The organism is Opitutaceae bacterium TAV5, assembly GCA_000242935.3.
GTDB lineage: Bacteria > Verrucomicrobiota > Verrucomicrobiia > Opitutales > Opitutaceae > Geminisphaera.
The window spans coordinates 5671262-5728932 of record CP007053.1 but is presented as its reverse complement, the minus strand read 5'-3'; the positions used below and the strand labels follow the sequence as shown (position 1 = coordinate 5728932).

Sequence of the window (57671 nt, the reverse complement as noted above, 5' to 3'; positions counted from 1 at the left end):
GCGTCGTCCAGGACAAGCTCTGGCTGCCCGGCCTCGTGAAGCTGAAGTACCTCATCGACACCGGCTTTTTCGGAAAAATTCTCTCCGTGCGCGGCGAGTTCGGCTACTGGGTTTTCACCGGCGAATACGAAAAGCTGCAACGCCCCTCGTGGAACTACCGCAAGGAAGAGGACGGCGGCATCATCGTGGACATGCTCTGCCACTGGCAGTACGTCATCCAGAACCTCTTCGGCGAGATCAAGAGCCTGTCCTGCCTCGGGGCCACGCACATCCCGCATCGCTGGGACGAAGCCGGCAAGAAGTACAAGTGCACCGCCGACGACTCCGCCTACGCGACCTTCGAACTCGAGAACGGGGTCATCTGCCACTTCAACTCCTCGTGGGCCGTGCGCGTCAACCGCGACGACCTGCTCACCCTCCAGGTGGACGGCACCCACGGCTCCGCCGTCGCCGGCCTCCGCGACTGCAAGGCCCAGGCGCTGGCCGCCACGCCGCGCTGCGTCTGGAATCCCGACATCGACAGCCCGGTCGACTACAAGGACGGCTGGACGCGCGTCCCCTCCAACGACACCTATGACAACGCCTTCAAGGTGCAATGGGAGCTGTTCCTGAAGCACGTCGTCAAGGGCGACCCGTTCCCCTGGAACCTGCTGCAAGGCGCCAAGGGCGTGCAACTCGCCGAACTCGGCCTCCAGTCCTGGGCCGATCGCAAGTGGATCGACGTGCCGAAACTCGGCTGAATCACGCTTCGCCAGAGCGGTTCAAATAAAGCTGTAGCCGTTTTTTAACCACGGATTTCACGGATTATCACGGATTCAAACCATGCCTTGCCGCTTCCTTCTTATCCGTGTGCATCCGTGATATCCGTGGTTCTGTTTTCAGGATCCTGTACGGCTGCAATTTTTTAAAAAAACCGGCGCTCGCGCAGCCAGAAGTCGAGGCAATCCGTCCACGGCGGCGCTTCCGGCCGCATGCCGAGCCCGTGCGGGCCATTTTCGAAAACGTGGAGCGCGAACGGCACGCCCGCCCGTCGCAGCGCGCCCGCAAACATGAACGAGTTTTCCACCGGCACCACCGGATCGTTGGCCGTATGCCACAAAAAGGTCGGCGGGGTTTGCGGCGTCACCTGCACTTCGTTGGAGAGTGACCAGACGAGGTCCGCGGGCGGATTTTCGCCGAGGAGGTTTTTCATCGAGCCGGTGTGCGCCGCATAGGTGCCGAACGAGATGACGGGATAGCACAGGATGCCCAGGTCAGGCCGCGAACTCTCGCGCTCCACCTCATCGGTTGCGCCGGCCTGCCCCGCATCGAAATGCGTGAGCAACGTCGAAGCGAGATGCCCGCCCGCCGAGCAGCCGATGATGGCGATCCGCGACGGATCGCGCCCCTCCGCTCGCGCCAGATGGCGCGTCCAGCGCAGCGCCCGCGCCACGTCCTGCAACATGACCGGGTGCCGGTAGCCGCGGGAACCAAGCCGGTAGGCCAGCACGAACGCAGTCACCCCGCGATCCGTAAACCAGGAGACATAGCCCTCGCCTTCGTGCGCCGCGAGGTTGCCATAGCCGCCGCCGGGCAGAATGAGGATCGTCGCGCCATTCGGCTTCGCGGCGGGATAACGCGTGAGCGTCGGAATATCGTGTGGCGCCGAGCCGAGTGCGCCGGGAGCGCCATCGGTCCAGAGCGGGAAACTGTCCGCGGGAGTTGTCATGACGGAATTGGAAAAGAGGAATCCGGAACGAGAACAAAAGAGAGGCCGGATGAGGAGCACGAAAACCGCGAAGCACCGCATTCCTGCCAGCGTTCCCCTCGAGGCGCAGGAGAGGGGGCCTAGGCGGATGCCGCGGGCCTGGGGGTGTCCGAATCGGATCCGAGATTGGTCCGGACGCGGTGCAGCAGAGCAATGAGCTGGCGACGTTCGGCCGCGTTCAGTCCCTTGACGGCCAGCCCGATGAGCTGGGCCACCCGGCGCCGCAACGACTCGTGGACGGCGTGGCCCTCGGCGGTCAGTTGCAGCCGCACGCTGCGTCGGTCCTTTTCGTCGTCCTTTCCCGTGAGGAGACCGTGCTCCTTGAGACTTTTGACGAGGCGGGCGAGCTGGCTCTTGTCACGCTCCATATAGGCGACCAGATCGGTCAGCGTGGCGCCGTCGTTGCGCGCGAGAAAACCGAGCAACCGCCCCTCCATGTGTGTCAGATCGAAGAGACCGTCGCGAAACGCTCGATACTGCTCCGCACGAAAGAGGTGCATGATGGCATGGATGGACTCGAATACCTCGAGACCATCGTTGGCGGATTTTTTGTTGACAAAGTCAACTGATCGACGACTCATGGTGGACACTGTCAACAATATCGTCCCGGCATGAAAGCCAAATCCGGCGTATCACCGGGGCGATCCCGCCCGCGGCCCTTCCGGCCACGGACGCATTCCCCATCGGTATGAACACGGCAAACATCATGAAATCCTGCATAAACACACCTCGCGTTCGCGAATTGCTCGACGCGCTCTACGCCGACGCTGCGCAAAACGATCCCCTGGTTCGTGATATCGCGCGCCAGGCCGGCGAGTTCTCCAGGACCGGAGGCTCCTTTTTGGGCGAGATGCGCAAGGCTTACAGCGCGGTGCCTCCGGAATTCGGCCGGTTGCTCTATGCCTTGGCGCGGGCAACCCGGGCGAGGACGGTGGTCGAGTTTGGCACCTCCTTCGGCGTGTCGACGATCCATCTGGCGGCGGCGATCCGCGACAACGGCGGCGGCCGGGTGATCACCACCGAGTTTGCTCCGGACAAGGCGGAGCGGGCGAAGAAAAACCTGACGGACGCCGGGTTGGCGGATCTGGTCGAGTTTCGCGTGGGCGATGCGTTGCAGACGCTGGCCGGGCCGGTCGGCGAGATCGACATGGTCTTTCTGGACGGCGCCAAGAACCTGTATTTCGACGTGCTCAAATTGCTGGAGCCGGGGCTGCGCAGCGGCGCGATCGTCGCGAGCGACAATACCGACCACGACGGCGTGGAGGCGTTTCTGGACTACATCCGCAATCCCGCCAACGGCTACACGACCTCGGCCATTTTCACCGCGAAACACGAGCATCGACACGGCCACGAGATCACGGTCCGCAATTGATGCGCCCGGCGGGGCATTCGCCCGTCACACGGCTGCGCTGCTCCCCGTATTGCGGAAACTCCGTCCGGCAAAGCAGCGACAGGAATGCCGCCGCTCCCTCACCCGGCCCTCTCTCTCCCCTTCCCTCGCCACTCCGCGATCAGCACGCCGATCACCAGCAAGACAAGGCTGACACCGAGTCGCCACGGGTTGGCTTTCTCGCCAAAAAACAGCAGCGAACACGCGATGCCGAGAGGCAGCTTGGCGTTGTTGAACACCGCCAGCGTCCCTGCATTGACGCGCACCACGCCGAGGTTCCACCAGAAGAAACACACGCCCGAAGCCAGTATCCCCAGATACGCCAGCACGCCCCACTGCTTCGGCGTCGGCCGGAACGCCCCCCAGTCCGCGCCAAACACCAGCGATGCCGCCAGCGCCGCAATCACCGCCCCCAGATAAAGCCAGGCGAACAGCGACGCGCCCGACACCTCCGCGCGGATCGCCGGCCGCGTGCGCTTGTACGCCACCTGCCCCGCGGCGAAACACAGGTTGGCTCCCTGCACCAGCGCGAAACCGGTCAGCAGGTCCGGCCCGCCCTCCCGCGTCCAGACCGCCACGCCCGCTCCGGCGACCGACACCGCCGCCGCGATCAGGTGGCGCGGCCGCAGCTTGTTGTCCAGGGCCGAGTCGAGCAACGCCACATAGATCGGGGTAAGGATCGTGAACAGCACCACCTGATAGGCCTCGATCCACACAAAGGCGCGCTGGTAAAGGACATACATCGCGCCAAACTCCATCGCCCCGATCACGGCCAACCAGGAGCCGGTCTGCCACCGCACCGCCTTCGGTTTCCAGACCGGTAAAAACACCACGAGAGCGAACGCCAGTCGCACCGCCGAAACCGCATCCGGATCGAGCCCCACGAGCTGCCCCTTGATCAGCCCGAAGGAAAACGCCCAGATCAGTGAAACGAGGAGTAGCCAGAACATGGTTAAGCGGAAAAGTCCTGTTCTTTACCAGCGGGGAATCCGGGAGCAAGCCCCGAGGCAGGCCCGGAGCGGCGGCGTCCCTGCCGCCGGGCGCGCGCCAGCGCGCCTGTCCGGTATGATGGCGGGACTGTCGTCCCGTCCGGCGGCAGGAATGCCGCCGCTCCGGGAAATCCCTCACACACGGAAAATCGCTCCCAGTTTTTTCCCCAGCAGCAGGCTCGCCCCCACGATCACCGCCGCGAGGAACGCCATCGCCCACACGCCCAGCGCGCTGGCGATGAACTGCCCGTCGCCGAGCAACTGGAACAGTTCGAGGATGGATTTGGTGATCGGATAAAACGCCTGCTTCTGCGCCAGTATCAGCGAATCGGATACCTCCAGCATCGCGAATGCGAACGCCAGCAGACCGCCCGCGATCAGGTTGGCCGCGATCAGCGGCAGCGTCACCTTGACAACGGACTTGAGCGGCGGGCAGCCGAGATTTTGCGCCGCCTCCTCGAGCGTCTCGCTCGCCTGCTGGAAACCCGCCACCGCCGAGCGCACCACGTACGGCAACCGGCGCACGGCGTACGCCACAATCAGCAGCACCGTCGGGTTTTCCACCGGATTCAGGAACGCGAAAAATCGCCCTTCCTGGCTCATCGCCAGGTAGCCGAACGCCAGGACGAGCCCCGGCACGGCCAGCGGCAGCATCGCCAGCAAATCCAGCACCTGCCGGCCCGCGATCCGCGAACGCACCACCACCCACGCGATCGTCACGCCGAGCACCAGATCGACGAGCGTGGAGAAGCTGGCGAATTTCAGGCTGTTGGCGATGGCCGGCACGGTCAGATCGTGCCCGAGCGCGAGCCGGAAATTTTCCAGCGTGTAGCGCTCGGGAAACACCGTGCCGAACCAGTCCTGCCCGAACGCCATCAAGACCACCCCGGCATGCGGCAGCATCGCCAGCGCCGTGACGCCGCCAAACGCCAGCGTGCAGGCCAGCGCTCCGGTCGCCGGCAACCGCCGCGCCCCGCCGCTGCTCGTGGCCTTCGCCATCATCGCGTGGCCCGCCCGCCCGAAAACGCCCTTGCCGACGGCGTAGATCAGCGTGCTCGCCACCAGCAGCACGCTCACCAGCGCATACGGAAACGGGTTGTTGCCGATGTTTTTCAGCCCGTCGAAAATCTGCACCGACGTCACCTGCGTGTAGTCGAAAATCAGCGGCACCCCGAGTTCGGTGAACGACCAGATGAACACGATCGTGCCGCCGGCGAAGAGGCCCGGCCGGATCAGCGGCAGCGTCACGCGGAAAAACCGCCGCCAGCCGGTGCAGCCGAGATTTTGCGCCGCCTCCTCCATCGCCGGGTCCACGTTGGCGAGCGCCGCCGCCGTGTTGAGGTACACGATCGGATAGAGCGAGAGCGCATTGACGGCGACGATCCCCCAGAACTGGTTCGCCGCAAACCAGTCGAACGTCCATCCCTCCGGTCGCACGCCGAGCTGGATGAGGAGGGCATTGAGCGCGCCATACTGGCCAAAAATCTGCCGGATGCCGATCGCTCCGACAAACGGCGGCAGGATCATCGGCACCAGCACGACGGCGCCGAGCAGTCCGCGCCCGGGAAACACAAACCGGTCCGAGATGAAGGCCAGCGGCACCCCGATCAGAAACGCCGCCGCCGTGGTCGCGCAGGCGAGCCGGAACGCATTGAAAAAACCTTCGAGGTAGACCGGATCGCGCAGCACCGCGCCGACGTAGCCGAGTGTGAAGCGGCCATCTGCATCGATGAAGCCGCCTTTCAGGATCTGAAAAACCGGCCAGACGAAAAAGGCCGCGAAAAACACCGCGGTCAGGAGAAAGACGAAACGCGCGAAGCGAGGCGACACGCCGCGGAGTCTGTCCCGCCCGGCCGCCGCCGCTCAAGCCCGGAAGTGAAGCGGACGCCCAGGCGGTTACGACCCGAAGCGATGCCGCCTGGAGCGGCGGCATTCCTGCCGCTGCGACGAGGCGCGACAGCGCCTCGCCCGGTGCCTCGCCGTCTCCATGGCCCACACCTCCCCCGATTACTCCAATCCGGCGATCTGGAGATCGCCGCTCCTTCACACTCCGCTCCGGAAACAGAAAAACCCGGATATGCTCCGGGTTTTTTTGCAAGGGATCAGGTTTTCGGGTCCTTCGACTTCAGGAAGAAGGGCTCACCGGAACCAGATCCTGGGGATGCGGGACGTCGTAATTGGCTACCCAGCGGCGAGTCGACTTGGGTGTGAGCAGCATGAGCCTGGAAGAGGTAAAGTCGTAGGTGCCGCCGATCAGGCTCAGTGTGCCGTTCTGGACGCGGGAACTGAGCGCCGGGCTCAGGGCGAGCAGGCGGGAGATGCCGGCCGAAGCGATTTCGGAGAGTGCCGCATCCAGCTGACGTGTCGACTTGCCGTACTGCTCCTCGAGCGCCTCGGTCGGGTGAACCAGGAACACACAAAGCGGAGCCCTGGATTGGGTCAGTTCATCGGCGATGCGCTGCGCATCGGCCTCGGTCAGGTTGTTCACATCCACGGGAACCGCGTGGACCGCGCCCGGCTGGGCGTCGACGATCTCGGAAACCGTGGGGGCCAGTTCGGCGCTGGTCACGATCAGGGCATCCACCCCCTTGGCCAGAGGAGAGGCAGCCGCGCTCTCGCCCTGGAATTTCGCGTACTTCGGACGGCCCGTCCGCATGCGATGATTACCGGCATTCAGCTTTCGCACCGCCTCGGAAGACAGTGCGCGGTAGGCCGTGTTTTCGTGGCCGCCGGCGGCCATGTTGGTGGCCACACCGGAGGAAGACGCCGAGTCATCGGCCTGCGCAAACGGAACCGAAAGGACTGCAACGGTAAGAATGGAGACGAGTCGGGTTAATTTCATGGCCCCATCTTGCCCGAAATTTCCGGGCCGCGGTAGTCAGGCAAACACCTGATATTTGAGGCTGTACGAATTTTTCCGTACTCGCCGGAACCACCCTGTTTCGCCATCCGGATAGCTGCCTGGAGACCTCACATCCCGCTCATCGAAAGCAGCCTGGAGGACTGCTTATCAGCTCCATCAGATTACGCCATGAGCGAAATCATGGTTTTTGAGGGAAGCGGGGTTCCCGGAGGGAGAACAAACCCGCGGAAAAATTCCGGGGCCGGCAGCATGCGTCCGCCGGGGCGTTGCAGGCGCAGCACGCGGAGCGTTCCTTCGCCGGTCGTGATCAGCAATCCTTCGGCATCCTGGCCGAGAACGACGCCCGGTCCGGGTGGCGGCGCGTCGCTTCCGGTCGATGGCGGTGGGGCGGCGAAGGCAAGCGTGTCCGCTTGGCCAAACCGGATCGGTTGTCCGTTTATTTCGACGCTGCAGGCCGGCCACGGGAAAAAACCGTTGATGCGGGCGGCAAGGGCGGCGGCAGGCTGGCTGAAGTCCAGGGCGGAGTCGGTCTTCGAAAGTTTGCGGCAAAACGTCGCGGCGGCGTGATCCTGTTCGGCAAAAGCGAGCGTGCCGGCGGCGAGTCGCGGGAGGGCCCGGGCAAGCAGCGGCACGCAGGCAGCCGCGAGGCGCTGCTCTACATCGAGGGCGGTGTCGCGCGGGCCGACCGGCACGCGTTCGACATCGGCCACCGGCCCGGCGTCGAGCTGGCGGACGATCCGCATGAGCGTGACCCCGGTTTCACGCTCGCCGCAGGCGATGGCCGTCTGGATCGGAGAGGCGCCGCGGTATTCGGGAAGCAGCGAGGTGTGGAGGTTGAGGGTGCCCAGCCGCGGCGTGGCGATAAACGCCTCGCGCAGGATGTGGCCGTAGGCCATGACGAGAGTCACATCGGGCTCGAAAGCCGCGAGGCCGGCGCGGGTCTCATCGGTGAGTTTCTCCGGCTGGAGCACGGGCAGCCCGCGGGCGAGCGCCCAGGTTTTTATCGCATTGGGCACGACCTTCTGCCCGCGGCCGACCGCCCGGTCGGGCTGGGTGAAAACGGCGACGATACGCGCCACGCCGCAGCCCTCCCCCGCCAGCCAGTCGAGCAGCGGGAGGGCAATGGCATCGGAGCCCATGAAAACAAGCCGGAGCGGCGGTGGCGGCATAGGACGGAAGACTTTGACAGCTTGTCTCGAAGGACAGGGAGAACGAGGCGACGCCTCTTACCGGAGAGTTTTTGTCCACTTGCCGACCGCGGCGGCAAGCTTGGTGAAGGCGGCGTCGGTATTCGGCTTCGCAAGGCCATCGAGCAGCGTCCAGTGTTCGACGTGCTGGACAAACGCGCCCGGCTCCAGCTTCACCAGCGGGCTCAACGTCTCGAACTCGATCATGGCTCCGTCCGTGAACGTCTCGAAGGCGCATCCGAAATCCGGGTACGCAGCGCCGGGGCGAACGGGCGCATATTTGACGAAGGTCGTTCCCTCGACCCAGTAGGCGGACCAGCCGGGATAGTTGGTGATGCCGAGTTTTTGCGGCGCGGGCGCTTTCCGGACGTCGATGCCGATGAAGTCGCGGTGCAGGTCCCAGACCGGCAGCGAGAGGTCGGTGTACGTCCAGGGGACGACGGAATACGAGGGGAGCAGGTCGCCGCTCCTGTGGTCGCCTTTCGGCAGAAGCGGCAGCACGCCGTAGCCGCCGGCACGGAGCATGCTGAGTCCCCAGGCAGAGAGCTCGACGGGCCAGAGACCTTCGTTGGTGAGCGCATGGGTGACCTTGACCGTGCGGGCGCCGAGGAGCTCGATCTTGAGAGCTTTCTGGATGCCGGTTTTTTGTTCGACGGGCTGCGAGAGCGCGATGCCGTTTTTGAGCGGTTTGACGGCGAGCGGTTCATCGTCGGGCTGGTAGCTGCGCACGGGATGCTCGGGAGACGTCCAGAGGCGGTGGCCGCCGCGCAGGAGGTAGCCGTTGAGCCGCTGCTCCGTTTTCGGATCGAACGAGAGGAAAACATTGCCGGCTTTTTTGCCCTTGAGGGAGCGGAGCGAGACGACGCGCGGCCCCACGTCGGTGGTCACGGCGAGTTCGAGCGCGGGCGTCGAGAGTACATGGGCGTTGCCGCCGCGGTAATCGGTTCGGGAGTGTTTCATGGTGGATTGCGGAATGTTGCGAGTCGAGGGTGACGGGTGATTTCAGGGAGCGGAGCCTGGAGAACCGGACGCGGAGAGCGAGACGTGTTTCCAGGGATGATGGTCGAGCACGGTGGGATGCCAGCCGCGCACGGCGGGATGGATCAGGAAGACGTGCGCGTAGTGCCAGAGCGGGATCACCGGTGTGGCCTCGAGCAGGAGCGTCTCGGCCTCGCGCAGGAACGCGGCGCGGGCGGCGGGATCGGCGGTGCGCTGGGCGCGGTAGACGAGCTGGTCGTAGGCCGTGTTTTTCCAGTGGGTGAAATTGTTCGCGCTGGCGGATGTGAAAAGATCGAGAAAGGTCATCGGGTCGGCGTAGTCGGCCGTCCATGACGAACGGAGCACTTCGTAGCTGCCGGAGGTGCGCGCCTGGAGCGTGGCGCCGAACTCCTGGTTGACAAGGCGTGACTCGATGTGGAGTTCGCGCTGCCACATCCGCTGGACCGTCTCGGCGACGGCGCGGCGCGTTTCCGAGGTGTTGAACAAAATTTCCACGACCGGCGCGCCCTTGCCATCGGGATAACCGGCGTCGGCGAGCAGCTTGCGGGCGGCATCGGGATCGTAGCGAAACGCCGCGGGCGCGTCGGCCGGCGGTGCGTAACCGGGGATGCCATCGGGCGTGAAGGTGGCCGCGGGACGCTGCACGCCGCGCAGCACCTGGCCGGCCAGGGTGGCGCGGTCGATGGCGAGCGCCAGAGCGCGGCGGACTTTTGTTTCATTGAGGAAGGGGCGCGTGATGTTGATCCGGTAAAACTCGACCGCGAGGTAGGGATCGACACGCAGCGACTCCGGCTGATCGCGTCGCCAGGCATCGATGCGGCCGACGGGAATCGAATCCGTGATGTGGAGTTGACCGCCCCGGAAAGCGCGTTCCTCGGCATCGAGACTCTCGATCGGATGGAAGCTGATGGCGTTGAGCTTCACCGTGGCCGCGTCCCAATAAGTCGGAGATTTCGTGACGGTGATGCGTTGCCCGGAGAGCACTTCGGAGAGCACGAACGGACCGTTGCCGACCAGCGTGCCGGGGACGGCCCAGCGGGCGGCGCGATCGGCAAAACCTTGCGGCGAGGCAGCCGCCTCGATCGAGGCGCGATGCACGGGAAACCACACCGGATGATTGAGCTGCGAGACAAAGGCCGGCGCCGGGTGTTCGAGCGTGAGTCGCAGCGTGCGGTCGTCGATCACGCGGACGCCCACCTGCGAAAAGTCGTCGAGTTTGCCTTGATGGTACGCCTGCGCTCCCTGGAGCACGTAGAGAAGCGGGGCGTTGGCGCAGGCAAAGGCCGGCGTCAGCACGCGCCGGATCGACTCGGCGAAATCGCCGGCCGTCACCGGTGCGCCGTTGGACCAGCGGGCGTCGGCGCGCAGGCGGAAGGTGTAAACGAGACCGTCGGGCGAGACGTCCCAACGCGTCGCCACGCCGGGCACCGGGTGCAGGTCCACCGGGTCTTCGGCGACGAGCCCTTCGTAAAGCGCGGAGAACACATGATAGTCCGTCGCCTGCGTCGCCTGGTGAGGATCGAGCGATGTCGGTTCGGCGCGAATGCCCTGGTGCAGGGTCTGCGTGCGGATGCCTGCGACGACCGGCGTTTCACGGCGACCGCAGCCGGCAAGAGCGGTGACGAGCAGGCCGGCAGCGAAAAGAAGGACGGGTTTCCGGGAAAAGCACATGGAGAGAAAATGAGGAAGGTTCTAAAAATTCATTTTTGAACAGAAGGAAACGAAGATAACGAAGTCCTGAAACAAAGAATGCCTCTGAAATAAAATATATAGTACTATTATATTTACTGAGTTACAGATTCCTCTTCGTTGGTTTGATCTTTGTTTCCTTCGTTATCTTCTGTTCAAAAAATCGTTTTTCAGGAGTCCCCATGACTCATTTTCCGATCAGGGCCACGGCATGCGCCGCGATGGCGAGGCCGCGCCCGATGTCGTCGCTGCCTTCGTTGGTCGTCGCCTTGAGGCCGACCTGCGCCGGCGTGATCCCGGCGGAGCGGGCGAGCGCCGTCTTCATCTCGCCGAGACGCGGGCTGATTTTCGGTTGCTCGGCGATGAGCGAGGCGTCGACGTTGGCGATTTCCCAGCCGCGCGCGCGAAGTTCGGCGGCCACGCGGCCGAGCAAGATCTGCGAATCAATGTCCTTCCAGGCAGGATCGGTATTCGGAAAAAAATGACCGATGTCAGGCAAGCCCGCCGCGCCGAGAAGCGCATCACACACCGCATGCGTCAGGCAATCCGCATCCGAATGGCCATCGAGCCCGAAAGCGCAATCGAAACGAACGCCGCCCAGAACAAGCGGGCGCCCGACAAGCGTGCGATGGATGTCATAGCCGTGGCCGATGCGAAAGTTCATTCCGGCCGATAACAGCACCCGCCGGGAAAGTTGAAAGCGGGAAAAACAGAATGTGACACCGGGCGGGGGCGCAGAGGGGCGTGCTACTGTCGCCGCAGCTTGCGCAGGATGAGCGCGCGCAGTTCGTCGCGCCCCTCGATGCGCAAGGCCCAGACGATCCCCGCATAGAGCGCCATGCCCGCGCCCACGCAGACCGCCACCCCGATCACCTCCAGCCAGCGTCCGCCCTCCGCCGGGGACATCGACGCCGTCCAGCGCATCCAGAACCGCCAGAGACGGGCCACCGCCACGCCCATGACCACGCTTGCCGCCGTCACTTTCAGCACGTCGTTCAGCAGATATCCGAAGGCCAGCGTCTCGCTCGCCCGGGTGAGCCGCACCTGCAGGAACACCGCCTGCACCACGATCGCGAGGCAGCCGGCCAGGGCGAGGCCAACCGTGCCGAACGGGCGCATCAGCAGCAGGCTCGCCGCGATGTTGACCACAAAACTCCACCACGCCGCCTGCACCGGCGTCTTCGTGTCCTTGCGCGCGTAAAACGCCCGCAACGCCAGGTTCGTGAAGGCAAAAAACGGCAGCCCCAGCGCGCTCGCCATCACCACCGGCGACATGGTCAGGGTATCCTCCAGCGAGAACGCCCCGCGCTGGAACAGCAGCCGCACCACCGGGCCCGACAACGCGATCAGTCCCGCCGCCGCCGGCAGGTTGATCAGCAGGATCAGCCGCATGCCGCGCCGGTAATCCGTCGCCAGCCCCGCCATGTCTCCGGCCGCCGCGTGGCGCGCGATCTGCGGGAAAACCACCGTGGACACCGCCACCGCGAACACGCCGATGGGCAGCTCCATCAGGCGAGTGGAAAGATTGAGCACCGTCGCCGCCGCGTCGTTGAGCGACAGCCCGATGATGCGCGACACCGCCATGTTCACCAGATAGATCGCCGAGCCGAAAAGCGTCGGCCCCATCAGCCGCATGATCTGGCGCACGTTTTCATCGCGCCGCAGTTCGAAGCGCGGACGCCACCCTTCCCTCGTCAGCGCCAGCGCCGGCACCAGCATCTGCAAGAAACCGCCCGCGAGCACGCCGCCGCACAGCCATTGCATCCGGCCCGCCTCCGTGCCGGCCCAGCCCAGCCAGGTCGCGCCGCCGAGCAGGCCGATCATCGAAAGGTTGAGCCACACCGGCGACAACGCCGGTTCGAGAAACCGGTTGAACGTCTGCAACGCCGCGCTGAAGGCCGCCGCCAGGCACACAAAAACCAGGTAGGGAAACAGCACCACGGCCAGACTCGCCGCCGCTTCCCAGCGCCCCGCCGTATCCGCATCCACGCCCCACCCGCGCAGCACCGCGGCCCAGCGGCCCGCGAGAGCGAAAAACAGCATGGCCGCGCCCACCAGGATTCCCGTCACCACCAGCAGCCAGCTCGCCACGCGGCTGACCAGCCGGAGCGCGCCCTCGCGATCGTTGCGTTTCAGTTCCTCGTGCAGCGTGGGCACGAGCGCCGCCGTCAGCGCACCTTCGCCGAGCAGCCGGCGAAACAGGTTGGGCAACGTGAAGGCGGTGACGAAGGCCGAGTTGAGCGCGCTCGCGCCGAAGACCGCCGCCGTGAGCATGTCGCGGCCGAGTCCGAGCACGCGGGAAAACATCGTTACGCTGGCCACGACTCCGATGTTTTTGTGAACGCTTTTCGACACGTCGCGCACTCTCGGCGGTGCGGGCGCCTCCCGTCGAATCCAAAAATCTGGCGACGGGGCCGCGTTTGACGGAGCGGCGACGTCCACGTCGCTGCGCGGGACGTCCACGACGCCCCGCACGGTTGTGGGCGTGCGCGGGAGGGGAGGCCGACAGGATACGCGCTGACGCACATGCAGCGGCAGGAATGCCGCCGCTCCGTCAAATCCTACGCCGTCGTGCCGGCTTCGGTGTCGGACGAACTCTCGCTCGGCTTCTTCTGCTCGAAGGCCAGCGTGTCGTTGTCCTTGCGGACCACGAGCACCGGCTCGCCGTCCTTCACCTCGCCGCGCAGGATCGCCTCGGCCAGCGGGTCTTCAAGGTAGTGCTCGACCGCCCGGCGCAGCGGACGCGCGCCGAACTTCTCGTCGTACCCCTTGTCGATGAGCAACGCCTTCGCCTCGTCGGTGAACTCGATCGTGATCTTCCGGTCCTCGAGCCGCTTCGCGAACTTCACCACCTCGATCTCGACGATCCTGATGAGGTCGTCCTTCGAAAGCGGACGGAAGAAGATGATGTCGGAAATGCGGTTCAGGAACTCGGGACGGAAGATGCGCTTGGCCTCCTCCATCACCTTGTCGCGCATGTTCTCGTGATCGGCAAAACTGCCGGGCGAGGCGCCGAAGCCCATCGTCGTCTGGCGCTGCAGGAGCTGCGCGCCGACGTTCGAGGTCATGATGATGATCGCATTCCGGAAATCCACCGTGCGACCGAGCGAGTCGGTCAGGCGTCCGTCTTCGAGAATCTGTAACAGGAGCTGCAACACGTCCGGGTGCGCCTTCTCGATTTCGTCGAAGAGGATCACGGAGTACGGACGACGGCGGACGGCCTCGGTGAGCTGGCCGCCTTCCTCGTAGCCGACGTAGCCCGGAGGCGAGCCGACAAGGCGCGAGACGGCGAACTTTTCCATGTACTCGCTCATGTCGATCTGGATGAGCGCCTCCTGGTTGCCGAACATCTGCACGGCGAGCTGCTTGGCAGTCTCGGTCTTGCCGACGCCGGTGGGACCGACGAAGAGGAACGAGCCGATCGGGCGGCGCGGGTCCTTGAGATCGGCACGCGAGCGGCGGAGCGCCCGGGCGATGGCGATCGAGGCGACATCCTGGCCGATGACGACCTTCTGGATCTCGGCCTCGATGCCGAGGAGCTTTTCGCTGTCCTTCTTCTCCATGCGCGAGAGCGGGATGCCGGTCCAGTCGGCGACGACGTGCATCATCAGGTCCTCGTCGATGGTCACGCGCTTTTCATCGCGCGACTTCTTCCAGGCTTCGGTGACCTGCTCCTGGCGGGCGCGGAGCTGCTTCTCGGCGTCGCGGTAGCGGGCGGCTTCCTCGAAATGCTGGCCGGCGATGGCGGCTTCCTTCTTCGCACACACGTCCTCGATCTCCTTGACGATGGCCTCGATCTCGGGCGGGCGGTTGAGCGACGCGATGCGGGCGCGCGAACCGGCCTCGTCCATCACGTCGATGGCCTTGTCGGGCAGAAAACGGCCGGTGATGTAGCGGTCGGAGAGCTTGGTCGCGGCCTCGATCGACTTGTCGGTGAAGACGGCCTTGTGGTGATCCTCGTACTTGCCGCGTATTCCCTTGAGGATGACAATCGTATCCTCGACGGACGGCGGCTCGACCTTCACGGACTGGAAGCGGCGGTCGAGCGCGCTGTCCTTCTCGATGTACTTGCGGTACTCGTTGAGCGTGGTCGCGCCGATGCACTGGAGCTCGCCGCGGCTGAGCGCGGGCTTGAAGATGTTGGAGGCATCCATCGCGCCCTCGGCGGCGCCGGCGCCGACGATCGTGTGCATCTCGTCGATGAAGAGGATGATGTTTTTCGACTTCCGGATCTCGTCCATCACGGCCTTGATGCGCTCCTCGAACTGGCCGCGGTACTTGGTGCCGGCGACCATGAGCGCGAGGTCGAGCGTGATGACCTTCTTGTCCATGAGGATTTCGGGCACGACGCCGGCGACGATTTCCTGCGCGAGGCCCTCGACAATGGCCGTCTTGCCCACGCCGGCCTCGCCGATGAGGACGGGGTTGTTCTTGGTGCGGCGGCAGAGGATCTGGATGACGCGGCGGATCTCGTTCTTGCGACCGACGACGGGATCGAGCTCTCCCTTGCGGGCGAGTTCGGTGAGGTCGCGGCCGAAGGCCTTGAGCGCGGGCGTCTTCACTTCCTTCTTGCTGTCGCCGCTGCCCGAGGAGCCGGAACCGGCCGCGGCGGGCTGCTCGCCTTCGGAGGAGGCGCCGCCGGCCTCGCCGGAACCGTCGCCGGAGAACTGCGGATCGAGCTCGCGGAGGATTTCGCTGCGGGTGCGCTCGATGTCCACATCGAGCGACTTGAGGACGCGGGCGGCCACGCCTTCGCCTTCGCGGAGAAGGCCGAGCAGGAGGTGCTCGGTGCCGACGTAGGAGTGGTTGAGCGCCTTGGCTTCCTTGCCGGCGAGGGCGAGGACCTTTTTCACGCGGGGCGTGTACGGGATGCTGCCCTGGCTCTTGGTCTCCTGGCCGGTGCCGACCTGCTTTTCGACGGCGTTGCGCACGGTTTCAAGGTCGAGCCCCATCTTCTGGAGCACGCTGACGGCGACGCCCTGGCCGAGCTTGATGAGGCCGAGGAGAATGTGTTCCGTGCCCACATAGTTGTGGCGAAAGCGGTCGGCTTCCTTGCGGGCGAGCGAGAGGACCTGCTGGGCGCGGGGTGTGAAGTTGTTCATCGGTTCCATGATATTGCCCCTTCTGGTGTGTAGTTGCGAGTGGCGGGTTGCGGGTTGTTAAATCGGGTCGGAGTTGTGATCGTTGCTGGCTGGCGGCTTTCGGTTCTGGTTTTCCGTTTCCTGTTCCTGGTCAGGTTTTACGAAATCCGGTTTGGCGAAAGCGGCAAATTCGGCACGCAGTTTGTCGGCGCGGAGCATGTCGCGACGGGCGCCATCGGCATCGGTGCCGGCGGCATGCTGGATGTGGCCGGGCTGGCTCTCGATAAGGAGGCGGTCGATCACGGGCCGGGTGTGGTCCGGAAAAATGCCGAGGTCAATGCCGAGCCGCTGGAGCGAGAGGAGGTTCATCGCCTCGCTGGAGGTGAGCAGGTGGCAATTTTGCAGGATACCGTAGGCGCGGCCGATCTTGTCGTGGAGGCGGGCGCCGTCGGTCTCGAGGAGTTTGCCGCGGGCGTTGACCTCGTGCTCGATGATCGACTGCAGCACGCTGCCGAGGCGCTTGATGATGGCTTCCTCGGACTCGCCGAGTGTGGTCTGGTTGGAAATCTGGAAAATGCTGCCGGAGGCGTCGGAGCCTTCGCCGAAGAGACCGCGCACGGCCATGCCGAGCTGGTTGACGGCACGGACGACTTTTTCCATCTGGCCCGAGATGACGAGCGCGGGCAGGTGCATCATGGCCGAAGCGCGCAGGCCGGTGCCGAGATTGGTCGGGCAGGCGGTCAGGTAGCCGAGGGTGGAATCGAAGGCGTAGTCGAGCCGGCCCTCGAGTTCGGTGTCGAGCGCATCGATGGCCGTCCAGGTTTTTTTGAGCTGGAAGCCGGAGCGGAGGATCTGGATGCGCAGGTGATCCTCCTCGTTGATCATGACGGAGAAAGTCTGGTCCCGGTTGATGACGACGCCGGACGGCCCCTTCGTGCCGCTGAGTTCGCGTGAAATGAGATGGCGCTCCACGAGCATCTGCTTCTGCAACTCGGTGAGGTCGCCGATGACGGCCTGCATGGACGAGCGCTTCATCGGCGCGGTGGCGGCGAGCGCCTCGCGGCAGAGGCCGAGAACATCGGCGCGGTCGGTCTCGCGAGCCCAGCCCGGGAAGGAGTGGCGGGCGAGGTTGCGTGCGAGCCGGATGCGCGTCATGAGCACGATCGCGCACTTGGAACCGGAGTTCGCGGTATCCGTGAGTTCCGAAGGTGTGGCGAGAAGGGCGTCGATGTTCATGGCGGGAAAGGTGGGCGATTCAGCGGGCGGAAACGCTGCGAGCGGCAAAGGACAATGCGGGTTTCGCAGCGGCGTGGCGGTGCTTGCGGGAGTTGGAAGGTCCGGTTTTCAGTTTTTCAGCGTTCAGTTTTTCAGTTTTTTCGAGAGGTCGAGTTCCTCGACCTCTCTCGTGGATTTGAGCTGGCGGATTTCGTCGCGGTATTTGGCGGCGTCCTCGTAGCGCTCGGTCTTGACGGCCTCGTTGAGGTTGACCTCCAGTTCGGTGAGGCGGTCGTAGAGCGACTTGCGCGTGAGGGACTTGACCGGAACCTTGCCGGCGTGGGAGACGCCCTTGTGCATGTTTTCCAGCATGGGGCCGACCATGTCGCGGAAGGTTTCGTAGCATTGCGGGCAACCGAAGCGACCGTGCTTCTTGAAATCGGCCTCGGTGAAGCCGCAGGCCTCGCAGCGGAGCGCACCGGCGGAAGCGGTATCGCCGGCGGTGAGGGCGGCCTTGTGCAGGAGATCCGAAAGCGAGAACCCGCTCGGATCGGTCACGCCCTTGGCCTGGGCGCATTCCTCGCAAAGATCCACCTTGTGCACCTTGTTGTTCACGATCTGCGTGAGGTGTACGGTGGCGGGCTTTCCGCAAATGTCGCACTTGATGTTGGAGGCCATGACTGAAGTTTAACGTTTTTCGGGCAGGTTTCGACCGGTTTGTGAAAATTGTTTGGTAAAGAATTCCGAAGGAGAAACGGGACTCCGGCGAGCGGAATCGCACATCCTTCTTGCACGGTTCATGCCAGGCCGGGCCGGCGCCGGCTCGACCAGGCCAAACCGGGGCGGGACCGGACCGCCTGAAGGGAGTGTAGCAAACCCGGCAAGCCGTGAAGGGAAAACAGGCGGCGAACCGCCGGAAGTGAGCGCAAAATGCGCCAGCCGGGTGCGCCACGCCGGGGAATCCGCGCCGTTTTGGCGCGGGAAAACACCGGCAGCAGGCAGCGCACACCATCCCAAACTCCCCGGATACGGGACCGCGGCAACAGGTTTGCGCGTAGCGGCATGCTTCTGTGCATGCCGTCCGGAGCGGGCGGGACGCCCGCGCCACTTCGGGCGCGTCAGATCCGGGTGCCTTCGACCAGCACGCGGCGGTGGAACGCCTCGAGCACGCGCTGCGTGAGCGCTCCGGGCTGGCCTGTGCCGATCTGCCGGCTGTCGAGCTTCACCACCGGAATCACCTCGGCGGCGCTTCCCGTCAGGAAGCATTCGTCGGCATTCCAGATATCGTAACGCGTGAGGTTGGCCTCGCGGAAGGGCAGACCGAGTTCGGCGGCGATATCGATGATCGTATCGCGGGTGATGCCCTTGAGCGCGCCCTGCGAGGCCGCCGGCGTGAGGACCGTGCCCTTGTGGATGATGAAGATGTTGTCGCCGGTGCACTCGGCCACGTAGCCCTGGTCGTTGAGCATGATCGCCTCGAGGCAACCGGCCTGGCGCGCCTCGATCTTGGCGAGGATGTTGTTGAGGTAGTTGAGCGATTTGACCGTGGGCGGCAGGGCCGCCGGGCTCAGGCGGCGGGTCGCCGCGGTCACGAGGGCCAGCCCCTTTGTGTAATGCTCCTTGGGATACAGGGAAATTTTTGCGGCAATGATAAAAAGCGAGGGGTTGACGCATGACCAGGGCGACATGCCGAGGTCGCCCACGCCGCGGGTCACCACCAGACGGATGTAGCCGTCCGTCAGGTTGTTCTGGCGACAGGTTTCGCAAGTTGCAGAGGCGATCTCCTCACGTGACCAGGGCATGTCGAGGAGGATGGCCTTGGCCGAATATTCGAGCCGCTCGAGGTGCTCCTCGAGACGAAAGATATTGCCCTGGTAAAGCCGGATGCCCTCGAAGACACCGTCGCCGTAGAGCAGACCGTGATCGAACACGGAGATCTTTGCGTCAGCCTGATCGACAAATTTCCCATCCAGGTAAATCTTCATCCCGCCGACGCTAGAAAGTTCTCTCACCGTTTGTCCAGACTGCGTAGCTCGAAATGCATTCTCCAAGGAGCAGCCGCCTCGCAACCGCTGAAGGACGAGAGGCAAGCCCGGGTCTGTGATTTGCCGCCTCTCCCCGTCCTGATGATTACCCAAAGAAAGAAAGGGAGGTTCTAAAAATTAACCGCGAAGGACACGAAGGATGCGAAGAGTGGAAAAAGTGAAACCGAAAAAAATAATTCAAATCATTTGTGATTAATTAGTTGTAAAGTATAGCGGTAGTAGTTTAGCCTTTGCGCTCTTCGCATCCTTCGCGGTAAAAATCAATTTTTAGTAGTTCCTTAAAAGAGGAAAGGAGCGACTCCGCCCCTTGCGACCGGGCGGCGGCTTCTCCTCTGCCACTCTTCAAGTTCTCCGGTCACTCCGAGAAGGCCGTTTCCCGCTCGCCAGAGAGCAGTCACCCGAAAACGTGTGCTTCCTCCCCACTGGATTTCTCTCGGACAATAAAATTTTCGCATATCTCATGTACCCGCGAGCTGGCGGTGTTTTCCACGCAAGTCATTTGCTTACAAAAGCTAGATGAATTTCCAGAAATTTTCCCCAGTCCGCGAATGAATTAACAAACAAAATACGAATGGCACCTCACACTTCTTCAACTTTCTGCTTGCGGTGGAACCGGGAGCACTTCAGCCTGTCTGCGACGTTTACACACCCACCCCCCTATGACAAAATACACACAACACCCTCGCAAGGGTTTTACATTGATCGAATTGTTGACGGTTATTGCCATCATCGGCATTCTGGCCGCCATCATCATCCCGACCGTCGGCAAAGTCCGCGAAACGGCCAAACGCATGGTTGCCGCTAGCAATCTGCGACAGGTTGGTCAGGCTTCGCTGATTTATGCGACAGATAATAATGATTCTCTTCCCAAATCCACCAGTGGGAACGATGCCGCAAGCGCAGCACAAGGCTTGGATGCAATAACATTCCGGCTGGCTTCAGGTGGCGGTCTTAATGATGCCCAGATCTGGTTCGCTGGTCAAGATGAGACCAATGCCACTGGTATATCAACCGTCATGAACTCTGCTAAAACTAATCTTGAAACTCAGTTTTTGTCTAAAGTAGGTAGCACAAGTTATACCTATGTTTCAGGGTTGATTGCCACTGACCCTTCCACAACGCCTATCTCTTGGACCCGAGGGTTGACAACCGGGGGTCAGTGGAATGATGATAAATTTCCATGGAAAAAGGATGGTGGACATATTGTATTTCTTGGTGGCAATGTGAGCTGGTTTAAAAAAATCGATAGTAATACACCTCTGATCAATGCATCAACTGGTGCGACTACTGAGAATGTGCAGCTGGCTATTCCAACTCGCCTTGCTACAAGTGATATAGTTGTGCCGTAATACGGCATGTTCTGAAACATATTTCATTTTCAACCTGCATTCTTTATAATGCAGGTTTTTTGTGTGCGTCGACAATAGCATCAAGTTGCGCATGTTTGGTAGAGGACTGCAGGTCGCAGGAGGTTATGGTTGAGTTATGTTTTGAGTCATCTTCCCTCGCCTCCGCTTGGCACTGCCCTCGTAATACGGTTCTTCCGGTTTTCTAGTGGCAAGGGAGCAAGCAATTTAGTTTAGCGAGGGATGACGGAACGAGAAGCAGAGGAGGCGGTAGCGGCACATTACGGGATGCTGTTGGGCATTCAGAGCCCGTGGAGAGTGAAGAGGGCGAAGCTGGAGATCGCGCAGCGATTGGTGGATATTGAGGTGGAGCATGAGCAGGGAAGGCCGGTGCGTTGTCCGCAATGCCGGCGGGAGTGTCGTCGTCACGACCATGGTCCGGAGCGCACGTGGCGGCATTTGGACGTGATGGAGTTCACCACGCAGGTCCGGGCCTGCCTGCCACGTTGCGCCTGCGAGGAGCACAAGGTCGTCACCTTGGTGCCGCCGTGGGCCGGGCCGGGTTCGCGCTTTACGCTGATGTTTGAGGCCTTTGCCGTGCAGGTGCTCCTGGCCAGTGCTTCGCTCACCCAGGCCGCCGAGTTGCTGCGACTCGACTGGGACAGTGTGCAGCGGATCATGGACCGGGCGGAGACCCGAGGACTTGCACGGCGCACCACCGACGAAGTCACCCGCGTCGGCCTTGATGAGAAGAGTTTTGGCCGTGGTCACAGCTACGTCTCGTTGATGACCGGCCATAAGCCTGCCCGGGTGCTCGAAGTGGTGCCGGAGCGCACTATCGAGGCGGCGGTGGCCTTGTGGGAGAGTCTGCCCGAGCCTCAACGAAAAAAGGTCATGGCGGCCAGCATGGACATGGGGGCTGGCTTCGCCGCCGCCACCCGCCAAGCCGCCCCTCAGGCCAAAATCGTGCATGACCGTTTTCACGTCTCCAAGCACCTCAACGAGGCGGTCGATAAAGTCCGTCGCGACGAGCACCGCCGTCTCTTGGAAAAAGGCGACGAGAGCCTCAAGCACACCAAGTTCCTCTGGCTGCAAGGTGCGCTCGTCGAAGGCGGCCAAGCCTTGGCCTTTGAGCAGCTCCTGGCCCGCGAGTTGAAGACCGCAAAGGCATGGGCGTTCAAGGAGGCTTTCGTTGAGTTTTGGAGCCAGCCCGACGGCCTTCGCGCCAAGCGCTTCTTCGAGCAATGGCATGACACCGTGATACGCTCCAGACTCGAACCGCTTAAAAAGGTGGCACGCATGCTTCAGTCCCATCTATGCGGTTTGCTCAACTACTTCGACCACCCCATCACCAACGCCATCACCGAGGGCTTCAACTCGCGTATCCAATCCTTGAAAGCCGCCGCCCGCGGCTTCCGCCGCTTTGCCAATTATCGCACTCGCATCCTCTTCTTTTGCGGTAAACTCGATCTTGCTCCTCATTTGCCCTTAGCCCCTTGCCATTAAGAAACCGGAAGAACCCGTAATACCCGGCCTGCGTGCTCACTCGCTCCTAGTTGTAGCTCATAATGTCCTGCCTTTATACAACAGGTCCGGCCTCCACATCTAGCATCGCGTTGAGCGTTTGCTCCATCGTGCTTACCACAACCTTGTCTAGGTGGCTCCTGATTATGCTTTCGTCCACCCGAATCACTCCGCCAGATACTTTTTTTCCTTTCTCGGCTCCCTTGCCGATCCCGTTGTTGGCTTCTGCTTTGGTATTTCCCTTCGGGGTTGGCCTCCCGCGATAACGTCCGGAATCTTGCGCACATTTTTAGAGATAATAGAAGCGGGGGAGTCACCCTCGATGAACGAAAGAACTGAAAATACGAATGAAGGTATCGGCGGAGAAGCGGCGAGCAAAGATATGTCCGGCGGAGTGATCCGTGTGGATGAAGAGCTGATCAGGAGCCATCTGGACAAGGTGGTGGTGAGCACGGTGGAGCAAACGCTCAACGGGCTGCTTGAAGCGGAGGCCGAGCAGTTGTGCAAGGCAGGGCGCTACGAGCATACCGGGCAGCGTGTGGACACGCGTGCGGGCCATTATGAGCGTCAATATCAGACGAAGGCAGGAGAAGTGACGCTGAGGATGCCCAAGCTGAGGAAACTGCCGTTTGAGACGGCAATAATCGAACGCTACCGTCGACGTGAAAGCAGCGTGGAGGAGGCATTGGTGGAGATGTATCTGGCAGGTGTGTCGGTGCGACGAGTCGAAGACATCACCGAGGCGCTGTGGGGTTCGCGGGTGAGTCCGTCGACCCTGAGCGAACTCAACCAGAAGATCGCGGTGCAAATCGACACCTGGCGGGCTCGCCCGATCGAAGGCAAACACGCCTATGTTTATCTGGACGGCATCTGGCTGAAACGCAGCTGGGGCGGGGAAGTCAAAAACGTGAGCATCCTGGTGGCAGTCGGAGTGAACACCGAAGGCTACCGCGAAGTGCTTGCGGTCGAAGAAGGCACGAAAGAAGACAAAGCCTCGTGGCAAAACTTCCTTCGTCGCATCAAGGAGCGAGGGCTCAAGGCAGTGAAGCTGTTCATCTCGGACAAGTGCCTGGGATTGGTGGAAAGCCTGGCCGAGTTTTATCCCGAGGCCAAACACCAACGCTGCGCAGTGCATTTTTACCGCAATGTCTGGTCACTGGTGCCTGCCGGCAAGGTGCGCGATGTGGCCGCCATGCTCAAGGCGATCCATGCGAGCGAGGATCGGGCATCGGCCCGCACCAAGGCCGCGCAGGTAACCGCCAAGCTGCGCGAGATGAAACTGCCCGCGGCCGCACAACTGGTGGAAACCGGGATCGACGAAACGCTCAATTATTACGACTTCCCCAGTCAGCACTGGCGTTCATTGCGAACAAACAATCCGCTCGAAAGGCTCATGCGTGAGATACGCCGCAGAACGCGTGCGGTGGGAGCGTTTCCTGACGGCAACTCCGCGATGATCCTTGTGGCCGCACGCCTGCGGCATGTGGCAGGCTCGCAGTGGGGCCAGAAACGCTACATGGATATGACCCATCTGAACCAGACTTGCGTGATGGAAAACCAAACACGCGCAGCATGAATCTTGATGGAAGGCGGCTGCGCTACGGCCCGCCAAGCCGGGCCTGCGCGCAGCCGCCTTCCATCACTAAAACAACCATAAAAATAACATATAACCTTCCTCCGCTACCTACATGCTCAAAAAAATGTGCGAAACTTGACGGACACTACCCCTCCCGCTTCTATTACCTCAATAAATACACGCAAAACTCAGGGCATTATCGCCAACCAACAAAAAACGTATAACCATCCTTCGTTCCCTATATGCTCAGAAATTTGCGGAGCCCTACCAAGAACGAACAATCCGCTGAGGAAAGAGGAATTAACGTTCTTATTTCACGCTAACCCCGTACTCAGTTACCCCCAATTTGTGCCGCACGGTTCGCCTTACAATATCAACTTCGCCAGACCTACCATATCTTCCTAACTCAGAACAAATTACATCTGTTGCCTCAATGATTGATCGCTTGGCTGACTGGTTTCCCACATCCACTGCACTTGAAATATCGAGTTTCGATGTTCTCAATGTATTCTCCTGCCAAGCGAGAGGCAGAGTTTGATTCTCAACTGAGATTATCAATTCCGGCGTTATCGTCGCGGAAGGACGCAAGACAAGAACTTGGTATAATCTTTTCTCAGCCAACTCCCATTCTCCTGCGAGAGCTTCGACCCGAGCCAACTCCCGCAAATAGGATGGGTCAAAGCGATTCACTTCCAAGTTATCGAGCAAAACTTGATGGGCGAACGCCACATTACCACCATCCACATAGGCATTCGCCAACTGAGTTGCCAACAAATCCGTGCCTTTTCTGCGACGGGAAAAATAATGTTCACCATTCTCTTTTTCCTGAAACTCAATTTCTTCATTAAGGTGCCGCACATCATTCAATCCGGCTAACAAGAGCACGATGGCCTCGTCACGAAGCACCTTCGCATCAGTCAACTGTCCTGCCTTTTTCAGCGTCCGTGCAACCTGAACCAATCCTCCCCCGATCTGGGACATGATCATCGGGTGTCGCGGAGTCGGGCTTTCCCGGACCAACCTCAAAGCCTCCAAAATTAAGGGCCGGGCCTCCTCGGCATCTTCACGTTTCTCCGTCAGCGCCAGACGGAGGCCATAGCCCAACTTGCCCTTGAAACTGTTTGGCGCGGATTGCCAAGCACTCAACCAGAATTGCCGGTCACTAATCCAATCGGAGCAACGAAAGAATGTTATCGCACCAAGCAAGATCGGTAGTGACACAGCAACAATAAGGGCTGCCTTGCGAATCAGAAAAGATCGGTGTGACAGATTTTTTGGATTCAACGAAAATAAAAGCCCCACCCCTGCGGCAAACCAAAGGGCGGGCATATACATAAACCGGTCCGCCCGGATCGTGCCGACAAGCACCAGAATATTAGCAGTCGGGAGAAAGGATATCAGACCGGCCCCCAAGGTAAAAGCTGCCTTCCGCTTCCTGCAACGCCACAAAACCAAACAAAAAGCGCCAATCCCGACTACAAGCGCGCCCCACAGAATTCCGGCAAGAGTCGCAGTATTGCCAAGGGAAGAGAGTCGTACCGGAGGAGTCTGGTTGAATGAATAATCCGGAGACAAATCGAGCGGCAAAAAGATCGCGCTGATCATTCGCCCCAGAACCCCCAAGGCGCTCAGTCTCCCGTCGATGAAAGACTCCGCCAGCAAAGGGTTGTCCAAGACTTCGTTCGGATTGGCCCCGCTTGAAGCATGCCACAGCACCTTTGGTAACAGCGCGATAATCAAGACCAGTACAATCCCGCTCCCAAAGCCGTAAACAGCCGGGGAATTCCACTTCTTGCGATTATCGGGCGACGGCCCCCCGCCCTTTTCTTGCCAGCGTTGCCCCGGACCAAACAACAACATGTGCCAGACCACCAATCCGGGAAGAACGGCCGCGTTTTCCTTGCTCAGAACCCCGAGCGCTCCCACGACGAAAAAGGCGACCGTCGCCATCGCAGTACGAACTCGCCCTTCCCACCATGACAAGTAGATATGCAATCCGCCAAACACCGCCAGGGCAGCCAGTAAATCGGATCGTCCGACGATATTGGGAACCACCTCTGCAACCGCCGGATGCAGGGCAAACATGCTGGCAGCAAACACGGTCACTCCCAACCCGATTTGCAACCGCCTCAACAGCCGGAAAGCCATCCAGACACACAGCAGATGCAAGAGGAGATTGGTCACCTGATAGCCGGCAGCTGATGCCTCGTTGCCAAAGACAGAATAATTGAAAAACAGGGACAAGGTGGTGACAGGGCGATACAGATCGGTCTCTCTCGTCGGATACCAATAGTTTTCCGTAAAAATGCCTCCCAAGTTCTCTGCTGTCACTGCCCGAAGGCGGATGTCTCCACCGACGATGCTGGCCGCATCGAAAACCAGTTCCCTGCCGATGCCTTGGGAAAACGCCACTGCCGTAATGGCCAATAGCAGCACCAGCCAGATGCGCTCATGTTTTTCCCGGGAGCCTTCCGGGGATATGGTGTTCAGGTCAGGCATAAAGGAAGAGCGGAGTGGAAATCCAGGGGAGACCGAAATCAAGCTCGCGTTCGTTCTCCCGAGATTTCTCCATTTGCCTCCCATGCCATCCGAGCCGAAACAGGACGAGACCTCCCCCGTTGAATCGCCGCTTGATCGGGTTGCCGCTGCCGTCGCGCGTGGTTTTGCCCGGTCCCCACAATTCTGGACCGCGGTGCTGGTCACGTTGGTGACATTCGGCTTCGCATGGTTTTGCCAGCAAATTCAGGGCCCTCCCCTTCCATCGATCCAGGATGAGTTTTCTTATCTGATTGCCGGTGAAACCTACGCAGAAGGGAAACTGGCTATGCCCCGGCATCCGGTGTGGGAATACTTCGAGAGTTACCACATCCTGCAAACTCCGGCCTACGCCTCGAAATATCCGCCCGCACAAGGATTGTTTCTGGCGCTGGGTATCAGGCTGGGGAACCCTATCTACGGCGTCTGGCTCTCGGTCGCACTTCTGGCTGCGGCGATTGCATGGATGCTGTTTCCGTTAAAACAGCATGGTCTGGCTGGCCTGTTCGGACTCTGGGCGGGAGCGTGGTTTGGGGGTGCCTCCTACTGGGCCCAGTCTTTTTGGGGTGGAGCCGTCGCAGCCTTGGGAACGGTCCTCGTATGGGGTGGCCTGATCCGTTTTTGGAAACTCCCGTCGATCCGGTCGGCCTCGTGGATGAGCGCCGGAGCGGGTATTTTGTTTCTGTCTCGTCCGTTCGAAGGTTTTCTCGCCTGCAGCGTACCGCTCGGGCTCATCGTCTGGCGACTGATTCGCACTCCGCCGGAAGTGACGCGGCTGCGCATGCTGGCCTGCTTGGGAGCGGGAGCACTACCTTTGGCGTCCGCTTTTGTTTTTCAGGGCGCGGTGAATCACGCCGTCACGGGTTCCGCCTGGCGACTGCCTTACGTCGAATACAACGCCCAGTACGACGCCAATCCCTATTTCCTCTTTCAGAAGACTGGCCTGTTTCCCGAATTCCGGCACCCCCGGATGGAGAAATTCGACGTGTTTTACCGGGGCGAAGAACGGCTCAATAATCCCGTCTATCGTGACGTCCAGAAACGGCTGACCCGTATCGGATCATTTTATCCAGGGACACTCGGGATCGTCATCATCGCCACAGGAGTTTTTCTGACCCGGTCATTCTGGTTGAAATGGGCGATCATCTCCGGAGGCGTCTCCCTCCTTGGGGTCATTCTGATTTTCCCTTTCACTCTGCACTATTATGCACCGTTGGTTGCCCCTCTCTTGATCGGACTGTTCACTGGCGCTACGGCGATTATGGCCACACCTCTTTACCAGCGCCGGCAGCGGCTTTGCCTGGGCGTACTGTCAGTCGTCCTGCTCTTCGATATCGGGACGCGCGCGGACAGTTTTGTACCCAACGAGGAGATCAAGTCATTCAGAGCGAACAAAACCATGCTCGAAGAACGACTGGCCCAAGAACCCGGCAAGCACCTGGTCGTGGTCCGTTACACCGACGAAGCTCCGGTGCGTCATACAGAATACGTTTATAACTCGGCCAACATCGATGCCCAACGGGTTATCTGGGCCCGCTGGATGGAAAACGGATCCAACGTACCGCTTTTCAGGTACTACAAGGATCGGACATTCTGGCTGTTAACTGTCGGAAGCGGAAAGCCGGCCCTGCGCAAGTTCGCCTGGATGGAAGCCGATACCGCGCCATCAGGCACAAGCCCTCTCCCTGATGAATCTAAAACACCCTCAGCAAACCGATCTCCCGGTCCGCAGAATCCCGAAGGATGAGCATAATGTCGTCAGTTGCCGGACCGGCGCAGCACCATCAGATACCGCGATTATAGATGAGCTCCCGCAGGCTCCGGTTGCTCGCATAGGGTGAGTCGATATCGTCGATCCGTACAGGACTATCCTTGGCAATCGGAGATTTAAGGGATTCGCCATTCAGGATTTCGCGGCAGGAGAGCTGCCCCTTCTGCAAGGGGATTGCCAGGTAAAAATCATCATTCATGTGATCCTTGTGGAGTTTGTGGCCGGCCGGGAGGTCGCGCTTCGCGTAAACACCGCGGACAAGAGCATCGAGGTATTGGGCCTCGCGACGGGAAACCTGACGCTTCTCCGTACCGCTGCCTCCGCACATTTCCTTGGCTTTGCGGAAGGCACGAAACCAGGTGTCGATCTGGTGCGGAAGCGAACAGTAGGGGGAAACCGGGACACTGGCGTCGTCGATGTCGATGTGGCGCTCGAAGGTGCGCGCTCCCTTCGCGTAGGCGATGAGGATCGATGCGTCCCAACCGGTGCATTCGTGGGTCGAGAAGCCGATCATCGCCTGTGGATAGCGGTTGCGATAAAAATCGATCTGGTTGAGGTGCAGATCGGCATCGTCGGAAGGATAAAGCGAAACGCAGTGGTTGATTGCAAAAGGGATTCCGCGATTGGAGAAGAACTTGACCAGGTCGTCCACGTCCTTGAGCGAGGAGCCGCCGGTGGAAAAGGAAACGGGCTTGCGGAGGCGGGCGATGCGCTCGATGAGAAACCAGTCGTTGATATCGGAGCTGGCGATTTTGACGAAGTCGAGGTTGAGCTCTTCGCAGAGGTCTACCGACGCTTCATCAAAGGGAGTAGCCGAGGTAAGACAGCCGGCGTCACGAATGGCAGTGACGAGGGTCCGATAGTGGGAGCGGTCGAGGCGGGTTTTGAGGGTTTTGTCGATGTAACGGACATCGGTGCGGTTGCGAAAATCCTTGTGAATGAAATTATCGACGTCGCGGAACTGGAGTTTGATGGAAGCGTGGGCGTTATTGAAACGCACGACCTGACTGAAGGCGGAAATGATTTTGAGACCGCGTTCAAGTTTGCCCCAATGGTTGTTGGCCATTTCAAGAACAAAGAGTTCATCAAAAATGTTATCCCGAATGATGGGGCGCATGGGCCCTGCGGCTGATGATCGCATGAATGGAGAAGAAATTAATGCTGGTTTTAGAACGGGTTAACCGCGGGAAGCGCAAACAGACATACAAGCCAATCGCCTCAATCGAGACAGTTCAAGAGTTCGATGAGCGCATTGATCCGGAAATGAACCGGGTACCCGCAGGAGAGATGGGGCTGGCCATAACCGCAGGTGACGGCACAGAAGCGAAAACCACAGGCAGCGGCTGCCTCGGCATCGTCGACGGCATCGCCAACAACAAGAGCAGCGGGAGGAGTCAGGCGATCACGGGCAGCAAGGGCAGCGGCGGTCTTGGTAGGAAAAGGAGGCGTGGAGCTGTCCGGCGTGATGATCCCGGAAAGGTAGGGCGCAAGGGCCAGGTCGTCGAGGATGGCCCGGGCCGGGATGAAGGGTTTGTTGGTGAGAACGTACAACGTGTGCCCGCGGGCGCGAAGGGCCGCGAGCGTGGCGACAGCGCCCGGTTGGGCAAACGTTTGGCGCCAGCCTTCGGTATTATAGTGCTGGCGAAAGGTGCGTTCAAGGATGTCGAGTGTGGCGACATCCAGGCCCGGGAGAGCAGTGGCGAAGATTTTGCGTACAGGTGGTCCGATGAGCCGACGCAGATCGGGAATAGCGGTAGCACGCTCGGGCAGGATTGCTCCAATAGCGGTCAGCGCAGAGTGCTCGATACCGGGAAAGGAATCAACCAGAGTACCGTCGAGATCGAAAAATATGTGCATGGCTTTTGGCGGGTTCAAACCGTCAGTCATCGAGCACGGGGATAAGCATGTTCTCCTTCAGCTCTTCACGATCGAGAAAAGGGGCCATATCTTCAAGAGGGGAGGTCACCATGCGTCCGTCAGGGAGGCGGCGGGAGCTGAGTTTGGGTTCGAAGGTTTGAGTGGGGTCGAGGTCCACGGCAATGAGCTGCGGTCCATCGGCGGCCAAGACGGTGGTGATGTGCGCAGCCGCAGAGGCGGACGTGGCGGTGTCGAGCCTGGCAGCGGGGATGCTGTAGGCCCGGGCAAGGGCCACGAAATCGGGGAAACCCACACCACTGTCAGGCCCTTCCCCGACAAGGCGATTGAAGAAATTTTGCTGAGTGGCGCGGATGGATTGGTAGCCGCCGTTGCAGAGGACGAAGATTTTTATCGGGAGACGGTTGTGGACGATGGTGGCGAGTTCCTGGAGGTTCATCATGATACTGCCATCGCCAGCAAGACAGATGGTTTGTCGATCGGGCGCGGCAACGGCGGCACCAATGGCAGAGGGAAGATCGTAGCCCATGGAAGCACTGCCGGAGTTGCTGAAAAGGCGCTGGCCATCCTTGAGATCACCGGCCTGGAAGGGAGTGATGCAAGCGGTGGCATCACCGCAGGCAAAAATGGCGTCAGCACGAGCCGCGGCAAAGAGGAGTTCGATGAAGTGGTATTGGTTAATGCTGCCGGGGGAAGACTGGCGGTGGCGTGGGAGGACGTTGGGGAAACGACGGACGCGTTCGCGGCACCAGGCGAGCCATTCGATATGCGCGGGCAACGGTGTGTGCACGGCGGACAGTTCTTCGAGAAGGAGGTCGAGGAAGGCGCGGGCGTCGGCATGGATAGGCTGCGCGGCGCGGAAGGTGGGCTTGGAAAGTTCGGCAGCGTCGATATCCACTTGGATGGTATGTGCAGCGCGGGCGAAGCTTTGCCAGTTGTAGCTGATCTGGCGGATGCAAAGGCGACTGCCGACGATCAGCAACAGGTCGGCGTTCTGGACGGTAAAATTACCGGCGCGGGTGCCAATGGTGCCCTGTCGCCCGCAAAAAAGCGGATGGTCGCCCGGGATAAGGTCATGAGTCCAGGCCGTGGTAACAGGGATGTTGAGACGTTCGGCGAGTTGACGGAATTGCGGGACAGCGCCAGCGAGACGGACGCCGGTGCCGCCGAGAAGGACAGGACGACGAGCCTCAAGGAGGCGGCGAGCAACATCGCGTGCGTGATCGCGCAGGACAGTGGAGTCACAGGTCTGTGCGGTAGCAACGACAGCGGAATCCCCGGCAGGGTCGTAGGAAAGGAGCGCTTCAGGATTGATGAGCGCAGCCTGGACGTCGATCGGTATGTCGAGCCAGCAGGGACCGGGGCGTCCGTGGGTGGCGAGATGGAGGGCGCGTTCGAGGTGATAACGGATCGATTCGGGTTCGGTGACAACGTGTGCGTATTTGGTGATGCCGCTGACCATCGCCACGACATCGGCTTCCTGGTCACCCAGTTGGCGAAGGCGTCCGGTGAGATTGTGCGTGCGCAGGAGGGTTTCTCGTTTCATCTGGCCGGAGAGAACGAGAACGGGGATCGAATCCGTCCACGCGCCAAAGACGCCGTTGATGGCGTTGATGCCGCCGGGGCCGCTGGTCACGCAGGCGACACCGACTTTGTTGGTGATGCGGGCGTGAGCCTCGGCCGCCATGGCGGAAGCCTGTTCGTGATGGTTGCAGATGTAGCGGAGGCGCGGTTCGCGTCCGAGTGCGTCATCAAGATGCATGGCTCCGCCACCCGTAACAACAAAGACATCGCGTACGTTGTGATCCGCGAGTGTGCGGAATATGTAGTCGGCAACGCGGATGACGGGTGGAACATTCATAAGAATCGACCGGGATGGGTATAAGGTTCAGGCGAGCTCGGGCAGGGCATATAAAACGAGATCGAATCCGCTGTAACGGTGGAGGCGAAGATAAAACCGGTAGCCAACCTGCCACGAGTCGAGGAGCAGAGGAATACACCAGAGATCATCAGGCTTGTGGTAAACGCAAATGGCCAGTCCGGGACGGTGGCAACTGATGGTGCTGCGTGCACCATGAAGCGCTGCCACCTCGGCACCTTCGATGTCCATTTTGATGAGTGTGGGGCGAAACCCTGGCAGCGCATCGTCAATGGAGACACACTGGACAAGAGTCTCCCCGGACTGGCTGATGTCGCTACCGCCGCCTTTGCCGGAATTGAAACGCAACTGAACCGTACGTTCCCATACCCCACATGGAAACGCGATGCATTCCCGAGGCGATAAATGCTCGTTGCCGCTCTCAGCGGTAGTCGCTACCATACGAAGCGTCTCCGCGAGTCTGGCAAAGTTAGCCAAGTCGGGCTCGAAAGTCGCCACGGCTTCCAATTGCAGGCGATGTCGTCGCAGGTGAATCTGGCGCAGCGTGTCGCCGTCAAACCCGCCGCAGTCGATAAGGCGCAGCGGTGTTTTCCAGGGTGGCACATCGGCAGGGAAATACTGGTTTCCCGTACCCGTCGGCTGAAGCCCCTGCTGGCAACCGGTGACACGGAACCGGAGAATTTCCTGATAAAGTTCACGGCTGGTTTCATCTGCCCAGAGAGAGGATACCTTGGTGATTTCTGCTTCGTTTTCCTGGCACACCTTGCGATTCGTCAGCCAGAAATGGTTTCCGAGTTCATCCGGCCAAACGGCATGGATTTCCGTGTAGTCGATGATTCGAGTCCAGCCCCAGCCAGCAAGACGGGTGCGCAAGGCAGAGATATCCACAAAGCAGTTGAAGATTCCGAGAATCAGGGGAATATCCGCACGCTCGGAATGCGTGATTTCTGGCGTATCCGGATGGAGCACCACGTGATCACCAACAGATTGTCCCGCCGCCTTTGCATCGATCACCCGGGCAACGCGAACATCTTTGGCAGCCAGTTGGGTCATGAGGCCACTCGCTATCGTTCCGGCACCGTAGACAGCCACTGTCCTCCCGGGAGCAATTGCAGCAAGCGTTGCGGGATGGGGGGCAGATGGATGGAGCGAAAAAAACCGGGAAGTTGAGCGTGGAGTTGTCATGGCGGGAAAGGGCTGCCGACTGCCGAAGATGACGGATTAGCCGGGGTCAGCCGGATGCCAGCATGACGAGCTGATTAGGCAGGTGGAGTTCGTTCACGATCCGGCCTCGTATCGCCTCATGATGCAGCAGCGAGCCGATGATGATCGGATATGGGGGCAAGGTTTTCAGTTTTTCGGGAGACACAATTTCCACCCCCTGAAGGCGCTTCCCGTGGTTAACCGGATTACCATCGACAAAGGCCGCGATTGCGGCGCCCGCGAGACATGTTTCCGCCAGCAGCTTCAAGGTCAGCTGGCCAGTGCCCCAGACAATCACCGGTCCCGTTAAAGAGGGGGCAAGGCGTTCATCAATGGCAACGAGCTGCTCACGGGATTTTTTGATGTAGTCCTCCAGATGGGCGAGAAAGCCTTCGTCTCGTCTCCATAGTCTGCCCTCCACTTCTGGTCTCGTGCGGGAGACGTCCTCCTTTTGGAAGAAGCCGGACACGACCGGATAAGGGATGCCTGGGGCGGCTTCCAGAAACCTGGTTGAGACGGTGAGACACTTGAAGCCGGCAGCAGAGAAAAGATTCCCGAGCGTAGCCGATGAAAAGTGGTTTATGTGCTCCGTGTTGAAATCCTGGAAAGGCGCAGCCAGACAATCGACATAGCGGTCCGCATCGGGTACCTCTGCGTACACAATGCCGCCGGGCGCAAGGATCCCGGCCACGGAACGCAAAGCGGGCAGTGGATACAGGACATGTTCAAGAACATGAGAGATGATAACCCCATCGGCGGAAGAGCCAATCTCGGGAAGCGCCCCCAGCCAGCCCTGTTTTGCATGAATGCCAAAAAGCTCGCCGATGTTTCTTACGCAGTCGGGCGATGGATCAATACCGCAAAGATTGGTATAACCGCGTGCTTTCAGCGCTCCCAGCAAGCCACCATTGGCGCAGCCGATATCAACAATACACGCCTTTTTGTCGGGAATCTCTCCGGCGATATCGGCAGCGGTGGCGTCGAGGCGTTCCTGGTCCTTCGGGTTTCCACCTCCACCCGTAGACGTTTGCTGGTCGGCGTATTTGGAACAAGTCGCGTAATAGCGTCCATAATCAGACGCGGTTCCCGTCGTATCAGCAAAGACAAAGCCACAGCTGGCGCAGACAACGATGTCAAACCGGGAAGGGAGCGGGTGCTCAGCAGGCAAAGCGAAACGCTGGTGATGAAGCAACTCGGCGTTCCGGGATGCGCAAACCGGGCAATAACGGTGGGTTCGCATAAAAGGCATACAAGGATTGATCGGAGAAACCAAATTAATTTCGACGGCCTCTTTTTATGGAGACAGAATCAAGATCGCATGCTGCCTTGCAGGGGAGGGAGCAAATCATTGGGGTCGAGCGCAATGAAAATCCGGGATCGAACAGATTACCCATTTCAAATCGTTTCACATCGAACGCCGTTCCTGGATGTTTTTCCAGGATATCGGCCACCAGCGGCGAATAAACGTAATCCATTCCGCCCGCACACGTCAGTACGCGACCATCAGGGAGGAGATTAAAATAATTTTTCCCTGCCGAACATATTTTAGGTTCATAATCGTCATATTTCGACTGATTTTCATTCAGCCTGTCATGCGGGAGAAATGGATGAAGGCGCTTTTTTTGCTCGGCAGTATAAGTGAATCCGGGATCAATGAAAGGATCGACATGAAGCGCAATATGCTCATCGTCAAATCGTTCATGCAGCACCTCGATAACATCAATATTTTCAGGCGTTGCCACAATATTGACGCATATATGATAATCAGCTTTCAGTTCCTTGATACGGGCGAGGAAATTTTCTTCCGAAACGAATTCCCGGTGAAAACTTACATTCAAGTGCGGCTTCTTCTTTATTCTCCTGTACAATTCTGCCTTTTGCGTAAGGTTCGTAACAATTCCGAGAATCTGGTGCTTTTCGGGCAAACCGTTAATAAAATCAACGAGTCCATTATACAGAAAAGGCTCTCCACCCGATATATATATCAGGGCTGGCGGGAGTTTCTCAAATGCAGAGATCCATTCATCCGCAGTCCGTTCCACGTTTCGTGGGATAACTTTCCCATAATTGAATCGCGTGATTATTGGACAATAAGAGCAACGATAGTTACACTGAAATGTTGCCCAAAATACAATATGCAAGCGGTTTGGAAATAATTTTCTGTAGTGGGGCTTCAAAAATGTTTTCAGTCCATTGGGAAGGTACTGCTGAATTCTGGCGATATTAATCATGATAATTCAGGATGGGCAAGGAGAGGCAGGCGAGTCTGATCAATTACTGTTTTGCGTCGCCATGTGTTTGGCTCAACCAATGTATAGTGCGCAGCAACGACTTGTCGAGCGAATGCATCTCTGTCAACCCAAGTTCTAACCTAATCCGGTTAACGTCAGGAATATAACGAGATGCCGAAGCTCCAGGGACAGGCTGGTTCGCAATGGCAACACTGCATGCCTTTCCCGCTATCCGGCTAACGTCCCGGGCGATTTCCTTGATGGAATGTTGTTCGGCTGATCCCACATTATAGGCGCGATTGGATTCGCCGCGAAACAGGATCGTCCAGAGCCAGATAGCCAGGTCTGCAGCATAGAGATAGCTACGGTAAGGAGTGCCGTCACCATTGACGCGAATAATACTGCCGGTGAGGGCGTCGCGGATGAAGTTGCCAATAGCAAAGTGGGCGTCGAGCGGGAGGTGAGGACCAACAAAAGCAAAGCAGCGGGCAATTTTTATTTCGTAACCGTAGAGTGCCCCATCGATCACGCACATATGTTCGGCCGTGCGCTTGCCAATGCCATAGGCCGAGCTGGGATCAAGTGGATCGGGTGCGCCGACATAGGTCTCTGGGATGTGGGTCATTCCGGGTGGCTGGCGTCCGTAGACAGCACCGGAGCTGGTGAGGAGGAGCTTGCGCGTGCCGATGATTGGCTGCGCTGCGAAATCCAGCACGCGACGGGTGCCGGCGATGATTGTATCGAGCATCTCGCGCGGAGCCTCGGCATTGAGTTTCGCGCTGGCAGACGTGGCTGCGTGGATGATGTAGCGGAAGGGGGCGTTTGCCCGCAGGGGCATGAAATCGAAAGTGCGCACATCCCCTTCGACAAACGTGAGGTCGGCGCGTCGGGCGAGACGTGGGGATTTTTGTGCAAAGGCCATGGCGTTGCGTGTGAGAATGGTGGCCCGCATGCCAAGGCCCAAGGTGTCGTTGGTGTGGGCGAACGTTTCGAGGAGCCACATACCGAAAAACCCCGTGCCGCCTGTGATGAAAAACGACTGGCCGCGCGCCTCCGGCCAGAGATCGCAGGTATGTGCGAGGACGTGGTCGAGGTCCTCACGGAAAAGTGGCGGCGTTGGGAATCGGGCAGGCAAGGAGAGGTTGGTCACCCGTAGTCGGGTGTTTTTGTGCTTTTGTGCTTTTTCACGAAAGCGTGAATGGTCTCGATTTCATAGTCGATCATTGCCGGGGTGAGGCCGGGGTAGGTTCCCAGAAAGAGGGCGCGGTGCATGATCTCGTCCGCTCCCGGAAGTGTGCCACTGCCATTACCCGCGATACGGAAGGCGCCAGGCCGATCCTTGCGAAGCTGCACGAAGGCGGGCTGGCGAACCAGATTGCCGCCGAAGAGCATGCGGTTGCCGATCTTGCCTTCATCGAGATGGCGGGCGAGATCGCTGCGTGTGAAGGGCGCATCCGGACGAACCCGTAACATGAAACCAAACCAGGAACATTCGACACGGCAGCCGGTATCATCCCAGGCGAACTGATCACCGGATGTGCAATCTTCGGCTTTCCGCTTTCCGCCAGATACAGCCCATCCCGTCGCATGAGTGGGACAGCTGTATTCAAAAAACTCAGACAAATCGTCGAGACCGGCGCGGAGGCGCTGCCAGTTACGGGAGCGAGCGTCGATGAAGGCAGGGAGCTTTTTGAGCTGCTGGCGTCCGATAGCAGCCTGGGGGTCGAGGGGCTTCAGATTGTAGCCGAGATGGGCGTAAATGTATTTGTGGTCGTAACCGCGGGGAAGTTCGCCGAGTTGCCAGTCGAAACGTTTTTTGCAGGTGTTGTCGTGGCCAGAAGGGCACCAGCAGTCCCGGCCCCAATCACGGAAGCTCTCGATGCAGGTTTTGAGCGAGGCGCGTGTAGCGATGTTGACGGCTCCGCCCTCTCCCATCGTGAGGTGATGTGGCGGATAAAAGGATTGTGTGGAGAGGTCGCCCCAGGTGCCGGTATAGCGCGTGATGTGCGTGAGCGTTTTGCCATCGGCAGCAAATGATGGGGGGAGGCCGGGGGAATTTTCCGTAAAACCAAGTGTGCGAGCGCGGGCAGCCGGCATGGTGTAGGTGCTGCCGAGCGAGTCGCAGTTGTCCTCGATCAACCAGAGGTCGTGGGCGCGGCAAAACTCCAGGACGGCGCCAATGTCGAAGGGATTCCCGAGTGTGTGTGCCATCATGACCGCTCTGGTTTTGCCGGGAGCATGGGCGGCGGCGAGGCAGGCGGGAAGATCGGGGCCGGCGTTACCGGTGACGGGATCATTGTCGATGAAAACGGGGATGGCTCCGAGTTGCACGATAGGAGCGACGGTCGTCGGAAAGCCGGCGGCGACAGTGATGACTTCGTCGCCGGTGCGAAGGCGTTTGTGTGCAGGGAGCTTGTGCGAAGTGAGGGCGGCGAGGGCGAGCAGGTTGGCAGAGGAACCGGAGTTAACGAGAAGCGTATGACGGACGCCGAGGAAGGCGGCGAATTCACGTTCAAAGGCCGCGCCTTCCCCGCCGAGCGTGAGCCAGAAATCGAGCGTGCTGCCAACAGCGGCCTCTACTTCGTCCTCCGTAAAGACGCGGGCCGCGTAGGGCACGGCGGTATGGCCGGGCGTGAAGGGCGGAGGATGACCGGAATTGTCGATTACAGTGTCGCCGGGCCGGTTGGCCTGGTGGACAGCACGGGAGTACTCGCGGGTAAGACGCAGGATTTCTGCCTTGAGTTCGGCTGGAGTCTTCATCGGATGCCATCCGGGTTTGCCCAAAGGAGCCGTTGGCGGGCGGCATCTTTACAATAATCGCGGATCTGCATGCGCGTGAACTTGTCGAGTTCGGCAGTCCCCTTGGTCGCAGTCATAACAGCGATATAGCGATGATACCACTCCCCCGTGTGACGGACCGCAGTCGAAAAGTTCCACACAGGGCGCCAGTCGAGCAGGTGGCGAGCCTTGTCGATGGCAAGCCGGAGATGCGTGGCCTCAAGAGGTTCGTTGTTACCCGAAAACTCTTTCCAGAGACCAACGTTGTCGGCTTCGACTGTGGCGTTGGCTTCGGGCCAACTTTTAAGGAATTCTTCGACGAGTTCTCGTACGGTGTGATTCGAGGCCGAATCGGGGCCAAAGTTGAATCCGCTCTCCAGTGGAGACGCGGTCGGAATCCGCGAATGACCGGGAGGGCATGCATCGATATTTCGTGCATCCAGCCGTTCGAGCAGTCGTGCTCCAAGCGTAAGGTAACCGCCAAGCGGTTCCAGCACATGCTGCCAAGGGCGGGTGGCGTGCGGATTGCGAACGGTCACCGGCTCGCCGTGTGCGAGGCTGCGGACGCAATCGGGGATGATGCGGTCTAGCGCCCAGTCACCGCCGCCGATTACGTTACCCGACCGTGCAGAGGCGAGCAGCAGACGCGGTTCGCGGGGTGACGCAGAACCGGCGCGCTCGGCGAAAAACGAATGGCGATACGCATCCACCACGAGTTCCGCACAGGCCTTGCTGGAGCTGTAGGGATCATGCCCCCCCAGAGGATCGCCTTCGCGGCAGGGGTGCGCAGTGTTATGATTTTCGTAGCATTTATCCGACGACACCACGACGACAGCGCAGGAACGTCCGGTATTTCGCAGCGCGTCGAGCAGGCTGGCGGTGCCCATGACGTTAGTCGCAAACGTCTCGAAGGGCTGCCGGTAGGAGGAACGGACGAGCGATTGCGCGGCGAGATGAAACACCAGGTCGGGTTGCCACTTTTTCAGAAGTTGCACGATTTGTTCGCGGTCGCAGATATCACCACGCACGTCAGCAACTCCCAGACGCGGGAACGATGAGGGAAACTGCACGTCAAACAGCGCCGGTTCCGACACCGGTTCCTTCGCCGAGAAACCGATCACATCGGCACCCATGCACAGCAACCATTCGGCCAGCCATGTGCCCTTGAAACCGGTGTGACCGGTGACGAGTACACGGCGACCGAGAAAGCGGCCACCGAACAGGCCTTCGCCAGCGAGATTGACCATGGAATTGTCAGCCGTCATTCGTACGAAAATTTCGTCGCAGATTACAATTGTTCACAATTGAGGAATGCCAATCCGATTTCGATTCCGTCGGGATCGCGCAAAACAACCATGAGCGGTTCGCCTGTGAATCGTCCCGGATCATCTTCGAGCACCATTTCGATCAGCATCGCTCCCTGGGCAGAGAGCGGCAACTTCACCTCCTGCGCCGGTCCAAGCGGATCTCCTTCAAGCCCCATCGGTGTCACGGTAATGCGACCCACCTCCGCACCAAGCGATCGTAACGGAGCCCTGCTCTGATCGATGCGGACGATGTCGACACTCGCCAAGCGCCGGTCCGCATACATCGGGATCATCATGCGCAGAATCAGAGGATGCGCTTCCCCTGCCAGGCTTCGCTTGTCACCGGGCATGGCATGCCCGAGCTGGGCGACAAGCAACGGGGTGACAATTCGACCCTTGCGCACGCGCAGGCTATAGCGCCCCATCGTTATCACCGGCACGTAGTTATCTTTAAGATACAAATAAAGCGGATCATCATGCCTGATCGCTTGCGAGCGGTAGCCGCTTTCAAGCACGTTATCCTCCACGATCAGCATGGATCGCGGATGCTCCTTCAGAGCTTTTAACGTCTGTGTCTTCAGCGGGTGGTCATTATCAGTGTACCACAATACCCCGCTGTTCCACGTGGCTCCGGGCACACCCGACCAAAGATTGTAACTCATCAATTGCGGCAGCGAATAAAGTATATCCGCATGGGCCGCCACATTCGTCGCGAAGACCCGGTAACGCAGCGTGTCTTCGTCGGAGAGTCTCAGGTTTTCCGCACCCGGCAAGTTGAGCGGATGGCGGTCGTCGAGATACTGGGTACCTGTCATTTCGAAACGCCCGGCCATCCAGAAAAGTCCGGCGACCAAGGTCAGGAACGCCCCTCCCCTGACTGTCCGGGAAAATATCCCCGCCAGGATTCCACGAGTACGAAGCCAGAGCACCGATTCGGACACTCCGGCCAACACTACCGGAATCATCAGAAACGACGAAAGCGCCATCTGCGAACTACCTGCCACGGCAAACGAATGCAGCCACTGCCCCAAGGCAAACCAGCATAGCCACGCGCCTGCCACTGCCCGTCCCCCCGCCTCCACTCCCAGAGGCCACACAAAAATCCACACCCATGTCACCGCAAACGGCATCAATGCGGCCGGCAGTTCTCCGGCCGGAATCAGCACCGCTGCCCCCATCAACGCCATTGCTGTCATCAGGCGTAATGCGACGACGACCACATCCGCCGCCTGCCGACGCCCGGCCCGATTCAACAAGGCACCAAAAACCAGCAATCCGCCCGAACAAACTCCCGAAACCACCAGCTGTGGCGGCCAGGAAAACGGCAGGCTCATGATACTGGAAAATTTCCGGGCCTCGAACACCAGGCAGTCCATCATGCCGGACAGAGGCGTCCCTTTTGCCATCACTATCGCCGTAGTCGAGACGATCACCGTAGCAGCCGCAACCGCCGCCCACATCAACACTCTCGATGGTCCGGTCAGCACAGCGGTACACGCCAATTCCGTCCTCTCCCCGGCGGTTCCCGCTATCGCATTCCCTTCCGCCAACCTTGGCGCCCACGTCAGCGGCAGCGCCGCAAGCACAAACGCTGCTCCATACATGGCGACCCAAGGCCGCTCAATAGCCACCCCCATAAGTCCCCATATCAAACCAGCCACCAGCACAGATAGCAACCACGGCGCCACCCGCCGCACCCGTGTATCCGCATGGTACTGCCACCAGACCGCCCCCATCGAGAACACGGCAAAAATACCGATATTGATCTTGACCAGGAGCAGCATCGCCGCCCCGGCCCCGCATACGACAGCCCATGTCACTCCCCTGCCCTGCTCCAGCGCTTCCCATCCCGCCCACGCCATGCACGCCATGATCAGCGCCATCAGGCTCACCATGTGAATTGGCTCCGTAATCACCGATTGCAGAAGAAGCGGGGTCACCACCATCGCGACGAGTCCCCACCAGCGCCCCCGCGTCATCCGCCATGCCAGACCGGCTGTGCAGCCGCTCGCCCCGAGCCACAAAATCCAGGTGACCCAGCGTCCGGCCGTATTGGTCAATGGCACGCCCAGAATATTCAACGCGTAATAAAACAGTGAATACACCGGTCCGTAGAAACTGAAGATATCGCCATATAGCCCTCCGTGTTCCACGAAATTGCGCAACGGATACAGCAGGCACCCTTCGTCATCGTAAGGTCGAAAGGTCGAAAACATCAGCATCCAGCCACCGGCAGTGACAATCAGGGCCAGCAATCCGGCGAGCAGGAAAAACAAACTTCTGGAGATCTTCATGCGGATGATAATCGAAAAACCTGTGCGGCCGGAAATCTTACCAGATCTTCCACGGAGCCTTCCCCGACGCCCAAAGCGCCTCAAGGTGATTCTTGTCGCGTACGGTGTCCATCGGTTGCCAGAAACCGTGATGCTTGCGGGCGATCAGTTGTCGCTCCGCCGCCAGCGACTCGACCGGCTCCCGCTCCCATAGCATGTCGTCTCCGGCGATCCGGTCGATGACGGCAGTGTTGAGCACAAAAAACCCGCCATTTATCCACGAGCCGTCGCCTTGGGGCTTTTCCTGAAACTCGCTGACATAACCGTCTTCATCCATGGACAGCGCACCAAACCGCCCCGGTGGTTGCACGGCCGTCATGGTGGCGAGCCGACCATGGCGCTTGTGAAATGCCACCAACGCCCGCACATCCACATCTGCGACACCATCACCATACGTCATACAAAAATCTCCGGCACCAAGGTACTCGCGCACCCGGCGCAGTCGGCCGCCGGTCTGTGTCGCCTCTCCCGTGTCCACCACGGTGACCCGCCACGGCTCGGCATGCCGCGCGAGTACCTCCATGCGATTGTTCGCCATGTCAAACGTGATGTCCGACATGTGCAGGAAGTAATTGGCGAAATACTCTTTAATGACATAACCCTTGTAGCCCGCGCAGACGACAAAGTCGTTGATCCCGTGCGCCGAGTAGAGCTTCAGGATATGCCACAGGATCGGACGCCCGCCAATCTCGACCATAGGCTTGGGCTTCAGATGAGTTTCCTCGCTGATGCGCGTGCCAAGCCCGCCGGCAAGAATGACGGCCTTCATCGATGAAGCAGCGGATGTCGGGGGCAGCGGATCGAAGATTTTCAAGAGAAAGAAAAAGACAGAGAGGAAAGCGCAGCCGGGCGAGGTCAAAAATCGCCTGGCCCGCTCCCGGTGCATCCCGCCCCGGCTTCGCGATTTCGCCGGTGCAACAAAAACCATATCCCTCCCGGAGTCGCACACAGCAGATCGCAGGCGACCATTACCAGCGACAACGCGACCGCACACTCTCTCGGCCCGATGGCGCCGCCGTCCGCGCTAACCTGTAACCACGCAAACGCGCCTGCCATCAGCACCTCCCGCAAGCCATGCCCGTTGATCGTCACCGGCAGCAGCATCGCCAGCATCAGCACCGGCATAAGCGCCGCCACATCGGAAAATGTCAGGCCGATGCCCAGTGCCCGCGCCAGCAGGAACACCAGACCGAAGTTGAACACATGCACCATCATGGCCAGCCCCAGCGCGGTCCATGTAACGGCACCTCCCCGGAAATAACGCAAGGCCTGCTTCAGAACACCGGTTACTCGCACCAGCAGCCGAAGGATCCAGGTCCGGACCGACGCCGCCCCTGCTGCCGCTGCTCCGCCCGCGATCACTGCCAGAAGGACAATGACAACGATCGCGCAAATTATCCATCCGGGAACAGCCAGGCCATCGTCATCCGCCAGTCGTGCCCAAGGCAACGGCACTGCAGCCATTGATACGCCGGCCAACCCGATCAGCGCCAGCAAGGCGAAAAGGCGGTCCGAGACCACCGCCGCCACCGCTTCCGCACACGAGCGCGGGAAAAGCCTGCACAACTCGCAGATTTTGTATATATCCCCGCCCGTGGACCCCGGCAGGTACGAGTTGAAAAACTGTCCGCCCCACGTCACGCGCAACACCTCCCGAAACCGCAACGGCAAGCCGTCTTCCGCCTCATGTTCACCCGCCACCCGCAACAATCGCTGCAACCGCAAGGCTAACCCCGCGACGGCAAGTGGTGCCAGGAACAACACCCCGGCCAGCAACCGGCCATCCGCCCCGAGCAGCAATCGTCCCAGATTCCGCCACTCCATCCCCGCCAGCAAAACCACCAGAAGTCCTCCCGTCACAGCCATCCGCAGCGCAAGACCGCGCTTCGCGCGCCCTTTCCTCTCGTCGACTCCGTTTTTTGCCATTGATAGGTATTCAGGCTCAGAAGTTGATCCGCTCCCGCTCCACTACCAGCGGACGCTTGCTCACCTTCGTGTGAATCGCACCGATATACTCGCCGATGATGCCGATAAAAAATAGTTGCACCGACCCGAGGAAAAACAATCCGACCACCAGCGGCGCCTGACCCAAAGGAAACTCGTCCCAAAAGAGCAATTTCCTCACCAGGTAAATCATGCCCGCAACAAATGACAGCAACGCCAACACGAATCCCGTCATCGCCGCCAGCCGCAGCGGCACCTTCGTGTGGCTGGTAAACCCGAGCATCGCGAAATCGTAGAGTGTATAAAAATTATTCTTCGTGATTCCCCGTTTCCGTCTCTGTTGCGTGAAATTAACCCGCTCCACCGGAAACCCCAACTCCGCAATTTGCCCCCGGTGATAGGGATAGGGATCCTCCATTGCCCGCAGTGCATCGTTCACCTGTCGGTCGTAGAGCCCGAATCCGGTGAAGTTCCGCAGCAAATCGACGTCCGACAGCCGCGAAATCACCGCGTAATAACACCGGCGCAGGAAGAAAAAAACCGGTGACTCCTCGCTCTCATTTTTGATAGCCGCCACGATCTTTGCCCCGGTCTCCCATTTGGGTAAAAACTCCGCGATCATCTCCGGCGGGTCCTGTAAGTCCGACGCCAGGTAAATCACCGCATCCCCTGTCGCTTGCATCATGGCGTGGTAAGGTGAACGCACATGCCCGAAATTGCGCACATTAAATATTATTTTCAACCGCTGTTCTGCAGCTGCCAATTTACGCAAGACAGCCTCCGAGCCATCCGTGGAACAATTGTCGATAATTATATACTCCCACTCATACTGAGGAAACCTCCCTGCCACGGCAAAGACTCGCTCGACCAGTTCGCCAAGATTCCCCTCTTCATTATAGCAGCCACTAACAACGGAGACTTTCCTCATAATCACCTCGCAATATTATACTTCAGAATTGCCCATACCGCTCGCACTCCATCCCGCCATCCGATCTTCTTTCCATCCTTATAAGTGCGTCCGTGATAGGCGATGCCCACCTCGTAGACCACGCAATCCAGCTTTGCCACCTTCGCCGTGATCTCCGGCTCGAAACCGAAGCGGTTTTCCTCGATCGTGATCTTCTGGATAATCTCACGCCGGAACATTTTGTAGCAGGTTTCCATGTCGGTGAGATTAAGATTGGTGAACATGTTGGAAAGCAGCGTCAAAAACCGGTTGCCGACCATGTGCCAGAAATAGAGCACGCGATGGGCGTCACCACCCATAAACCGGGATCCAAAAACCACATCCGCATCGCCAGTTACGATCGGCTTCAGCAGCTTGGGGTATTCGTCAGGATCGTATTCAAGGTCGGCATCCTGAACCACGACCACATCGCCGGTCGCAGCGGCAAAACCACTCCGCAGGGCGGCTCCCTTGCCCTGGTTCACGGTGTGAAAGATCACCCGATCGGCGAGGCCGGCCAACTCTCCCTTCAGCAGTTCACGGCTGCCGTCGGTCGAACAGTCATCGACCACGATGATCTCCTTGTCCGCCACCGGAGCGGCGCGCACACGATCGAGGATCGTACGCAGGGTTTTGGCCTCGTTGTAGCAAGGAATAACAATCGACAGTTTCATGTGCACAGGGGAATCGCGCTCGATGAAGCGCGGGAGCCGTCCATCTGCCGGGAGGCGGACGCGAGAGGCAAGGCAATTTCTCGCCGGGACACAGCCTTCCGTATCCGACCTCCGCCACGGCCGCGAAACGGTTCCGCCCCGATCTGGCAGTCCAGCCTCCTCCCGCTCCGGTGCAACTTGAACGGCTGCTTGTGGCGACCCACCCGGCATCTTCTTTCAGCGAGTCAGCGGAGGTTCCGGATGAGGTTTCCGAAAATCATCCGGCAACCGGCTGATCCCGCAACCGCTTGCATTGCGCATAATTGCCATCGTTACCAATCCTTAAACTCCCGTCACTTCATTGACGATGGCGGTTTTCGCGTCATATTTGTGTCCGTTATGCCGACTATCACCAAATCCGCCGCCTCCGCCACGAAGGCCTCGCCCGTCGTCGCCTCCCTCAACACCGCCCTCGCCAGCTCTTATGCCCTGATGGCCAATACCCATTATGCCCACTGGAACGTCGAGGGCTCCGGGTTTTTCTCCCTTCACGCTGCCTTCCAGTCGCAGTACGAAGCCCTTTTCGAAGCCGTTGACGAAATCGCCGAGCGCATCCGCGCCCTCGACCACTACGCCATCGGCGGCCTGCGCAATCTCGCCGACAAGGCCGGGATCGAAGAATTTTCCCATCCCGTCGCCGCCAAGGACTTCATCGCCGCCCTCATCGTCGGCCACGAAAAGGTCATCGCCGACCTGATCACCCTCCGCGACACCTCCGAAGCCGCCAAGGACCTCGAAACCCAGGACCTGGCGATCGGCCGCATCCAGTGGCACCAAAAAACCGTCTGGATGTTGAAAAGCGTCCTCAAGTGAGGTTAGCTGCTCCCTTCGAGCAACTGCCATCAGCCGGCGCCTTTCGCTCTCTGCAAAAGGCGCTTTTTTCAAGCCCATGACTGAGATCGAGTTTCAATTTCAATCCACCGCCGCGACGGATGCACCGCGGCTTCTCGTCGCACCGGAAGACACCGCGACGCAGCCGGCATCGACGCCGGCCGGGGCGCGCCAGGGACGATGTCCCTTTCACGATGGGCCGGAAACGCTGGACGGGCTGCTCGCGGAAATCGGCCTCGAGGACGCCGCCCTCATGGACTGCGCGCTCGATCTGCGCTGCCTGATCCAGGCCCGGCAGGATGCGCGCGCCTGTTTCGCCCAGCTCTGCCGTCTCCGGGCGCAGCTCGACGGGAAACATTATCTGGCGTTTTACCGGATTCGCCGCTGGATGAAACGATTGCTGGCGATGGAAAGCTCGCCCGGGCGCAATGTGCCGTGGGTGCGACATGAATTGCCGCTCGATTGTGCTCGCCCCGACGAAGCCGAGTACCAGTGCCTCGCCCAATGGCCGGCCGACACCCATGGCTGCCTGTCGACGGGGGCGCGGGTGCGGTTTGTGTTTGCGGAGTAGGCGCCTTTTCCCCGGACAATCATGCCCGATCAGGAAAAACATTTTTGGGGATGTTTTTTTGAACAGAAGGCAACGAAGGAAAGGCAGAGAGGCTGAAAAGGTCCTTTCTGCCTTCTCTCTATTCCGGTTCCTCGCCGTTTTCAGTGGCAACTCCCCTCCCTCTCTCGATTGCGGATATTTACACAAAGCTCGCAAAGGGCGCGAAGAAGCAGAAAATCCATGAAGAAACCAGCCCGCCTCCCCGCCCCTTCCTCCCATTCCTCCCATTCCTCCTTCGCGCCCTTCGCGTCCTTTGTACTGCTATCCTGGGGATTCGCACATTTTTGAGAGGATTTTATATGTGCCTTTTATGCGGCGAGTTTTGTGAGTTGATCGACATCGGCCTGATGGGCGGCGAGGAGAGCGGTGACGATCCTGCGGCCGTGGTCGGTGAGCAGCCAGCGGTGGGTGCCGGAGACTTTTTTGAGCAGGCCATGGGCGCGGAGCAGGGCGAGCTGGCGGGTGACTGCGGCGGCCTGGCGTTTTGTGTCGGCGGCCGTGGAGGCGGGCGGATACAGCAAGGCGCGCAGATCGCGGTTGCGCAGGCCGTTGAGGGCAAACTCGCCGCGGCTGATGGCTTCCAGCAAGGCGCCATCGGCGGGAGCCCACGGGTTGAGAGCCCGGTAACGCTGCCGGTCCACGGTGCGTGCCCGGCACACCGGCCGGGCTTCCTGGGCGAGCGGGGTTTTGCCGGTGACGCTGGCCAGGGCGCCCAGATAGCGGCCGTTGGCCGCGCGGCTGACCTCGGCCCGCCGCCACAGGTCGGCCACGCCCCGCCGCAGGTACCTCCATGCCGGTTGCTGCTGCGGATCTGTTTCGCTGGGCCGGTAGACCCGGAAAGGGTGCGGATTGACGATGGTCGTCTCCACCCGCAGCACGCTGCCCTGCTTGTCGTAAACCTTCAGCGAGTTGCCGTTGACCACATGCTTGAGCCGCACCCCTTCGGGCCGGCGCCTGAGCGTGGAGGTGACTTCTCCGCGGAACTTGTCGGGGCAGGCCGCCCCGAGGAAGCGCAGCACGTCGGCACTGCCAAAGCTGCGGATGCCGTGGTGCAGGAACTGCGGATACCACCCGGCCAGGCTGGCCGCGTCGCGGAACATCACATCGGTGGCAAACTCGGTCTGGCTGGCGCTCCAGTAATAGCGCTGCCCGAGCGGGCGGCCCAGTTCGGCGTGCAGGGGATGGGCCTGCTCGAGCAACCCGTCGAGCACCCGGGGCCAGTCGGTCTTCAACTGTTCGTCGAGCAGCGCCTGCGCGCGCACCGGATCGCTCACCCGGGCAAAACAGTTGTCGCGCTGCTCGTAGTCCAGTCCCGCGCGGTCCATCTGCCGGGCCAGCCACTCGCGCCCGTTCAGGCACACCTCCACGTTGAACGGAAACCAGGTCTGCACCCGCACGTGGATCAGGCCGAAACCGGGGTGCTGGTAATAGTGATACAGGTGCGTGCATTTGCGGTTCTCCAGCACCAGGTGGATCTCCCTGCTCTCGCGCTCGCCGCGCACCGCGTAGGACAGGCACGGCTCGACCGCGCTGAACACCGCGATCAGCCCGCTGGCAATCCCCTCCTCCCGCGCAATCTGCCGGGCAAGCTCCTCCTTCGATTGCTGCGCGCAACCCAGGTAGCGCACCGGCCGCCCGGCCGCCTCCGCCGCCGCCCACGCCGCCTGCCGGATGCGCTGCGTGATCTTCTCGGCAAAGGGCTTGAAGTGCTTGATCAGCACCCCGCACGCCTGCAGGTACGCTTCCATCGCCGACGGCTGAAACAGCAGCCTCAGCGTCGCCCGGAACCTCACACGGTCAAATCCGCAAAGTATCCCTGTGATCTGCCCGCCAAATTTGTTAACAAAGGCCTCCGGGACGCCGTGCCCGCTGGTGGATGTCTGGTTATTTGTTTTCACACCCGGACCCTGCCACAAAGCGCGGCGTCCCTCCACTTCGGTTGCGGCTGCGCCGCTCTGTGTCCTTCGTGTAAAAAAGGTCTGAAAGTTCCGCTGCTCTGCGCCGCCGCATAATCTTTTCTGTCTTGTCAGGGGGCACGAGCGCGCGAGGCGGAACGATCACCACTGGAAAGGTCGAAAAATCTCTATTCTCTCTGTTTCCTTCTGTTCAAAAATAACCTCTGCAAGTCAGAACCGTGAAACCGCTCCTCGTGGCGTGCCGCCAAAAGCTGCCCGCTTGACAGCCGAAAAGGTTTGGGCCACCCATTCCGCCTCCTTTTTCCGTTCCATGCATTTCGCCGGTCTTCCGATTCACGCCAATCTCTCCGTCTGCCTCGTGGACGTAGTTGTTGTTGCTGTCGTTTCGAACTGACCGGAGGCGCATTGAACAAGAATCCGATTTTCGCCCTCTCCGGTTCCTTGCCGGAGAGGGCTTCTTTTTGTGGCCCCGGCGGCAAACGGGCCGAAGCGGGTTTTGTCGAAAAACCGCAAGACCGCAAATCCGTATCAACATCATGACTACATCCCGGACGACTCACCGCGCAAACAGCACGGTCATGGGCGTGCTCGTCGCGCTCAGCGTCTCCCACATGCTCAACGACACCCTGCAGGCCATCGTGCCGGCGATCTATCCGTTGCTGAAGGCCAACTTCGACCTCAGCTTCCGCCAGATCGGCCTCATCACGCTGACCAACCAGCTCACGGCCTCGATCCTGCAGCCGTTTGTCGGCAGCTTCACCGACCGGCATCCGATGCCGTACTCGCTCGCCGTCGGCATGAGCCTGACGCTCGTCGGGCTGGTGTTGCTCGGCCTGGCGCACGGATTCGGGATGCTCATCATGGCGGCCGCGCTGGTCGGCATGGGCTCGTCGGTGTTTCATCCGGAAGCCTCGCGGGTCGCCCGGCTGGCCTCGGGCGGCAAACACGGGCTGGCGCAGTCGATTTTCCAGGTCGGCGGCAACTTCGGTTCCTCGCTCGGGCCGCTGCTGGCGGCCGCAGTGATCATCCCGCGAGGGTTGCCGCACACGCTCTGGTTCACCGTGCTCGCACTGGCTGCGATCATCGTGCTGGCCCGCGTCGGTGGCTGGTACCGGGAGCGTCTGCTGATCACGCTGCGCACCTCATCCACCGCCGTCGGCGTGACGGATGCCGCCGCCACCGCGCTGCGCCTGCCGAAAAACCAGGTGGTGCTGGCGCTGGCCATTCTGGGCGGGCTGATTTTTTCGAAATACATCTACCTCGTCAGCCTGACCAACTACTACACGTTTTACCTGATCCACAAGTTCGGCGTGTCGCTGCAGGCTTCGCAGGTGTGCCTGTTCGTCTTCCTGTTCGCGGTCGCGGCGGGGACGATCGTGGGCGGGCCGATCGGTGACCGCTTCGGACGCAAGGGCGTCATCTGGGTCTCGATCCTCGGCGTGGCGCCGTTCACGCTGGCGCTGCCGCATCTCGGGCTGGCCTGGGTGGTCGTGTTCACGGTCATCATCGGGTTCATCCTCGCGTCGGCATTCTCGGCCATCCTCGTGTACGCGCAGGAACTGATCCCGGGCCGCGTCGGCATGATCGCCGGCGTGTTTTTCGGTTTCGCGTTCGGCATCGCCGGCATCGGCTCGGCCGCGCTGGGGACGCTCGCCGATTACAAGGGCATCGATGCCGTTTTCCACGTCTGCGCGTGGCTGCCGCTGATCGGCCTCGTCACGGGTTTCCTGCCCGACGTGGAAAAAGGCATCCGCGCCCGGCGCTGAAAGGGCGTTTCCTTCCCGCAGGTCTCCGTACGCGGGGTGACGGCGCGCAGCGTCGGCCCCTCCGGTTCGGAGTGGCGCGGGCGGGCGAGGTCGTTACATTGCCTCTGCCATGCGACCGCTCCCGACCATCGTCCACCTCGACGCCGACGCGTTTTTCGTGTCGGTCGAGCTGGCGCTGCAGCCGGAATATCGCGGCAAGAAGGTAGCTGTCGGCGGACGTGAACGCGGCATCATCGCCTCCGCCAGCTACGAGGCGCGCGCCTGTGGCGTCTACACGCCGATGCCCACCGCCCGCGCGCTGAAAATCTGCCCCGATCTCATCCTGCTGCCGCACAAGGGCAGCTACGGCGGCGTGTCCCGCCGGATGTTCGATCTTTGCGAACAACTCACCCCGATCGTGCAGCGCAACTCCATCGACGAAGGTTATCTCGACGTGACCATGTGCGGCTTCAAGACCGTGCCACAAATCGAGGAGGCCATCCGCGCCTTGCAGCAACGCATCTGGCACGAATTGCAGATTCCCGTTTCGATGGGCATCGCCACCAACCGGCTCGTCTCGCAAATCGCCTCGAAGCTCCGCAAACCCCGCGGCTTCGTCGTGGTACCGCCGGGCGAAGAGACGGCGTTCCTCGCCCCGTTGCCGGTCGGCAAGTTGCCCGGCGTCGGCGACAAGACCGAAGAAGCGCTGCACGCGCGCGGCCTGCGCCTGGTCAGCGACATCACCGATCTCGCCCGGCGATGCCTCGCGCGCGGCGAATCCGGTGAACGCGAGCTCCAGACCATCCTCGGCCACGGCTGGCCCGACCTGCTGGCCGCCGCCCGCGGCGAGGACGACCGCCCCGTGGAAACGGAACACGACGATGCAAAGAGTTATTCGAAACAGGAAACTTTTCCGAGCGATGTGGGCGATTTTGCCACCATCGAACGCGTGGCCAAGGGGATGATCGACGAGCTCATGCCGGCCATTCGCGCCGACGGCAAACGGGTGCGCACGCTCACGGTCAAGGTGCGCTACGGCGATTTCACCCAACGCTCCGTCGCTCGCACCCTGCCCACCCCCGACGATCTTGAAACGACCTTTTATCCGCTCGTCGCTCCCCTGCTCCGCCAGGCCTGGATGCAGCGCCGCCCCCTGCGCCTCGTGAGCGTGAAACTTTCCGGCGTCGAAGACGGCGCGGTGCAACTGGAGATGTTTGCCCGCACCGACGAAAAGCGGCGCAAACTCGCGACCGTTCTCGATCAACTCAACGCCGCCAAAGGAGTTCCCCGCGTGCAGCACGGCCATCAACTCGACGGGAAAAACCGCTGAGGGATTTCGCCAGCAGGGCGAAACCGGTTAACCGGCATAAAAGTGGCACGGGCATCCCTGCCCGTGGACGGCGCGAAGCGCCGCCCCCCCCGGTGCCGGAACACGGGCTGGAAGCCCGTGCCACCACCACTTCCGATTACACCCCCTCTGCTCCTTCCTCGAACATTCGCTGGCCAACCGCTCCCATCCGGATTACGGTCAGCGCTTCTCCCATGAAACTCACCGACTATCGCCTCTTCGGCCGCACCGGAATCAGGGTGTCGCCGCTCACTCTCGGCTGCATGATGTTTGGCGGCCGCACCGAACTCGACGATTCCATCCGGATCATCGACCGCGCCATCGATGCGGGTATCAATATCCTCGATACGGCCAACGTCTATTCGCGCGGCCGCAGCGAGGAATTCACCGGCGAGGCGCTCAAGCGCAACGGCAAGCGCGGGCAGATCTTCCTCGCCACCAAGGTCCACGGAGCGATGGACGACACCGATCCCAACTGCCAGGGCAATTCCCGCCGCCACATCATCCAGCAATGCGAGGCCAGCCTGCGCCGGTTGCAAACCGACTACATCGACCTTTACCAGATTCACCGCCCGCGTCCCGACACGGCCATCGACGAAACGCTCCGCGCGCTCGACGACCTCGTCCGCGCCGGCAAGGTCCGCTACACCGGGACGACGACCTTTGCCGCCTGGCAGGTCGTCGAATCGCTCTGGGCCAGCAAGGAACTCGGCCTCAACCGCTTCGTCTCCGAGCAGCCGCCCTACAACCTTCTCGACCGCCGCATCGAGCGCGAACTGATCCCTGCGGCCCGCACCTTTGGCCTCGCGCTCATCCCGTGGAGCCCGATCGGCGGCGGCATCCTCTCCGGCAAATACCGGCGCGGCCAACCCGTGCCGGTCGACTCGCGCTACGCCAACCCGAACCCGATCCAGGCCAGACGATTCACCGAACGCGTTTACGATGTCGTCGAGCCACTGTCCGCGCTCGCTGCCAGCAAGGGTGTGACGCTCGCCCAGCTCGCGCTCGCCTGGACCGTCCACCAGCCCGGCATTACCAGCCCGATCATCGGCCCGCGCACGCTCGAACAACTCGAAGACAATCTCGGCGCCCTCGCCGTCACCTTTACCGAAGACGAGCTGCGCAAGATCGACGAGATCATCCCGCCCGGCACACACGTCGCGCCGTTCTACGAAGCCGACTTCGGCCCGCATCCGCACCGCTGGTAACTGAAGTTGGCGATGGCAACGTGGCACGGGCATCCCTGCCCGTGGACGGCGCAACGCGCTGCCTTCCGGAATACGGGTGGCATGGCCATCCTGGCCATGATCTGAAGTGGCATGAGCATCCGGCCCATGTCGGGAGCGTTTCACACCACCCGGAACACGGGCAAGGATGCCCGTGCCACCTCGGCCCGCGTAACATCAGCGGGTAACTGCCTCTGCCCGTTTCCGCGTGGCGCGGGCGTCTCGCCCGCCTCCGGAAGGCACCTGGCTTACTCCCTCACTCCGCCGCCCGCTTCGCGGTATTCGCGCGGCGCGCGGCCGGTGATCTCGCGGAAACGACGATTGAAATTCGAGAGGTTGTTGAAACCCGCTTCGAAGGCGATCTCGCCCACCGGCTTCTCCGTGCCCAGCAGACTGGCGCAGGCGCGCGCCACCCGCAGTTCGTTGAGATGATGATGAAACGTGCGCCCGGCCACCCGCCGGAAAAAGCGGCAGAATGACTGCGGCGACATTTTTATCCACCGCGCCACCTCCGCCTGGGTCAGCTCCGCGTCTCCCGCCCGCTCGTCCAGCCAGGCGAGGATGCGGCCCAACCGCGGATCTCCGTCCGGCGCCTCGCCTCCGCTCACCGGCTCGGGATTGAGACAATAGCGACCCTTTTCCAGCGCAAGCCGCTCCAGCAATTCCAGAACGAGCGCCAGGGGCATGTTGCCGGGCCGGCGCGTTTCCATTCTTCGCAGCAGGTCGGCGCAAACCGACACCACCTCGCCCGTGAAGACAAAACCTCTCCCCGCACTCGTGATCAGTTTCTGGATACGATGGTTTTCGGGCAACTGCCAGAACGCCTCTCCCCAGACGGACGGACGAAAATGCAGCACCCTCCATCTGGCCCCCGTTCTCTGCCCGGGATGAGACCCGTAAGCGTGAGGAAGATTGGCTCCGGCCAGCACCATCTGTCCCGCCTGATAGGGAAACAGCGCCCGCCCCGCATGCAGCACGCCCTGCCCTTTCTCGATCCAGACCAGCTCCACTTCAGGATGAAAATGCCAGTGCGAATCCACGCAGGATTTTTCGAATGACGTCACCTTGACGCCATGCTGGCCGGCCGGCAAAGGCTCGATTCTGGGACGTTCGGGAAGCATCGGGAGACAGATTGGAGGCAGGAGAATGCGGACGAGGCGGAAGGCGGTTTCCGGCAGGAAATGCGATCCGGGATTGCATTTCCCATGCCGGGACGAGGCAGGGTGAAACGCGCAGGGTTAATTGCGTACCGGTATAATGCAAGCCAGAGGAAGACGCACGCCGCCGTCCGGTTTATGCTGGTGTCGCATGGTAACGCTTCCCGCCCATCCTGTTGTTCTGGCCGCCGCCACCCACCCCGACGACATCGAATTCTGTTTTTCCGGCACCCTGCTCCTGTTGAAGGCGGCGGGCTGTAAAATCCACATGTGGACGCTCGCCAACGGCTGTTGCGGCGACATGACACGAAGCCGCGAGGAAACCGCCCGTATCCGCTGGGCCGAAAGCCAGGCCTCCGCCGCCGTCGCCGGGGCGACCATGCATGCCCCGCTGTTCGATGATCTCGCGGTGTTTTATGACCGGGAGTCGCTCGCTGCCGTCAGCGCGGTCGTTCGGGAAATCCGTCCGCACATCATTCTCACGCATTCGCCGCAGGACTACATGGAGGATCACCAGAACACCTGCCGCCTGGTCGTCACCGCGGCGTTCAGCCGGGGAATGCCCAACCACATCTCCCATCCGCCCCGGGCGACTTGCTCCGATCCTGTCCGCATCTACCATGCCGCCCCGCACGGCCTCCACGACGGACTGGGTGTGCCATTCCAGCCCGACCTGCTCGTCGACATCGAATCCGTGCTGCCGGCCAAGCGCCGCATGCTCGCCTGCCACCAGAGCCAGCAAAACTGGCTCGAAACCACCCAGGGCATGGAAGCCTACATCGAGGAAATGGTTTCGATGGCCCGCGAGATGGCCGGGAAACACACCTTTGGCCCGATTTATGCCGAAGGCTGGAGACGTCATGCGCATCTCGGTTTCTGCCCGCCCGATTACAATCCGCTGAGCGCACTGCTCGCCGAAAACATTCATTCCCTCACTTCGCTCGATAACCAGCTCTCCCAGCCTGTCTCGCTCCCATGAGTCGCCCGATCAGCAAACTTGCCGAAGGATGGTGGGACTACACCACCCTCGATCCCGAAATCCTCACCGACGCCGCCCGCCTCACGGCCCGCGACCTCGAACAGCTTTCGCGACCCGGCTTCACCGTCAGAATCCATGACACGCCGCAGGAATTTTACGCCGCGCAGGCGCTCGAATACATCGCCGCCTGGCAGCAGTCCACACCCGACAACCCCGCCGGCATCTGCGGCCCCGTCGGCCCGACCGAACAACTCCCGATCGTCGCGCAGATGGTCAATGCTCTCGGCCTCGACCTGAAAAAGCACGACGCCCATTTCTGGGGCATGGACGAGTGGATCGGCGACGACGGAAACCCGGTCGATTCTTCCCATCCCCTCTCATTCGCGCGCTGCGACAACGAACTGTGTTTCGACCGCATTCGCCCTGACCTCGCGCTGCCCGCCGCCAACCAGCATTTTCCCAACGGTGACCTCGCCGCCTACTCCGCCACGTACGATGCCGCCCGCTGCGTCGTCATGCAGGGCGGCCAGGGCGAGATCAAGCACTGGGCCTTCAATGACCCCCTGCCACGCGAAGGCGAGTTCCGCGACGCCCCCCCCTCCCCCGGGCAGTACCGGGAGCTCGCCACCCGTGTGGTTCGCCTGCACCCGGTCACGATCATGCAAAACGCCCGGACATCGGGCGGCGGCAATGTAACGATGGTTCCGCTACGCGCCTGCTCCGTCGGTCCGCGGGAAACGTGGAAGGCGGAGACCGTGAGCATCTGGCACCCCGGCCACCACGACAACCCCTTCGGCATCCGCCTGACCGCGCTGATGATCTCGAAAAAAATCCGCGATAGCGCCGTACCGATGTCGCTCCTCGCCGACCATCCCGACGTAAGATTCAACTACCTCCGCCCCGGCATCGGCAGCGTGGCCGTAGAGATGCACTGAATTCCCATCATATTTCGCTTTCGTTTCCTAAATTACATTTCTTCTCATGCGCTTTTATCGTCACACAACGCAGTCCATCATTCTCGCTGTTCTTGTGGTATTTTTTGTCGGAATCCCCGACATCACGGCAGGCAATGAATTTATACTGGCGGGTGAAGAACGCAACGTGGTCGCTCTTTCCTCCGGGTTTCAATCCGACGAAAATAACCAAAACGTAGCCGCGGATCTCGCCGTTATTCTTGGAGAAATCACCGGAAAGACACCCAGGACAGAACATGGCGCTTCCCATGGCATTGTCCTGGCCGTGGCCGCGGATTTCCCCACGCTGGCAAAGGAGGTTTCCCTCGACCCCGACAATCCATTGGGGCGAGAGGATTATCTTATGCGTTCTTCCGGAAATCGCTTGTTACTTATGGGAGCGACGGCTCTCGGCACCCACCGTGCCATCGCCGACCTGCTTCACCGTTGGGGATATCGGCAGTTTTTTGCCGGGAAATCCTGGGAGGTTGTCTCCCGGACGGAGACCTTGAGCCTGGTCGTCAACGAAGTGCAGCGTCCCGCATATCATTTCCGGGATATTTTCACGGTAAATTACCTCCCCGGAGAAGAAGACGCGTTCAAGCGGTGGCGCTGGCTAAACCGCCTCGGGGCCGGCTTCACCCTGAACACGCGCCACGCGTATGGCGACATTTACAAGCGCAACGCCGCGGAGTTTGCAGAAAAACCCGATTATTTCGCATCCGTTGACGGCAAGAGGCCTGACCAGACCAGCACGCAACATTTCAAATTCAACGCCGCCAGCCCTGCTCTGCTGCAACTCCTCGTCAACGATGCCCAAAATTTCTTCACCGCCAACCCCACCGCCGATTCGGTTAGCATGGAACCCAGTGATTTCAGCGGCTGGGACAATACCGGTGAGGCCTCCAGGATAATCGGGGGTCCCTCCAATCAGGCTGTTACGATGGCCAACGTTGTCGCCCGCGAAGTTGCTGCTCCGTTGGGCAAATACGTCGGCATGTATGTCTACTACGACCACCAATACCCACCCGATATCGCTGTCGAACCCAACATCATCGTCAGTTTTGCCACGCGCTTTCTCAAACCTGGTCGAGACCTTTATGAGTCCATCAGAGCTTGGCAGGAGAAAGGTGTGCGGATTGTGGGTATCCGCGACTACCATTCCGTCACCGGATGGGATCTCGCCCTGCCTGGCCGCGCTCTCGGCGGAAACCTTCATTATCTTGGTCGAGCCATCCCCAAATTTCACGATCATGGCGCTCGTTTCTACACCACCGAGTCGCAAAGCGCGTGGGGCGCCTACGGCCTTGGTTATTACGTAACCACCCGTTTGCTTTGGAACCCGGGCGAGGACCCGGAGGCAATCGTGGCCGATTTTTTGGAAAAAAGCTTTGGTCCCGCGGCCGGGCCGATGGCTCGTTTCTATAGCCTGCTCAATGGCGAGGACTCCATCATGCTTCGCCACCTGAAACCCACCCGACTCTACAGTCCGCTACTCGAAGCCCTTGATGCTTCCAGCGGGCGCGAGGACGTGCAGCGACGCATCACCGAACTCCTCGCCTATGTCCGCTACGTCGAGTTGATTGGAAAAATGGATCGGGCACGGGAAGAGGATAAACCCGATTTGCTGCGCGAAATTTATGATTGGGTATTCCGCATCGACTCGATGAAAATGCTGCCGACAAAAGCACTTGTGCTGCGGAAACGTCAGGCGCTGCGCGGACTCTACGTTCGCTATCT

The 57671-nt window shown here is 60.7% G+C and carries 47 protein-coding genes (2 of these 47 running past the window's edge); 16 read left to right on the top strand and 31 right to left on the bottom strand.

Going from position 1 to position 57671, the window contains the following annotated elements; translation table 11 throughout:
* Window positions 1-740: the 3' portion of an oxidoreductase gene (locus OPIT5_24255; GenBank protein AHF92838.1), read on the top strand. Its footprint begins 415 nt before the window's first position; only the last 740 of its 1155 coding nucleotides appear in the window; its start codon lies beyond the left edge, outside the window; its stop codon occupies window positions 738-740.
* Window positions 741-904: 164 nt separating this feature from the next.
* Here the strand turns inward: OPIT5_24255 and OPIT5_24250 are convergent, their stop codons facing one another.
* Entirely contained in the window at window positions 905-1708 is an 804-nt protein-coding gene (locus tag OPIT5_24250) for an endo-1,4-beta-xylanase (protein ID AHF92837.1), read from the bottom strand.
* 119 nt (window positions 1709-1827) lie between these two features.
* A complete protein-coding gene (locus OPIT5_24245) occupies window positions 1828-2328 on the bottom strand; it encodes a MarR family transcriptional regulator (protein AHF92836.1) in 501 nt (166 codons plus the stop codon).
* Window positions 2329-2453: 125 nt separating this feature from the next.
* On the opposite strand from OPIT5_24245, the gene OPIT5_24240 reads away from it, so the two are divergent.
* A complete protein-coding gene (locus tag OPIT5_24240) occupies window positions 2454-3119 on the top strand; it encodes an O-methyltransferase (GenBank protein AHF92835.1) in 666 nt (221 codons plus the stop codon).
* A 98-nt stretch (window positions 3120-3217) separates the two neighbouring features.
* On the opposite strand, the gene OPIT5_24235 is transcribed toward OPIT5_24240, so the two are convergent.
* The 12 genes from OPIT5_24235 to OPIT5_24180 form a co-directional block, all read right to left on the bottom strand.
* Complete coding sequence (locus OPIT5_24235; protein AHF92834.1) at window positions 3218-4087, bottom strand: hypothetical protein; 870 nt, start codon at window positions 4085-4087, stop codon at window positions 3218-3220.
* A gap of 174 nt (window positions 4088-4261) precedes the next feature.
* Window positions 4262-5956, bottom strand: a complete 1695-nt coding sequence (locus OPIT5_24230) for an ABC transporter permease (protein AHF92833.1) — start codon at window positions 5954-5956, stop codon at window positions 4262-4264.
* Between the two features lie 295 nt (window positions 5957-6251).
* Window positions 6252-6968: a hypothetical protein gene (locus tag OPIT5_24225; GenBank protein ID AHF92832.1), complete on the bottom strand. Its 717-nt coding sequence runs from the start codon at window positions 6966-6968 to the stop codon at window positions 6252-6254.
* Between the two features lie 182 nt (window positions 6969-7150).
* Window positions 7151-8128: a methionyl-tRNA formyltransferase gene (locus tag OPIT5_24220; GenBank protein ID AHF92831.1), complete on the bottom strand. Its 978-nt coding sequence runs from the start codon at window positions 8126-8128 to the stop codon at window positions 7151-7153.
* An 87-nt stretch (window positions 8129-8215) separates the two neighbouring features.
* Window positions 8216-9136 (bottom strand): hypothetical protein, encoded by a 921-nt coding sequence (locus OPIT5_24215; GenBank protein ID AHF92830.1) that lies wholly within the window; start codon window positions 9134-9136, stop codon window positions 8216-8218.
* A 42-nt stretch (window positions 9137-9178) separates the two neighbouring features.
* Entirely contained in the window at window positions 9179-10846 is a 1668-nt protein-coding gene (locus OPIT5_24210; protein ID AHF92829.1) for a peptide ABC transporter substrate-binding protein, read from the bottom strand.
* A gap of 205 nt (window positions 10847-11051) precedes the next feature.
* Window positions 11052-11528 (bottom strand): 2-C-methyl-D-erythritol 2,4-cyclodiphosphate synthase, encoded by a 477-nt coding sequence (locus OPIT5_24205; protein AHF92828.1) that lies wholly within the window; start codon window positions 11526-11528, stop codon window positions 11052-11054.
* A gap of 83 nt (window positions 11529-11611) precedes the next feature.
* On the bottom strand, window positions 11612-13228 hold the full coding sequence (locus tag OPIT5_24200) for a membrane protein (protein ID AHF92827.1): 1617 nt from the start codon (window positions 13226-13228) through the stop codon (window positions 11612-11614).
* Window positions 13229-13425: 197 nt separating this feature from the next.
* On the bottom strand, window positions 13426-15975 hold the full coding sequence (locus tag OPIT5_24195) for an ATP-dependent Clp protease ATP-binding protein (protein AHF92826.1): 2550 nt from the start codon (window positions 15973-15975) through the stop codon (window positions 13426-13428).
* 48 nt (window positions 15976-16023) lie between these two features.
* A complete protein-coding gene (locus OPIT5_24190) occupies window positions 16024-17181 on the bottom strand; it encodes an ATP:guanido phosphotransferase (protein ID AHF92825.1) in 1158 nt (385 codons plus the stop codon).
* Between the two features lie 123 nt (window positions 17182-17304).
* Window positions 17305-17838, bottom strand: a complete 534-nt coding sequence (locus OPIT5_24185; GenBank protein AHF92824.1) for an excinuclease ABC subunit B — start codon at window positions 17836-17838, stop codon at window positions 17305-17307.
* Window positions 17839-18278: 440 nt separating this feature from the next.
* Window positions 18279-19145, bottom strand: a complete 867-nt coding sequence (locus OPIT5_24180) for a branched-chain amino acid aminotransferase (protein AHF92823.1) — start codon at window positions 19143-19145, stop codon at window positions 18279-18281.
* Between the two features lie 1874 nt (window positions 19146-21019).
* On the opposite strand from OPIT5_24180, the gene OPIT5_24175 reads away from it, so the two are divergent.
* Window positions 21020-22057: a transposase IS204 gene (locus tag OPIT5_24175; GenBank protein ID AHF92822.1), complete on the top strand. Its 1038-nt coding sequence runs from the start codon at window positions 21020-21022 to the stop codon at window positions 22055-22057.
* A gap of 73 nt (window positions 22058-22130) precedes the next feature.
* On the opposite strand, the gene OPIT5_24170 is transcribed toward OPIT5_24175, so the two are convergent.
* Entirely contained in the window at window positions 22131-22244 is a 114-nt protein-coding gene (locus tag OPIT5_24170; GenBank protein AHF94731.1) for a hypothetical protein, read from the bottom strand.
* A 153-nt stretch (window positions 22245-22397) separates the two neighbouring features.
* Between OPIT5_24170 and OPIT5_24165 the strand changes: the two genes are divergently transcribed.
* Complete coding sequence (locus OPIT5_24165; protein ID AHF92821.1) at window positions 22398-23651, top strand: transposase; 1254 nt, start codon at window positions 22398-22400, stop codon at window positions 23649-23651.
* A 309-nt stretch (window positions 23652-23960) separates the two neighbouring features.
* Here the strand turns inward: OPIT5_24165 and OPIT5_24160 are convergent, their stop codons facing one another.
* The gene (locus OPIT5_24160; GenBank protein ID AHF94730.1) at window positions 23961-26150 is read right to left on the bottom strand and encodes a hypothetical protein; all 2190 of its coding nucleotides are present in this window, start codon (window positions 26148-26150) and stop codon (window positions 23961-23963) included.
* 82 nt (window positions 26151-26232) lie between these two features.
* Here OPIT5_24160 and OPIT5_24150 point away from each other — a divergent pair, with 82 nt between their 5' ends.
* On the top strand, window positions 26233-27933 hold the full coding sequence (locus OPIT5_24150; GenBank protein AHF94729.1) for a hypothetical protein: 1701 nt from the start codon (window positions 26233-26235) through the stop codon (window positions 27931-27933).
* Between the two features lie 37 nt (window positions 27934-27970).
* Here the strand turns inward: OPIT5_24150 and OPIT5_24145 are convergent, their stop codons facing one another.
* The 4 genes from OPIT5_24145 to OPIT5_24130 form a co-directional block, all read right to left on the bottom strand.
* Entirely contained in the window at window positions 27971-29074 is a 1104-nt protein-coding gene (locus tag OPIT5_24145) for an N-acetylneuraminic acid synthase (GenBank protein ID AHF92820.1), read from the bottom strand.
* A gap of 101 nt (window positions 29075-29175) precedes the next feature.
* Window positions 29176-29844, bottom strand: coding sequence for a hypothetical protein (locus tag OPIT5_24140; GenBank protein AHF94728.1), 669 nt, complete (start codon window positions 29842-29844; stop codon window positions 29176-29178).
* On the bottom strand, window positions 29837-31675 hold the full coding sequence (locus OPIT5_24135; GenBank protein ID AHF92819.1) for an acetolactate synthase: 1839 nt from the start codon (window positions 31673-31675) through the stop codon (window positions 29837-29839). The genes OPIT5_24140 and OPIT5_24135 overlap by 8 nt, the downstream gene beginning before the upstream one ends.
* A 45-nt stretch (window positions 31676-31720) precedes the next feature.
* Window positions 31721-32059, bottom strand: coding sequence for a hypothetical protein (locus OPIT5_24130; protein AHF94727.1), 339 nt, complete (start codon window positions 32057-32059; stop codon window positions 31721-31723).
* A gap of 57 nt (window positions 32060-32116) precedes the next feature.
* Here OPIT5_24130 and OPIT5_24125 point away from each other — a divergent pair, with 57 nt between their 5' ends.
* Window positions 32117-32881 carry a hypothetical protein gene (locus OPIT5_24125; protein AHF94726.1) on the top strand — a complete coding sequence of 255 codons (765 nt, stop codon included), beginning with the start codon at window positions 32117-32119 and terminating at the stop codon, window positions 32879-32881.
* A 61-nt stretch (window positions 32882-32942) separates the two neighbouring features.
* Here the strand turns inward: OPIT5_24125 and OPIT5_24120 are convergent, their stop codons facing one another.
* The gene (locus OPIT5_24120) at window positions 32943-34163 is read right to left on the bottom strand and encodes a type 11 methyltransferase (GenBank protein ID AHF92818.1); all 1221 of its coding nucleotides are present in this window, start codon (window positions 34161-34163) and stop codon (window positions 32943-32945) included.
* A 178-nt stretch (window positions 34164-34341) separates the two neighbouring features.
* Here OPIT5_24120 and OPIT5_24115 point away from each other — a divergent pair, with 178 nt between their 5' ends.
* Window positions 34342-35070 carry a hypothetical protein gene (locus OPIT5_24115; protein ID AHF94725.1) on the top strand — a complete coding sequence of 243 codons (729 nt, stop codon included), beginning with the start codon at window positions 34342-34344 and terminating at the stop codon, window positions 35068-35070.
* A 118-nt stretch (window positions 35071-35188) separates the two neighbouring features.
* Here OPIT5_24115 and OPIT5_24110 read toward each other — a convergent pair whose 3' ends face one another.
* The 8 genes from OPIT5_24110 to OPIT5_24075 all read right to left on the bottom strand — a co-directional run bounded on the left by OPIT5_24110 (window position 35189) and on the right by OPIT5_24075 (window position 45127).
* A complete protein-coding gene (locus OPIT5_24110; GenBank protein ID AHF92817.1) occupies window positions 35189-36295 on the bottom strand; it encodes an epimerase in 1107 nt (368 codons plus the stop codon).
* On the bottom strand, window positions 36292-37905 hold the full coding sequence (locus OPIT5_24105; protein ID AHF92816.1) for a lipopolysaccharide biosynthesis protein: 1614 nt from the start codon (window positions 37903-37905) through the stop codon (window positions 36292-36294). The genes OPIT5_24110 and OPIT5_24105 overlap by 4 nt, the downstream gene beginning before the upstream one ends.
* Window positions 37902-39146, bottom strand: a complete 1245-nt coding sequence (locus tag OPIT5_24100) for a CDP-glucose 4,6-dehydratase (protein ID AHF92815.1) — start codon at window positions 39144-39146, stop codon at window positions 37902-37904. Before OPIT5_24100 ends, OPIT5_24105 begins: the two co-directional genes overlap by 4 nt.
* A 65-nt stretch (window positions 39147-39211) precedes the next feature.
* Window positions 39212-41524: a hypothetical protein gene (locus OPIT5_24095; protein AHF94724.1), complete on the bottom strand. Its 2313-nt coding sequence runs from the start codon at window positions 41522-41524 to the stop codon at window positions 39212-39214.
* 37 nt (window positions 41525-41561) lie between these two features.
* Window positions 41562-42332, bottom strand: coding sequence for a glucose-1-phosphate cytidylyltransferase (locus tag OPIT5_24090; GenBank protein ID AHF92814.1), 771 nt, complete (start codon window positions 42330-42332; stop codon window positions 41562-41564).
* A gap of 86 nt (window positions 42333-42418) precedes the next feature.
* On the bottom strand, window positions 42419-43489 hold the full coding sequence (locus OPIT5_24085) for a membrane protein (GenBank protein ID AHF92813.1): 1071 nt from the start codon (window positions 43487-43489) through the stop codon (window positions 42419-42421).
* A gap of 16 nt (window positions 43490-43505) precedes the next feature.
* On the bottom strand, window positions 43506-44435 hold the full coding sequence (locus tag OPIT5_24080; GenBank protein AHF92812.1) for a dolichol monophosphate mannose synthase: 930 nt from the start codon (window positions 44433-44435) through the stop codon (window positions 43506-43508).
* A gap of 2 nt (window positions 44436-44437) precedes the next feature.
* Window positions 44438-45127, bottom strand: a complete 690-nt coding sequence (locus OPIT5_24075; GenBank protein ID AHF92811.1) for a glycosyl transferase — start codon at window positions 45125-45127, stop codon at window positions 44438-44440.
* Between the two features lie 378 nt (window positions 45128-45505).
* Between OPIT5_24075 and OPIT5_24070 the strand changes: the two genes are divergently transcribed.
* Window positions 45506-45979 carry a ferritin gene (locus OPIT5_24070; GenBank protein ID AHF92810.1) on the top strand — a complete coding sequence of 158 codons (474 nt, stop codon included), beginning with the start codon at window positions 45506-45508 and terminating at the stop codon, window positions 45977-45979.
* 76 nt (window positions 45980-46055) lie between these two features.
* Window positions 46056-46568, top strand: coding sequence for a hypothetical protein (locus tag OPIT5_24065; protein AHF92809.1), 513 nt, complete (start codon window positions 46056-46058; stop codon window positions 46566-46568).
* 347 nt (window positions 46569-46915) lie between these two features.
* Here the strand turns inward: OPIT5_24065 and OPIT5_24060 are convergent, their stop codons facing one another.
* On the bottom strand, window positions 46916-48541 hold the full coding sequence (locus OPIT5_24060) for a hypothetical protein (GenBank protein ID AHF92808.1): 1626 nt from the start codon (window positions 48539-48541) through the stop codon (window positions 46916-46918).
* A 241-nt stretch (window positions 48542-48782) separates the two neighbouring features.
* On the opposite strand from OPIT5_24060, the gene OPIT5_24055 reads away from it, so the two are divergent.
* From OPIT5_24055 to OPIT5_24040, 4 genes are all read left to right on the top strand, one after another.
* A complete protein-coding gene (locus OPIT5_24055) occupies window positions 48783-48917 on the top strand; it encodes a hypothetical protein (GenBank protein ID AHF94723.1) in 135 nt (44 codons plus the stop codon).
* A 190-nt stretch (window positions 48918-49107) separates the two neighbouring features.
* Window positions 49108-50289 (top strand): Fosmidomycin resistance protein, encoded by a 1182-nt coding sequence (locus tag OPIT5_24050; protein ID AHF92807.1) that lies wholly within the window; start codon window positions 49108-49110, stop codon window positions 50287-50289.
* Between the two features lie 109 nt (window positions 50290-50398).
* Window positions 50399-51598 carry a DNA polymerase IV gene (locus tag OPIT5_24045; GenBank protein ID AHF92806.1) on the top strand — a complete coding sequence of 400 codons (1200 nt, stop codon included), beginning with the start codon at window positions 50399-50401 and terminating at the stop codon, window positions 51596-51598.
* A gap of 212 nt (window positions 51599-51810) precedes the next feature.
* Complete coding sequence (locus OPIT5_24040) at window positions 51811-52824, top strand: aldo/keto reductase (protein AHF92805.1); 1014 nt, start codon at window positions 51811-51813, stop codon at window positions 52822-52824.
* Window positions 52825-53090: 266 nt separating this feature from the next.
* Here the strand turns inward: OPIT5_24040 and OPIT5_24035 are convergent, their stop codons facing one another.
* Window positions 53091-53963 carry an AraC family transcriptional regulator gene (locus OPIT5_24035; protein AHF92804.1) on the bottom strand — a complete coding sequence of 291 codons (873 nt, stop codon included), beginning with the start codon at window positions 53961-53963 and terminating at the stop codon, window positions 53091-53093.
* Window positions 53964-54150: 187 nt separating this feature from the next.
* Here OPIT5_24035 and OPIT5_24030 point away from each other — a divergent pair, with 187 nt between their 5' ends.
* The 3 genes in view from OPIT5_24030 to OPIT5_24020 are tightly spaced (at most 46 nt apart) and all read left to right on the top strand, a layout consistent with a single transcriptional unit that may run on beyond the window.
* A complete protein-coding gene (locus tag OPIT5_24030) occupies window positions 54151-54978 on the top strand; it encodes a GlcNAc-PI de-N-acetylase (protein ID AHF92803.1) in 828 nt (275 codons plus the stop codon).
* Window positions 54975-55913, top strand: coding sequence for a glucosamine-6-phosphate isomerase (locus OPIT5_24025; GenBank protein ID AHF92802.1), 939 nt, complete (start codon window positions 54975-54977; stop codon window positions 55911-55913). The genes OPIT5_24030 and OPIT5_24025 overlap by 4 nt, the downstream gene beginning before the upstream one ends.
* 46 nt (window positions 55914-55959) lie before the next feature.
* Window positions 55960-57671 carry the 5' portion of a hypothetical protein gene (locus OPIT5_24020; GenBank protein AHF92801.1) on the top strand. 838 nt of this gene lie beyond the right edge of the window, so 1712 of the gene's 2550 nt are visible here — the first part of the coding sequence; it begins with the start codon at window positions 55960-55962; its stop codon lies beyond the right edge, outside the window.

Coding starts and splice junctions, on each gene's coding strand:
- OPIT5_24040 (AHF92805.1), top strand. CDS start 51,811: ATGAAACTCACCGACTATCGCCTCTTCGGCCGCACCGGAATCAGGGTG.
- OPIT5_24250 (AHF92837.1), bottom strand. CDS start 1,708: ATGACAACTCCCGCGGACAGTTTCCCGCTCTGGACCGATGGCGCTCCC.
- OPIT5_24205 (AHF92828.1), bottom strand. CDS start 11,528: ATGAACTTTCGCATCGGCCACGGCTATGACATCCATCGCACGCTTGTC.
- OPIT5_24220 (AHF92831.1), bottom strand. CDS start 8,128: ATGGGCTCCGATGCCATTGCCCTCCCGCTGCTCGACTGGCTGGCGGGG.
- OPIT5_24030 (AHF92803.1), top strand. CDS start 54,151: ATGGTAACGCTTCCCGCCCATCCTGTTGTTCTGGCCGCCGCCACCCAC.
- OPIT5_24035 (AHF92804.1), bottom strand. CDS start 53,963: ATGCTTCCCGAACGTCCCAGAATCGAGCCTTTGCCGGCCGGCCAGCAT.
- OPIT5_24105 (AHF92816.1), bottom strand. CDS start 37,905: ATGAAGACTCCAGCCGAACTCAAGGCAGAAATCCTGCGTCTTACCCGC.
- OPIT5_24215 (AHF92830.1), bottom strand. CDS start 9,136: ATGAAACACTCCCGAACCGATTACCGCGGCGGCAACGCCCATGTACTC.
- OPIT5_24245 (AHF92836.1), bottom strand. CDS start 2,328: ATGAGTCGTCGATCAGTTGACTTTGTCAACAAAAAATCCGCCAACGAT.
- OPIT5_24235 (AHF92834.1), bottom strand. CDS start 4,087: ATGTTCTGGCTACTCCTCGTTTCACTGATCTGGGCGTTTTCCTTCGGG.
- OPIT5_24025 (AHF92802.1), top strand. CDS start 54,975: ATGAGTCGCCCGATCAGCAAACTTGCCGAAGGATGGTGGGACTACACC.
- OPIT5_24120 (AHF92818.1), bottom strand. CDS start 34,163: ATGCCTTTTATGCGAACCCACCGTTATTGCCCGGTTTGCGCATCCCGG.
- OPIT5_24190 (AHF92825.1), bottom strand. CDS start 17,181: ATGAACATCGACGCCCTTCTCGCCACACCTTCGGAACTCACGGATACC.
- OPIT5_24065 (AHF92809.1), top strand. CDS start 46,056: ATGACTGAGATCGAGTTTCAATTTCAATCCACCGCCGCGACGGATGCA.
- OPIT5_24160 (AHF94730.1), bottom strand. CDS start 26,150: ATGCCTGACCTGAACACCATATCCCCGGAAGGCTCCCGGGAAAAACAT.
- OPIT5_24115 (AHF94725.1), top strand. CDS start 34,342: ATGTTTTTCCAGGATATCGGCCACCAGCGGCGAATAAACGTAATCCAT.
- OPIT5_24125 (AHF94726.1), top strand. CDS start 32,117: ATGCTCGTTGCCGCTCTCAGCGGTAGTCGCTACCATACGAAGCGTCTC.
- OPIT5_24150 (AHF94729.1), top strand. CDS start 26,233: ATGCCATCCGAGCCGAAACAGGACGAGACCTCCCCCGTTGAATCGCCG.
- OPIT5_24175 (AHF92822.1), top strand. CDS start 21,020: ATGGAGTTCACCACGCAGGTCCGGGCCTGCCTGCCACGTTGCGCCTGC.
- OPIT5_24085 (AHF92813.1), bottom strand. CDS start 43,489: ATGGCAAAAAACGGAGTCGACGAGAGGAAAGGGCGCGCGAAGCGCGGT.
- OPIT5_24095 (AHF94724.1), bottom strand. CDS start 41,524: ATGAAGATCTCCAGAAGTTTGTTTTTCCTGCTCGCCGGATTGCTGGCC.
- OPIT5_24045 (AHF92806.1), top strand. CDS start 50,399: ATGCGACCGCTCCCGACCATCGTCCACCTCGACGCCGACGCGTTTTTC.
- OPIT5_24195 (AHF92826.1), bottom strand. CDS start 15,975: ATGGAACCGATGAACAACTTCACACCCCGCGCCCAGCAGGTCCTCTCG.
- OPIT5_24210 (AHF92829.1), bottom strand. CDS start 10,846: ATGTGCTTTTCCCGGAAACCCGTCCTTCTTTTCGCTGCCGGCCTGCTC.
- OPIT5_24075 (AHF92811.1), bottom strand. CDS start 45,127: ATGAAACTGTCGATTGTTATTCCTTGCTACAACGAGGCCAAAACCCTG.
- OPIT5_24070 (AHF92810.1), top strand. CDS start 45,506: ATGCCGACTATCACCAAATCCGCCGCCTCCGCCACGAAGGCCTCGCCC.
- OPIT5_24185 (AHF92824.1), bottom strand. CDS start 17,838: ATGGCCTCCAACATCAAGTGCGACATTTGCGGAAAGCCCGCCACCGTA.
- OPIT5_24225 (AHF92832.1), bottom strand. CDS start 6,968: ATGAAATTAACCCGACTCGTCTCCATTCTTACCGTTGCAGTCCTTTCG.
- OPIT5_24080 (AHF92812.1), bottom strand. CDS start 44,435: ATGAGGAAAGTCTCCGTTGTTAGTGGCTGCTATAATGAAGAGGGGAAT.
- OPIT5_24090 (AHF92814.1), bottom strand. CDS start 42,332: ATGAAGGCCGTCATTCTTGCCGGCGGGCTTGGCACGCGCATCAGCGAG.
- OPIT5_24145 (AHF92820.1), bottom strand. CDS start 29,074: ATGCGCCCCATCATTCGGGATAACATTTTTGATGAACTCTTTGTTCTT.
- OPIT5_24140 (AHF94728.1), bottom strand. CDS start 29,844: ATGACTGACGGTTTGAACCCGCCAAAAGCCATGCACATATTTTTCGAT.
- OPIT5_24165 (AHF92821.1), top strand. CDS start 22,398: ATGAACGAAAGAACTGAAAATACGAATGAAGGTATCGGCGGAGAAGCG.
- OPIT5_24180 (AHF92823.1), bottom strand. CDS start 19,145: ATGAAGATTTACCTGGATGGGAAATTTGTCGATCAGGCTGACGCAAAG.
- OPIT5_24240 (AHF92835.1), top strand. CDS start 2,454: ATGAAATCCTGCATAAACACACCTCGCGTTCGCGAATTGCTCGACGCG.